This is a genomic window from Pseudarthrobacter oxydans (assembly GCF_034258515.1).
Taxonomy (GTDB): domain Bacteria; phylum Actinomycetota; class Actinomycetes; order Actinomycetales; family Micrococcaceae; genus Arthrobacter.
On the sequence record NZ_CP139438.1, the window covers coordinates 2,231,359 to 2,287,501 of the forward strand.

The 56,143-nt window shown below is 65.0% G+C and carries 57 protein-coding genes and 1 tRNA gene (2 of these 58 running past the window's edge); 34 read left to right on the plus strand and 24 right to left on the minus strand.

Features of this window, described 5'->3' with window-relative positions; translation table 11 throughout:
* Positions 1-448: the 3' portion of a MaoC/PaaZ C-terminal domain-containing protein gene (locus SMD14_RS10070; protein WP_321213539.1), read on the plus strand. The gene continues 464 nt to the left of window position 1, outside the view; 448 of the gene's 912 nt are visible here — the last part of the coding sequence; its start codon lies off the left edge, out of view; it ends in the stop codon at positions 446-448.
* Here the strand turns inward: SMD14_RS10070 and SMD14_RS10075 are convergent.
* The 5 genes from SMD14_RS10075 to SMD14_RS10095 form a co-directional block, all read right to left on the minus strand.
* Positions 445-1,497, minus strand: a complete 1,053-nt coding sequence (locus SMD14_RS10075; RefSeq protein ID WP_321216252.1) for an FUSC family protein — start codon at positions 1,495-1,497, stop codon at positions 445-447. The two genes, SMD14_RS10070 and SMD14_RS10075, sit on opposite strands and share 4 nt — an antisense overlap.
* A gap of 147 nt (positions 1,498-1,644) precedes the next feature.
* The gene (locus tag SMD14_RS10080; RefSeq protein WP_321213540.1) at positions 1,645-2,754 is read right to left on the minus strand and encodes a serine hydrolase domain-containing protein; all 1,110 of its coding nucleotides are present in this window, start codon (positions 2,752-2,754) and stop codon (positions 1,645-1,647) included.
* Positions 2,755-2,779: 25 nt separating this feature from the next.
* Positions 2,780-3,892: a glutathione S-transferase family protein gene (locus SMD14_RS10085; RefSeq protein ID WP_321213541.1), complete on the minus strand. Its 1,113-nt coding sequence runs from the start codon at positions 3,890-3,892 to the stop codon at positions 2,780-2,782.
* Positions 3,889-4,641: a M50 family metallopeptidase gene (locus tag SMD14_RS10090; protein WP_321213542.1), complete on the minus strand. Its 753-nt coding sequence runs from the start codon at positions 4,639-4,641 to the stop codon at positions 3,889-3,891. The genes SMD14_RS10085 and SMD14_RS10090 overlap by 4 nt, the downstream gene beginning before the upstream one ends.
* A gap of 159 nt (positions 4,642-4,800) precedes the next feature.
* Complete coding sequence (locus SMD14_RS10095; protein WP_066275770.1) at positions 4,801-5,103, minus strand: DUF4193 domain-containing protein; 303 nt, start codon at positions 5,101-5,103, stop codon at positions 4,801-4,803.
* 207 nt (positions 5,104-5,310) lie between these two features.
* Here SMD14_RS10095 and SMD14_RS10100 point away from each other — a divergent pair, with 207 nt between their 5' ends.
* Both SMD14_RS10100 and SMD14_RS10105 read left to right on the plus strand, forming a co-directional pair.
* Entirely contained in the window at positions 5,311-6,453 is a 1,143-nt protein-coding gene (locus tag SMD14_RS10100; protein ID WP_321213543.1) for a glycosyltransferase family 9 protein, read from the plus strand.
* A complete protein-coding gene (locus tag SMD14_RS10105) occupies positions 6,450-7,421 on the plus strand; it encodes a glycosyltransferase family 9 protein (protein WP_321213544.1) in 972 nt (323 codons plus the stop codon). Before SMD14_RS10100 ends, SMD14_RS10105 begins: the two co-directional genes overlap by 4 nt.
* Positions 7,422-7,759: 338 nt before the next feature.
* Here the strand turns inward: SMD14_RS10105 and SMD14_RS10110 are convergent, their stop codons facing one another.
* Complete coding sequence (locus SMD14_RS10110; RefSeq protein WP_321213545.1) at positions 7,760-8,452, minus strand: SGNH/GDSL hydrolase family protein; 693 nt, start codon at positions 8,450-8,452, stop codon at positions 7,760-7,762.
* Between the two features lie 322 nt (positions 8,453-8,774).
* On the opposite strand from SMD14_RS10110, the gene SMD14_RS10115 reads away from it, so the two are divergent.
* Positions 8,775-9,299 carry an HNH endonuclease family protein gene (locus SMD14_RS10115; RefSeq protein WP_321213546.1) on the plus strand — a complete coding sequence of 175 codons (525 nt, stop codon included), beginning with the start codon at positions 8,775-8,777 and terminating at the stop codon, positions 9,297-9,299.
* A gap of 73 nt (positions 9,300-9,372) precedes the next feature.
* Here the strand turns inward: SMD14_RS10115 and SMD14_RS10120 are convergent, their stop codons facing one another.
* Complete coding sequence (locus tag SMD14_RS10120; protein WP_321213547.1) at positions 9,373-9,693, minus strand: hypothetical protein; 321 nt, start codon at positions 9,691-9,693, stop codon at positions 9,373-9,375.
* A 101-nt stretch (positions 9,694-9,794) separates the two neighbouring features.
* Positions 9,795-9,877 (minus strand) — tRNA-Leu (locus SMD14_RS10125).
* Positions 9,878-10,045: 168 nt separating this feature from the next.
* On the opposite strand from SMD14_RS10125, the gene SMD14_RS10130 reads away from it, so the two are divergent.
* Positions 10,046-11,350, plus strand: coding sequence for a M20/M25/M40 family metallo-hydrolase (locus SMD14_RS10130; protein WP_321213548.1), 1,305 nt, complete (start codon positions 10,046-10,048; stop codon positions 11,348-11,350).
* Between the two features lie 11 nt (positions 11,351-11,361).
* The gene (locus SMD14_RS10135; RefSeq protein WP_321213549.1) at positions 11,362-12,522 is read left to right on the plus strand and encodes an acyl-CoA dehydrogenase family protein; all 1,161 of its coding nucleotides are present in this window, start codon (positions 11,362-11,364) and stop codon (positions 12,520-12,522) included.
* Position 12,523: 1 nt separating this feature from the next.
* Here the strand turns inward: SMD14_RS10135 and SMD14_RS10140 are convergent, their stop codons facing one another.
* Positions 12,524-12,757, minus strand: a complete 234-nt coding sequence (locus SMD14_RS10140) for a DUF5703 family protein (protein WP_157242320.1) — start codon at positions 12,755-12,757, stop codon at positions 12,524-12,526.
* Between the two features lie 40 nt (positions 12,758-12,797).
* On the opposite strand from SMD14_RS10140, the gene SMD14_RS10145 reads away from it, so the two are divergent.
* Complete coding sequence (locus SMD14_RS10145) at positions 12,798-13,064, plus strand: hypothetical protein (RefSeq protein ID WP_157242319.1); 267 nt, start codon at positions 12,798-12,800, stop codon at positions 13,062-13,064.
* 10 nt (positions 13,065-13,074) lie between these two features.
* On the opposite strand, the gene SMD14_RS10150 is transcribed toward SMD14_RS10145, so the two are convergent.
* Positions 13,075-14,010, minus strand: a complete 936-nt coding sequence (locus SMD14_RS10150; RefSeq protein WP_321213550.1) for an aldo/keto reductase — start codon at positions 14,008-14,010, stop codon at positions 13,075-13,077.
* Positions 14,011-14,062: 52 nt separating this feature from the next.
* Between SMD14_RS10150 and SMD14_RS10155 the strand changes: the two genes are divergently transcribed.
* On the plus strand, positions 14,063-14,896 hold the full coding sequence (locus SMD14_RS10155) for an undecaprenyl-diphosphate phosphatase (RefSeq protein ID WP_321213551.1): 834 nt from the start codon (positions 14,063-14,065) through the stop codon (positions 14,894-14,896).
* Positions 14,897-14,911: 15 nt separating this feature from the next.
* Entirely contained in the window at positions 14,912-16,189 is a 1,278-nt protein-coding gene (mshC, locus tag SMD14_RS10160; protein ID WP_321213552.1) for a cysteine--1-D-myo-inosityl 2-amino-2-deoxy-alpha-D-glucopyranoside ligase, read from the plus strand.
* A 9-nt stretch (positions 16,190-16,198) separates the two neighbouring features.
* Here the strand turns inward: mshC and SMD14_RS10165 are convergent, their stop codons facing one another.
* Positions 16,199-17,098: a PAC2 family protein gene (locus tag SMD14_RS10165; RefSeq protein ID WP_321213553.1), complete on the minus strand. Its 900-nt coding sequence runs from the start codon at positions 17,096-17,098 to the stop codon at positions 16,199-16,201.
* Between the two features lie 151 nt (positions 17,099-17,249).
* Here SMD14_RS10165 and SMD14_RS10170 point away from each other — a divergent pair, with 151 nt between their 5' ends.
* From SMD14_RS10170 to SMD14_RS10255, 18 genes are all read left to right on the plus strand, one after another.
* Complete coding sequence (locus SMD14_RS10170) at positions 17,250-17,993, plus strand: HAD family phosphatase (RefSeq protein ID WP_321213554.1); 744 nt, start codon at positions 17,250-17,252, stop codon at positions 17,991-17,993.
* On the plus strand, positions 17,986-19,152 hold the full coding sequence (locus SMD14_RS10175) for a site-2 protease family protein (protein ID WP_321213555.1): 1,167 nt from the start codon (positions 17,986-17,988) through the stop codon (positions 19,150-19,152). The genes SMD14_RS10170 and SMD14_RS10175 overlap by 8 nt, the downstream gene beginning before the upstream one ends.
* Positions 19,153-19,245: 93 nt before the next feature.
* On the plus strand, positions 19,246-20,313 hold the full coding sequence (locus SMD14_RS10180; protein WP_321213556.1) for a tRNA (adenine-N1)-methyltransferase: 1,068 nt from the start codon (positions 19,246-19,248) through the stop codon (positions 20,311-20,313).
* A gap of 82 nt (positions 20,314-20,395) precedes the next feature.
* Positions 20,396-22,147: a proteasome ATPase gene (arc, locus tag SMD14_RS10185; protein ID WP_157242314.1), complete on the plus strand. Its 1,752-nt coding sequence runs from the start codon at positions 20,396-20,398 to the stop codon at positions 22,145-22,147.
* Entirely contained in the window at positions 22,144-23,814 is a 1,671-nt protein-coding gene (gene dop / locus SMD14_RS10190; RefSeq protein ID WP_321213557.1) for a depupylase/deamidase Dop, read from the plus strand. The genes arc and dop overlap by 4 nt, the downstream gene beginning before the upstream one ends.
* An 85-nt stretch (positions 23,815-23,899) precedes the next feature.
* Positions 23,900-24,103 carry a ubiquitin-like protein Pup gene (locus tag SMD14_RS10195; RefSeq protein ID WP_157242312.1) on the plus strand — a complete coding sequence of 68 codons (204 nt, stop codon included), beginning with the start codon at positions 23,900-23,902 and terminating at the stop codon, positions 24,101-24,103.
* A gap of 80 nt (positions 24,104-24,183) precedes the next feature.
* Positions 24,184-25,002 (plus strand): proteasome subunit beta, encoded by an 819-nt coding sequence (gene prcB / locus SMD14_RS10200; RefSeq protein ID WP_321213558.1) that lies wholly within the window; start codon positions 24,184-24,186, stop codon positions 25,000-25,002.
* 1 nt (position 25,003) lies between these two features.
* Positions 25,004-25,714, plus strand: coding sequence for a proteasome subunit alpha (gene prcA, locus SMD14_RS10205; protein ID WP_321213559.1), 711 nt, complete (start codon positions 25,004-25,006; stop codon positions 25,712-25,714).
* A gap of 13 nt (positions 25,715-25,727) precedes the next feature.
* Positions 25,728-27,092 (plus strand): Pup--protein ligase, encoded by a 1,365-nt coding sequence (gene pafA / locus SMD14_RS10210; protein ID WP_321213560.1) that lies wholly within the window; start codon positions 25,728-25,730, stop codon positions 27,090-27,092.
* 112 nt (positions 27,093-27,204) lie between these two features.
* Positions 27,205-28,131, plus strand: a complete 927-nt coding sequence (locus SMD14_RS10215) for an FKBP-type peptidyl-prolyl cis-trans isomerase (RefSeq protein ID WP_321213561.1) — start codon at positions 27,205-27,207, stop codon at positions 28,129-28,131.
* A gap of 98 nt (positions 28,132-28,229) precedes the next feature.
* A complete protein-coding gene (locus SMD14_RS10220) occupies positions 28,230-28,625 on the plus strand; it encodes an FKBP-type peptidyl-prolyl cis-trans isomerase (protein WP_104997974.1) in 396 nt (131 codons plus the stop codon).
* A 120-nt stretch (positions 28,626-28,745) separates the two neighbouring features.
* Complete coding sequence (locus SMD14_RS10225; RefSeq protein WP_321213562.1) at positions 28,746-30,725, plus strand: WYL domain-containing protein; 1,980 nt, start codon at positions 28,746-28,748, stop codon at positions 30,723-30,725.
* 10 nt (positions 30,726-30,735) lie between these two features.
* On the plus strand, positions 30,736-31,089 hold the full coding sequence (locus SMD14_RS10230; RefSeq protein ID WP_157242308.1) for a hypothetical protein: 354 nt from the start codon (positions 30,736-30,738) through the stop codon (positions 31,087-31,089).
* Between the two features lie 27 nt (positions 31,090-31,116).
* A complete protein-coding gene (tatA, locus tag SMD14_RS10235; protein WP_045731378.1) occupies positions 31,117-31,389 on the plus strand; it encodes a Sec-independent protein translocase subunit TatA in 273 nt (90 codons plus the stop codon).
* 48 nt (positions 31,390-31,437) lie between these two features.
* Positions 31,438-32,232 (plus strand): twin-arginine translocase subunit TatC, encoded by a 795-nt coding sequence (gene tatC, locus SMD14_RS10240; RefSeq protein ID WP_157242307.1) that lies wholly within the window; start codon positions 31,438-31,440, stop codon positions 32,230-32,232.
* Between the two features lie 19 nt (positions 32,233-32,251).
* Positions 32,252-35,185 (plus strand): DEAD/DEAH box helicase, encoded by a 2,934-nt coding sequence (locus SMD14_RS10245; RefSeq protein ID WP_321213563.1) that lies wholly within the window; start codon positions 32,252-32,254, stop codon positions 35,183-35,185.
* A gap of 53 nt (positions 35,186-35,238) precedes the next feature.
* The gene (locus tag SMD14_RS10250) at positions 35,239-36,894 is read left to right on the plus strand and encodes an amidohydrolase family protein (protein ID WP_321213564.1); all 1,656 of its coding nucleotides are present in this window, start codon (positions 35,239-35,241) and stop codon (positions 36,892-36,894) included.
* A gap of 94 nt (positions 36,895-36,988) precedes the next feature.
* Positions 36,989-37,735 carry a polyprenol monophosphomannose synthase gene (locus tag SMD14_RS10255; protein ID WP_321213565.1) on the plus strand — a complete coding sequence of 249 codons (747 nt, stop codon included), beginning with the start codon at positions 36,989-36,991 and terminating at the stop codon, positions 37,733-37,735.
* Positions 37,736-37,838: 103 nt separating this feature from the next.
* Here SMD14_RS10255 and SMD14_RS10260 read toward each other — a convergent pair whose 3' ends face one another.
* The 5 genes from SMD14_RS10260 to SMD14_RS10280 form a co-directional block, all read right to left on the minus strand.
* Positions 37,839-38,186: an RNA polymerase-binding protein RbpA gene (locus SMD14_RS10260; RefSeq protein ID WP_013600997.1), complete on the minus strand. Its 348-nt coding sequence runs from the start codon at positions 38,184-38,186 to the stop codon at positions 37,839-37,841.
* Between the two features lie 264 nt (positions 38,187-38,450).
* Complete coding sequence (locus tag SMD14_RS10265; RefSeq protein WP_157242304.1) at positions 38,451-39,392, minus strand: SPFH domain-containing protein; 942 nt, start codon at positions 39,390-39,392, stop codon at positions 38,451-38,453.
* Positions 39,393-39,425: 33 nt separating this feature from the next.
* Positions 39,426-39,890, minus strand: coding sequence for an NfeD family protein (locus tag SMD14_RS10270; RefSeq protein ID WP_157242303.1), 465 nt, complete (start codon positions 39,888-39,890; stop codon positions 39,426-39,428).
* A gap of 125 nt (positions 39,891-40,015) precedes the next feature.
* Complete coding sequence (locus SMD14_RS10275) at positions 40,016-40,897, minus strand: putative RNA methyltransferase (RefSeq protein ID WP_321213566.1); 882 nt, start codon at positions 40,895-40,897, stop codon at positions 40,016-40,018.
* Positions 40,898-40,943: 46 nt separating this feature from the next.
* Positions 40,944-41,624 (minus strand): peptide deformylase, encoded by a 681-nt coding sequence (locus tag SMD14_RS10280; protein WP_321213567.1) that lies wholly within the window; start codon positions 41,622-41,624, stop codon positions 40,944-40,946.
* A 58-nt stretch (positions 41,625-41,682) separates the two neighbouring features.
* Here SMD14_RS10280 and SMD14_RS10285 point away from each other — a divergent pair, with 58 nt between their 5' ends.
* On the plus strand, positions 41,683-42,096 hold the full coding sequence (locus SMD14_RS10285) for a nuclear transport factor 2 family protein (RefSeq protein WP_321213568.1): 414 nt from the start codon (positions 41,683-41,685) through the stop codon (positions 42,094-42,096).
* A 35-nt stretch (positions 42,097-42,131) separates the two neighbouring features.
* Here SMD14_RS10285 and SMD14_RS10290 read toward each other — a convergent pair whose 3' ends face one another.
* The 7 genes from SMD14_RS10290 to SMD14_RS10320 form a co-directional block, all read right to left on the minus strand.
* The gene (locus SMD14_RS10290; RefSeq protein ID WP_321213569.1) at positions 42,132-43,280 is read right to left on the minus strand and encodes an NAD(P)/FAD-dependent oxidoreductase; all 1,149 of its coding nucleotides are present in this window, start codon (positions 43,278-43,280) and stop codon (positions 42,132-42,134) included.
* Between the two features lies 1 nt (position 43,281).
* A complete protein-coding gene (locus SMD14_RS10295) occupies positions 43,282-43,932 on the minus strand; it encodes a class I SAM-dependent methyltransferase (RefSeq protein WP_321216253.1) in 651 nt (216 codons plus the stop codon).
* A gap of 50 nt (positions 43,933-43,982) precedes the next feature.
* Entirely contained in the window at positions 43,983-45,194 is a 1,212-nt protein-coding gene (locus tag SMD14_RS10300) for a type III polyketide synthase (RefSeq protein ID WP_157242299.1), read from the minus strand.
* A gap of 882 nt (positions 45,195-46,076) precedes the next feature.
* Positions 46,077-46,514, minus strand: a complete 438-nt coding sequence (locus SMD14_RS10305; protein ID WP_321213570.1) for a hypothetical protein — start codon at positions 46,512-46,514, stop codon at positions 46,077-46,079.
* Positions 46,515-46,640: 126 nt separating this feature from the next.
* Positions 46,641-48,224, minus strand: a complete 1,584-nt coding sequence (locus tag SMD14_RS10310) for an alpha/beta fold hydrolase (protein ID WP_321213571.1) — start codon at positions 48,222-48,224, stop codon at positions 46,641-46,643.
* Between the two features lie 575 nt (positions 48,225-48,799).
* Complete coding sequence (locus SMD14_RS10315; protein ID WP_157243190.1) at positions 48,800-49,591, minus strand: BTAD domain-containing putative transcriptional regulator; 792 nt, start codon at positions 49,589-49,591, stop codon at positions 48,800-48,802.
* A 362-nt stretch (positions 49,592-49,953) separates the two neighbouring features.
* Positions 49,954-50,427 carry a VOC family protein gene (locus tag SMD14_RS10320; protein ID WP_321213572.1) on the minus strand — a complete coding sequence of 158 codons (474 nt, stop codon included), beginning with the start codon at positions 50,425-50,427 and terminating at the stop codon, positions 49,954-49,956.
* Between the two features lie 72 nt (positions 50,428-50,499).
* Here SMD14_RS10320 and SMD14_RS10325 point away from each other — a divergent pair, with 72 nt between their 5' ends.
* Both SMD14_RS10325 and SMD14_RS10330 read left to right on the plus strand, forming a co-directional pair.
* Positions 50,500-50,901 carry a DUF3054 domain-containing protein gene (locus tag SMD14_RS10325; protein WP_321213573.1) on the plus strand — a complete coding sequence of 134 codons (402 nt, stop codon included), beginning with the start codon at positions 50,500-50,502 and terminating at the stop codon, positions 50,899-50,901.
* A 108-nt stretch (positions 50,902-51,009) separates the two neighbouring features.
* Positions 51,010-51,291: an Lrp/AsnC ligand binding domain-containing protein gene (locus SMD14_RS10330; RefSeq protein ID WP_321213574.1), complete on the plus strand. Its 282-nt coding sequence runs from the start codon at positions 51,010-51,012 to the stop codon at positions 51,289-51,291.
* 21 nt (positions 51,292-51,312) lie between these two features.
* Here the strand turns inward: SMD14_RS10330 and trpD are convergent, their stop codons facing one another.
* A complete protein-coding gene (gene trpD, locus SMD14_RS10335; RefSeq protein ID WP_321213575.1) occupies positions 51,313-52,368 on the minus strand; it encodes an anthranilate phosphoribosyltransferase in 1,056 nt (351 codons plus the stop codon).
* Between the two features lie 148 nt (positions 52,369-52,516).
* Between trpD and SMD14_RS10340 the strand changes: the two genes are divergently transcribed.
* From SMD14_RS10340 to SMD14_RS10355, 4 genes are all read left to right on the plus strand, one after another.
* Positions 52,517-53,155 (plus strand): heme-copper oxidase subunit III, encoded by a 639-nt coding sequence (locus SMD14_RS10340; RefSeq protein WP_321213576.1) that lies wholly within the window; start codon positions 52,517-52,519, stop codon positions 53,153-53,155.
* Between the two features lie 86 nt (positions 53,156-53,241).
* Positions 53,242-54,030, plus strand: a complete 789-nt coding sequence (locus SMD14_RS10345; protein ID WP_321213577.1) for a c-type cytochrome — start codon at positions 53,242-53,244, stop codon at positions 54,028-54,030.
* A gap of 98 nt (positions 54,031-54,128) precedes the next feature.
* The gene (locus SMD14_RS10350) at positions 54,129-55,202 is read left to right on the plus strand and encodes a ubiquinol-cytochrome c reductase iron-sulfur subunit (protein ID WP_157242294.1); all 1,074 of its coding nucleotides are present in this window, start codon (positions 54,129-54,131) and stop codon (positions 55,200-55,202) included.
* Positions 55,180-56,143 carry the 5' portion of a ubiquinol-cytochrome c reductase cytochrome b subunit gene (locus SMD14_RS10355; RefSeq protein WP_321213578.1) on the plus strand. 707 nt of this gene lie beyond the right edge of the window, so 964 of the gene's 1,671 nt are visible here — the first part of the coding sequence; the start codon lies at positions 55,180-55,182; its stop codon lies beyond the right edge, outside the window. Before SMD14_RS10350 ends, SMD14_RS10355 begins: the two co-directional genes overlap by 23 nt.

Below are 56,143 nucleotides of genomic sequence, written 5' to 3' on the forward strand. Positions count from 1 at the left end.
GGGGGTGTCCACCTACCTGGCCAAGGGAGTCTTCCTGCCGGGGATCGACAAACCGTCCCCGGCCTCCGCCCGGGCGGAATTCAAGGCGCCGAACCCCACCGCTATCTGGCAGCTTGGTGTTGACACCGGCCGGGCTTACGCGGCGGTATCGGGTGACTTCAATCCCATACACCTAAGCGTGCTTTCCGCCAGGGCTTTGGGGATGCGGCGGTCCATAGCCCACGGCATGTACCTGGCGGCCAGGGCGCTCGCCGACGTCGGCCCGTCCCGTGGCGATTCCTTCACGTGGGATGTGGATTTCGACTCCCCGGTGTTTCTTCCCGGCATGGTTGCCCTGGAGATCAATACCGAAGAAGGGGACTCCGGCGCGCGGACGCGTTCCAGTTTTGTGGCATGGAATCCCAGGTCGGGGCGCCGCCACTTCAGCGGTTCGGTCAGCGCCCTCTAGTCGCGTGTCCGGACAGCGCGCAGGATGCGGTGGAGGCTCAGCAGGACCGATTCGGACGCGGGGACCATTCCCTGCTCCGCATCCCTTCCGGCGGTGGCAGCCATGCAGGCTTCCACCGCCTCCTTTGCCGCCCCGAAATGGCCGTCCTGCGCGGAGGTGTCGTCGTCGCTGAACGAGCGGAGAAGGTTGCCGGTGGCTGACAAAGCATCGGCTAGCGGACCGGTGTCCTGCAGGGGAACGCTGTAGGGTGCCTCGCTCTCCCAGATCACGTCCGAAAGCACGTCGGTGATGTCCTGGATGTGGAAGGTCACCCTCTCCAGTTCGCGCAGGTTCCGGTAGTCAAGATCGACGTCGCGGGGGTGCAGCTTGCGCCTCGGATTGGCCCGCCGGCTTGCGTCAGCCTCCTTGACCAGGTGCCGGACTTGGCGGGCCGCCGCCGCCAGTTCGTCTGAACGGCTTGACCAGTCCTCGTGTTTGGGCGGCCATTCTTCCTTTAGGGCCGCCCCCATGTCGGTGAGCTGGCGGCCAAGGGCTTGACGGAGCTCATCCAGGCTGGCCGCGGCGGCGTTCAGGTGCAGCGGCGGAAAGATCAGGAAGTTGACGCCGATCCCAACGGCGACTCCAAAGCCCATCTGCAGGAGGTAACCGAACGAAAAGTCGTCCGGATTACTGCCGCCCACGAGCAAAACCAGCAGCGCCGCCGTCGGAATCCAGTCACTGCCCGAACCGATTCCCGGCAGGCCCCCAAGCAGGACGCCTATTCCCATAATCAGCGCGACGGCGAGCGGCGACGGATCCGTGACGGTAACCAGCACATACGCCAGGCCGATGCCCACTGCGAGTCCGGCAAGGGCCTCGAGGCCCTGCCGTACCGAGCCGGCAACGTTGTGGTACATCGCCACCAGCGCACCCAGGGGGGCGTAGTAGGGATAGTTCGCAGCAGCTCCGGGCAGATGCGGTGCGATGGCGAAGGCCAGTCCGGCTGCAAAAGCCGCCTTGGCCGCCAGTTGCAGCCGCTGCGCGGCAAAAGCCGACGACAGGCCGGACACCGCCTGTTTGAGAAAAAGGGTCCCCCTGGCCCACCTGGTATCCGGGCGTGCTTGAGACTGGCGCATTCGTACCACCCTACGGCGCCCCGGCGGCTGCCTACAAAGGTGCTGGTCAGGGAGGCGGGCACAGTGTGCCCGGGGTGCGGTTCAGGACAGATCTGCCGCTGAACGGCGCACCTCTGCCGCCAGCCGGTGGGCACGGCCGGGCGTTCTTCCGTCCTCCTGCCGCCGCGGAATGTAACCGAAGCCCAGGCCGTAGGCAGGATCCGCGAACCCGAGCGCCGCGTTGGCGCCCTCATGCCCGAACGCGCGATGGCTCCCGAAGCTCCGCGACGGGTGCGGCTTCATGAACACGACGGCGAACGCGTTGTCCAGGCCTGAGGACCGGTCAAGGCCCCACACCTGTTCCTGCGACATCTGCTCGACGGTGGCTGCGGTGAGGAACGGTTCGCCGCCCTGGATTCCGGTGGTGGCTGCCGCGTAGAGGCGGGCCAGGCCCGAGGCTGCTCCCACGCCGCCTGCCGCGGACATCCCCGCGGCCCGGACCGGGCGGATATTGGGAAGCTCCATGATGGTGCTGACCGGGGCGTTGCTGTTCAGGCCCTCGAGGCTGAGCGGATCGAGCCAGGGCTCCACCGGTCCGGCCGCATAGAGGACGTCGCGGTAACGGTACTCCTGTTCCTCAGGCAGCCCAAGGAAAAAGTCGATACCGTACGAACTCCTGATTCGCCCTTCATAGATCTCCTGCAGGGTTTCCCCGGCTGTGCGCCGGCACAGCTCTTCCATGATGATCCCGATGGTGAGCGCGTGGTAGCCAAACTGCCGGCCGGGCTGCCAGGTTGGAACAGCTCGCGCCAGCCGGGCCGCGGCGGCAGGGGTGGTGAACTCGTCCAGCCCGAAGCCGCCCTCGATGCCCATGAGCCCGGCCTGGTGCGACAAAGCCTCTCGGACCAGGAGGCGGTCCTTGCCATGCACGCCGAATTCCGGCCAGTAGTGCGCTACGGTCCGGTCGAGGTCGAGCAGACCGTCCTGAACCAGTAGCGCAATGACCATGGCAGCCACTCCCTTCGAACAGGAGTACGCCCCCGTCAAGGTGTCCGGCGCCATGTCCGGCCCGCCCGACAGTTCCACGACCGGGACCCCGTCCCTGTAGACGGCCAGCTGTGCGCTGTACTGCGGATCCTCGCGCAGGAATGTATTGAACAGTTCCAGGACGTTGTTGAAACCGGACGCTACGAAGTCGTGATGTCTATGCATGGCACCCAGCTTATCCAGAAAACGCTTACTGCCCTTCGGCGTCCGCCCCGTGCCCTAGCATGACCTCTTCCCCTGCCCTTACGGGCCCGGGCGGTGTCCCGTCCCCGAAGGGGCGGCCCCCCAGCGCTTCCCGGCCATGGGGCTCCAGCCAGCCCCTCAGATCCGGTCCTGCGGGGACTATGCCCGTGGGGTTGATGTCCTCATGGACGATGTAATAGTGCTGCTTGATCTGGACAAAATCGATGGTGTCGCCGAAGCCTGGCGTCTGGAACAGGTCCCGTGCGTAGCCCCACAGGGCTGGCATCTCGCTGAGTTTTTGCCGGTTGCACTTGAAGTGGCCGTGGTAGACGGGATCGAACCGGGCAAGTGTAGTGAACAGCCGCACGTCGGCTTCAGTGATGGTGTCACCCACCAGGTAGCGCTGCCCCGAGAGCCGGTCTTCGAGCCAGTCCAGGGCTGTCCACAGCCGGGCGTAGGCCGAGTCGTAGGCTTCCTGGGATCCTGCGAAACCGCAGCGGTAGACACCGTTGTTGACCTCGGTGAAGACGCGTTTATTGACCTGGTCGATTTCTTCGCGAAGATGCTCCGGGTACAGGTCCGGCGCCCCTGCGCGGTGAAACTCGGTCCACTCGGTGGAAAAGTCCAGCGTGATCTGCGGAAAGTTGTTGGTCACCACGGCACCGCTGGCAACGTCCACGATCGCGGGAACGGTGATGCCGCGGGGATACTCCGGGAACCTCTTGAAGTAGGCGTCCTGGATCCGTTCGATACCGAGGACGGGGTCCGTCCCGCCTGGATCGAGGTCAAAGGTCCACGAACGGGCATCGTGGGTGGGACCCGGCTGTCCCAGTGAAATGGCGTCTTCGAGGCCAAGCAGGCGCCTGACGATGACGGTCCTGTTGGCCCAGGGGCAGGCACGCGCCGCGATCAGCCGGTACCGTCCAGCTTCCACCGGCCAGCCCGGTTCGCCGTTCGGACCCGGAGTTGCGTCCCTCGTGATGCGGTCCTCAATGTAGTTGGTGTCGCGGTTGAACTCCGCTCCACCTGTGACGTAGGCGCCGCGGGTGCTGTGTTCTGCGCTCTTTCCCAAGGCATGTGCCTTTTCCGCCTGCTGCGTGGTGTCCGTTTCCTGGGTCATGGGACCACCCTATGCTCCGCGGGCAGGACAGTGGAGATCGGCTGCCAGGCCCACAGCCACGAGCCGGCCACCAGGGCCGCGAACAGAAGGATCCAGACGCCGGAGGGAACGGACGTGGCACGCCAGAGCAGGTATGCGTCGGAACTGGCCAGCCGGTCCCGGCGGCGCAGGTGCACATGGGTGAGCTTGATGAGGTCGCGCACGGCAGCCACCAGCAGTGCCAGGCCCAGGATGACAGCCACGTGGCCAACAAAGGCAGCCGGCACAAAGAGGATCAGGGCCAGGGTGATGGCAATTGCGGCCGAAGTGATAACGACGCCGGCGAGGTTCCGGAGGAACACCAGCGAGGCAGCCAGGGCCACGGCGCCGCCTGAGATTGCCGCCGGTCCCCACCCGTTGAAGCCGCACCACACGAACGCCGCACCCACCAGTGCCGGTACTGGGTACCCCCAAAAACATGACCAGGCGATGGCGAGCCTGCTGCGGCTGTACGTGGTGGTGGTGCCTGAGTGGTCAAGGAGGAGCCGGATCCCGGCCAGCCGCTGGCCGCTCAGCACCGCAGCAACAGCGTGCCCCATCTCGTGCGTGGCCGTGGCCAGCAGGCCGAAGTACCGCCAGGAGCGGCGGGGCACTGACAAGGCGGCAGCTGTCATCACTGCCAGTGCCAGTTCCGTCAGTGTCACGTTGGGAGGATCTGCGCGGCTGAATGCTGCCAGTAATGTATCCCAGGGGTCTCCGGGCGTCGTCATCAGGGCCTCTCGCCCGCAGGGTCGTGGTGAGCCATAGCCGCCACGGTACCCGGGCTGGCTGGGTGCAGGCTTAAAACCGAAAGGCACGCCGACTACCGGGCGTGCCTCAGGATCGACGGGACTGCGGACGTTCCCGCAGCCCCACGTCGGCTGTATTAACTAGCCTTCGCACTCAGTGCAGTAGCTGTGGCCATCCTTCTGGCGCGCAATCTGGGACCGGTGACGGACCAGGAAGCAGGAGTAGCAGGTGAATTCGTCTTCAGCCTGCGGGATGACCTGTACCACGAGCTCTTCGGCCACGAACTCGCCTCCGGGCACGCCGGCGCCGTCAAGCCCGTCAGCCTCATCCAGTTCCAGCACAACGCTGCGTGCGTCGGGAGCATTTGCTGACTGGAGCTGCTCGAGAGAGTTGTCCTGCGATTCCTTGACGTCGGAGCGCAGTTCATCGTAATCGGTTGCCACTTTAGGTGCTTCTCTTTTCTTTGGTTCGCCTGTCGCGTATGAAACGTACAGCATCATGCGGGTATTCCCCAATAGCCGGAGTATATTGACCGTCCCCTGGGTAATGGTTCAAAGGAGGCAGCCTGCGGTGTTAGCGGCGAAATAGGGCTGCATGGCAGCGGATGGCGCCGCAAACGGTGCAGTCCGCACTACTGGTAAGGGGTGCACGTGGAGCAGCTCACTGCGGAATTCGGTGGTTCGGCGCGGGTGGGTACCGGTGTTGGTCCTGTCCTGGAGAAATTCGAGTCCGTGTCAAGGATCGCAGTGTTGCGGGGCGGAGGGCTCGGCGACGTGATCTTCGCCATACCCGCCATGGCCGCGCTCAAGGCAGCCTACCCCGCCGCAACCCTTACCTTGCTGGGAACTCCCGTGCACCAAGCGCTGTTTGCCGCAACCAAGAGCCCGGTGGATGAGGTGTGCATGCTGCCACACGCTGAAGGCGTCCGCCCGGGAGAGGAGGACCCGGCGGAGCTGGACGCGTTCTTTGATGACATGCGCGGACGCCGGTACGACCTGGCCGTCCAGCTCCATGGCGGTGGCCGGTACTCAAATCCGTTCCTGCTTCGGCTGGGAGCCCGGCACACGGTAGGCACGCGGACATCCGACGCTGCCAGTCTCGAGCGGACGGTTCCGTATGTCTACTACCAGCACGAACCACTCAGGGCGCTGGAGGTGGCCGGCATGGCCGGCGCTTTCCCCGTTGACCTGGAGGCCCGTCTGGCGCCGGCGGACAGCGGCGCTTCCGCCGCCGTAATGCGCGACGACGGCGCCGGCCCTTGGGTGGTGCTGCATCCCGGCGCCACTGATCCCCGACGGCGCTGGCCCGCCGGCCGGTTCGCTGAACTTGCGGCAGCATGCGCCGCGGATGGCTTCCGTGTTGCGGTCATCGGGGATGAGAGCGAACGCGCCCTTGCCGAACAGGTTGTGGAGCAGGCAGCCGCCGCCCACGTCCATTCATTCGCCGGGGACCTTGACATGGGCGGGCTCGTGGCACTGTTGGTCCGCGCCGCCGTAGTGGTGGGGAATGACAGCGGACCGCGGCACCTTGCCCAGGCGCTTGGGGTTCCGACGGTGGGGATCTTCTGGGCGGGCAACGTCATAAATGCCGGAGCGCTGGGCAGGAGCCTCCACCGCATCCACGCCTCCTGGGTGACCGCCTGCCCCACTTGCGGTATAGACATCACCCAGGTTGGCTGGACGGCGCCGCGGTGCCCGCACGATGACTCGGCGGTGGCCGGTGTTGCGGTGCGGGAGGTGCACGAGGATGTACGCAGCCTCGCAGCCACCGAGTTGACGAAAGTGGACGCATGAGCGGCACGGACGTTTTGACGGAGACGGGCCCGGGCAACCGCGTGGACAGGAAGCCTGAGCTTCTTGTCCTGCGGGCCTTGAAGCTCGGGGACCTGCTGGTTGCGGTGCCTGCCCTGAAGGCCCTTCGCCGCACGTTCCCCGGACACCGGCTGCGGTACGCGGCCCAGGGCTGGCTCTCGGAGGCCCTGGGGCTGGTCGGCGGCTACGAGCTGCTGCCCACCCACGGCCTGGACGAGCCGCTGGCCCTGGAAGCGGGCGTCGTTGACGTGGCAGTGAACCTGCACGGCAGCGGCCCGGAAAGCCAAGGGCGCATCGAAGCCCTCAAGGCGCGGCAGACCATCGGCCACCGCAGCGGGCACAGGGACGGGCCGCCCTGGCGTGCAGAACTGCATGAGCGGGAACGGTGGGTAAGGCTCCTGGAATGGCACGGGATCGACGCCGACCCCTTGGACGTGGGCTTGAACACACCGCATGTACCCAGCCCGGTTCCCGATGCGACGGTCCTTCATGTCGGCGCCGCCTACGGCAGCCGGCTCTGGCCCGCTGATCGCTTCGCTGCTGTTGCGGCAGCGCTGGATGCGGCAGGACACAACGTTGTCTTCACCGGGGGCAGCGGGGAACGGGACAGGGCGGTTGACGTCTGCCGGCGTGCGGGCCTCCCGGATGGAGCGGTGCTGGCCGGGCGGCTTGGACTGGGGGAGTTCGCTGCAACCATCGCTGCCGCGCGCCTGGTGATCTCAGCTGACACAGGCGCTGCACATCTCGCGTCGGCTTATGGCACGCCGTCGGTGGTGCTTTTTGGACCTGCCCCGCCCGAGATCTGGGGGCCCCCGCCAGGACCGCACGTTGTCCTGACCCGTGCGGAGCTGCGGCGGGGGGACACTTTTGCCGACCAGCCCGACCCTGCACTGCTGGGAGTCACTGTGCCGGATGTCCTCGCCGCGGTCGGCGGGCTGGGTCTGCTGTAGCGCTGGCGGGCACGTGAACCGGTCCGTCTGGGGCTCCTCCACGGGGCGGCAAAGTCCTAAGATGGGTTATGGGCGCTGACATTGAGATTGCGTTGGTTCTTGCAGTGGCGTTCCTCTGGATGACGGGAACGTTCGCGATCCTGTCCCGGATAGACTGCCCGGAACGGAAGGCCCGGCGTCAGGAGCGGAGAGCCAGGCGGTCAGGGAAACGGTGGGTCAGGTACCGCCCGGCTGTGCACGACTCCCGGCCGGAGGAACGGACCAGGCGCCACCGGCCCCGCAGGCTGCGGGTGCACTGACAGCGGACACCCAGGCGCGGGGCAGGCCGGCCGCCGCTCTCAGCGCACGATCACGATTGAGGCTGCCTCCCGATTCGCTGCCGCCGTGAAGGATGCGATGGCCCGGGCGATCTTCCGTCCGCCTTGTGATGACGGTTCGATCACGTTTGCGTAGTCCGCGTCCTCGCTGCAGATGAGCCGAAGGTCGATAAGGGCAGCACCGCGGGAAAAGGCGGCCCTGGCGATGGCATCGTTGAAGAGGCACAGTGCTGCCTCGATGACATTCCTGCCGGGCGCTGACGGGGGAGTGTCATAAATAGTGCATACCGCATACGGCAGGCCGGCCGCTTCGACCTGATCCACCATTTCCTCATAGTCCGCTGCAAATCTTTCCCGGGCTTTACCAAGCAACGCGAGCGCATCACCGACGGAGGGCGCACGCTCCTGCAGCAGTGGCGCATAGCCCAGGGCGTCGTTGCCGCCCGCACTTACCACCAGATGGGTTGCGTCGGACGGCAGTGCAGCCAGTTGCCGGGAAACGCCGGGGAGCACGTCGCCGTCGACCGCCAGGAGCGTGCACTGCCATCCCTGAAGTTCCTGCCTCAGCTGGGCGATGACGGCAGGCCCGCCACCGACATAGGCGCCGTTGTCAAAGATGGAATCGCCCAGCAGGACGATGTGGCCATTGCCGGCGACCGCCGTCGGACGTTCCTCCATGAGCTCATACTGCACCGTTCCCACCTGCCCTGCCATGGGCACGGCGGTGTGACCGGCACAATGCCCAAGCCTGCCCTGGGCCGGATGACAGTCCGGGTAGCGTGGAGGGAACCCCAATTATTCGAAGGAAACAACCATCAACAGGTCCGCCGCCACCACATCTGCCGTCCTGACCGGCCTCCTGCTGGCAGGCGCGCTCGCCGGCTGTGAAGCGGCAGCACGGGCAGGAAGCGAAATTGCCGAAGTCCTGGCAGGAAGTCCGGAAGCCGCTGTTGAACCTCCCGGAGGTCCTGGAGCCGATCCGGCTTACGAGGGGGATGCGGCCGCTGCTGCGCTCTCGCAGCTGGAAACGATTCCGGTGAAGGGCCGCGCACCGAGGACGGGATACACCCGGGAAGAGTTCGGTCCGGCGTGGGCCGACGTCGACCGAAACGGCTGCGACACCCGCAACGACATCCTCGCCCGCGACCTTGAAGCTGAGACGTTCAAGCCCGGAACGCACGACTGCGTGGTGGCCTCAGGCGTTCTGGCCGATAAGTACACCGGAACCACCATAAACTTCGTCCGTGGCGACGGGACCAGCTCCGCCGTCCAGATTGACCACCTCGTTCCGCTAAGCGACGCCTGGCAGAAGGGGGCCCGGCAGCTTGGAACGGAACAGCGGAAGCAGTTCGCCAACGACCCCCTGAACCTGATGGCGTCGGACGGCGGCACCAACGGTGCGAAGGGAGACAAGGATGCTGCCTCGTGGCTGCCGCCAAACAAGGCCTTCCGCTGTGAGTATGTAGTGCGTCAAACCGCCGTAAAGGCCATGTACCAGCTGTGGGTCACCCAGGCCGAGCACGACGCCCTCGCCGGGATCCTGGCCGGCTGCCGCCACTGAGTCCTGCCCAAGCGGTGGGACGGACAGAAGAAAGCGTCAGAGCCGCTTCCTTGAAGGCAACCGGCATAGGCCATCAGAATCCAAGGGCGAAGTAGGCCAGCGGAGCCCCCACCAGCCCACATGCCACAGGTGCGCCGGCCAGGCAGAGGGCCGCGACCGCCCACGGCTTCCCGTCGCGTCTGCGGATCGCACCCACCGCGAAAATCTGGGAAGCCACCAGCAGCAACAAGGCGAGCACCGTCAGGGCCAGGCCCCAGTCGAAGGCGGTGCTCTGGAATATGGTGCAGGTCCACAGGCAAAAGTTGGCCCAGAGTAACCAGACCCCGCCAGCGACTCCCGACACTCCGATGAGCGCGGCTAAGAACGTGGCCCGGCCGGAAAATCCCTTCCCCATGCCGCCAATCATGAACGACAAAAAGCGGTTCGTGGTGAAGGCATGGCTGGAGACACAGAAAACCCCGGATTCCTGGGATGGAATCCGGGGTTTTCCCTGTGTGCGCGGAGGGGGACTTGAACCCCCACCCCCTTTCGAGGACTAGCACCTCAAGCTAGCGCGTCTGCCATTCCGCCACCCGCGCAGGTGGTATTCGGTGAACGTTTCCGCCTTTCAGCGTTTCGCGTTTCTCCGAAGCAGCGAGAAAAACTCTAACACGAACTTTCGGGAAACATGGAATCGGCCCCAGTGGGTAGGCTGAGGGCAACGATTCAGCACCGTTCCAACCCGCCAATCCAGTGAGGAGCTTTCCATGCCTGACGTCCTGCCCGAGGATGAAGTTGTCCGGATCTGCCAAGAACTCATCCGGATAGACACGTCAAACTACGGTGACGGTTCGGGGCCGGGCGAGCGGGCTGCGGCTGAATACGCCGCGGGGCTGATTGAGGAAGTGGGCCTTGCGGCGGAAATCTTCGAGTCCGCACCGGGCCGCGCCAATGTGGTGACGCGCATGGCCGGTGAGGATCCCTCCGCCAGCGCCTTGGTGGTGCACGGCCACCTGGACGTCGTGCCTGCGCTGCGGGACCAGTGGTCCGTAGACCCGTTCGGAGCCGAACTGAAGGACGGGCTGATCTGGGGCCGCGGCGCCGTCGACATGAAGGACATGGACGCCATGATCCTCTCCGTCCTGCGCAGCTTTGCCAGGTCCGGCACAAAGCCGAAACGCGACATCATTTTCGCCTTCTTCGCGGATGAGGAAGCGGGCGGCGCCTACGGAGCCCGCTACGCCGTGGACAAGCGCCCGGAACTGTTCGAGGGCGCCACGGAAGCCATCTCCGAGGTGGGCGGCTTCTCGGCCACCATCGGCGGGCAGCGCACGTACCTGCTGCAGACAGCGGAGAAGGGCATCTCCTGGCTCCGCCTCGTGGCCCACGGCAGGGCGGGCCACGGCTCACAGATCAGCACCGACAATGCCGTAACGCGGCTTGCCGCAGCCGTAACGCGCATCGGCGAGTACAAGTGGCCCATCGAGCTCACCCCCACTACCCGGCAGTTCCTGGACGGTGTGACCGAACTCACCGGCGTTGAGTTCGATGCCGACAATCCGGACATCCTGCTGAGCCAGCTGGGCACGGTGGCCCGCTTTGTGGGCGCCACCTTGCAGAACACCACAAACCCCACCCTGCTCAAGGGCGGCTACAAGCACAACGTCATCCCCGAATCCGCCGAGGCCCTGATCGACTGCCGAACACTTCCGGGCCAGCAGGACCACGTCCTGGAGATCGTTCGCGACCTCGCGGGCGCCGGCGTTGACGTCAGTTACGTGCACAAGGACGTTTCCCTTGAGGTCCCTTTCGCCGGGAACCTGGTGGATTCCATGATCGATGCCCTGCACTCCGAAGACCCGGGCGCCAAGGTGCTGCCCTACACTCTCTCCGGCGGCACGGACAACAAGTCGCTGAGCCGGCTCGGCATCACAGGCTACGGCTTTGCGCCCCTGATGCTGCCGGATGACTTGGACTTCACCGGCATGTTCCACGGCGTGGACGAGCGCGTACCTGCCGACTCCCTCAAGTTCGGCGCCAAGGTGCTCAACACCCTCCTCACCAACTACTGAGCCAGGCTGCCATGACGCCGGAAGAGATCCTGCCGGAGGAGCTGCTGGAGCAGATCCGCGGCCGCGCCGCCGGGTATGACAGGGACAACGCCTTCTTCCATGAGGACCTTAAGGACCTCGCGGCGGCCGGCTACCTGAAGCTGTTCGTTCCAGGGTCCGACGGCGGGGCAGGGCTTGGCCTTGAGGCGGCGGCGCAGTGCCAGCGGAGGCTGGCAACGGCCGCCCCGGCCACCGCGCTGGCCGTCAACATGCACCTGGTGTGGACCGGCGTCGCGCATGTCCTCGGCGCCCGCGGCGACGGATCCCTGGACTTTGTGCTCAAGGAAGCGGCCAACGGCGAGATCTTCGCGTTCGGCAACTCGGAAGCCGGCAACGACTCGGTCCTGTTCGACTCCCGGACCACGGCCGCGCCGCTGCCGGACGGCGGCTACTCTTTCACGGGAACCAAGATCTTCACCAGCCTCTCACCGGCGTGGACGAGGCTGGGAATCTTCGGGAAGGACCCTTCCGGCCGGGACGGCGAGGGGGAGCTGGTCCACGGCTTCATCACGCGCCAAACACCCGGCTACCGCATCCTCGACGACTGGGACGCGCTTGGGATGCGGGCCAGCCAGTCCTGCACCACCGTCCTGGACGGCGCCGGCGTTCCGCCGGAGCGCATCTTCCGCAGGATCCCCGTCGGCCCCAGCCGCGATCCCCTGGTTTTCGCGATCTTTGCCTGTTTCGAGACGCTGCTCGCCGCCGTCTACACCGGGCTGGGGGAGCGGGCCCTGGCCCTGGGCGTGGAGAACGTCAAGCGCCGCACCTCCTTCAAGAACGGCGGACGCAGCTACGCGCAGGACCCCGACATCCGCTGGAAGGTTGCCGAGGCGGCAATGGCCATGGATAACCTCTACCCGCAGCTGCGGGCCGTCGCAGCCGACGTGGATTCCCTGGTGGACCATGGCCAGCAGTGGTTCCCCAAGCTGGTGGGGTTGAAAGTGAACGCGACGGAAACGGCGCGGCGCGTAGTGGACCTGGCCATCCGCGTCAGCGGGGGATCCAGCTATTTCCGGGGATCGGAACTGGAGCGGCTCTACCGGGACGTCCTTGCCGGCATGTTCCATCCGTCCGATGACGAATCTGCCCACAACACCGTGGCCAACGCCTGGCTGGGTCCGCTGGAGGATTGACCTAAACGGTCCTTTGAACCTGCAGCACCCGGCGGCGCAGCCAAAAGCGCCGTCCTCCGCCCACGTACAGCTTGCTGCGCTCCAGCTCCCACTTGCCGTACTCGGAGTGTTCCACCAGGCGGCGCCGTGCCTCATGCAGGGAATCGACAGGGCTGACCGTCAGTACGAGGTACTCGTACTGCCTCAAATAGTCCCGTTCCCGCTGGACCGAACTGGTGAGAAATTGTTCCTTCATTTGCCCTCCATTCTCGTCCTTTTCCGGCTAACGTGAAGTCATGAGCATCGATCCGCGTGTCGCGCTTCAGTCCTTGACCACCGCTTTGGAAGAACACCTTATAGCAGCATCCAACCGCCGCGGAGACGGTGATCCCTCCGTGGAGGCGGCATTCTTTGCAGTTGCAGACGCCTTCGAAGTTTACGAAGACGCACTCTATGAGGCCTACAACGAGGTCACGCCGCTCCAGGTCTTTGATGACGAGGACGAAGAGGACGAGGAAAGCGACGTGGACGACGACGAGGACCTGGAAATCGTCCAGGAGTAGGACCGCGGACCTAGTGCGGGGCTGACACATCCTCCAGGGCCCGGGCAATTTCCGGCGGCAGCGGCGAGAGCTGGGCATCCACCAGTTCCTTCAGCTGGGCCGGCGTCCGCGGGCCCACAATGGCGGTTGCTACGCCGTGCTGCGACAGAAGCCAACTGAGGGCAACGTCCTGCGGAGTCCGGCCCAGGCCTTTGGCTGCCATGCAAACAGCTTCCACCGTCCGGGACGGCTGCTCCTCCAGGTACGGCTCAACGTACCCGGCTTCGGTTGCGGAGGCAGCCCTTGATCCGGAGGGGATGCTGCCGCGGTACTTGCCCGTGAGCACGCCGCGGCCAAGCGGCGCCCACGCCATCAGGCCCATGCCGGCGTCCTCGACGGCAGGGATCAGTTCGGCTTCCGGCCTGCGCTGCAGGAACGAATACTCCGCCTGCGCGGCGACAAGGGGGAAGCCGGCGATGGCTGCGGCCTTCGCCGCCTGCCAGCCGTTGAAGTTGGAGACCCCCACATACCGCGCACGGCCGGTACGGACAGCAAATTCCAAAGCTGACAGCGTCTCGTCCAACGGCACATTACGGTCCCAGGCCTGCGCGAACCAGATGTCCACATAGTCGGTGCCCAGCCTGGCGAGGCTCGCTTCCAGTCCGGTGAGCATCGCATTACGCGACGTGTCCACGCCGAGCCGGCCATCCGGCGTCGTCATTCCCGCTTTGGTGGAGATGGAAATCTCCGTCCGGGCCACGACGTCGCCCAGCATGGAGCCGATCATCGCCTCCGAGCGCCCGTCCGCGTAGGAGGCGGCGGTATCGACGTGCCGGCCGCCGGCATTAAGGAAGGTGCGCAGCAACTCAGAGGCGTCCTGTTCGTCCGTTTCGCCGGCCCAGGACATGGTGCCGAGGGAAAGGGCGGAAACCCGCAATCCACTGTTGCCGACGTAACGCTGCTGCATAGCAGCAAGCTTACGGGCAGAACCGGCGCTGCCCATGACGTAGGGTCTTAGCGTGAACTGGTTTGAGGCGGCCCTGCTGGGCCTAGTGCAGGGACTGACCGAATTCCTTCCGATTTCATCGAGCGCGCATCTGCGGATTGTGGGGCAGTTCCTGCCCAATGCCGAGGATCCCGGCGCTGCTTTCACCGCCATCACCCAGCTGGGCACCGAGACGGCGGTGCTCATCTATTTCTGGCGGGACATCGTCCGGATCGTCAAGGCATGGGCCGGTTCGCTTACCGGAAAAGTCTCCCGGCAGGACCCGGATGCCCGGATGGGCTGGCTTGTCATCCTGGGCAGCCTCCCCATCGTTATCCTGGGACTGCTGTTCCAGGACCAGATCGAATCGGTGCTCCGCAGCATGTGGATCGTCGCCACCATGCTGATTGTCTTCGGTTTGATCCTGGCGGTCGCCGACGCAGTAGGCAGGCAGGAACGCGACCTGACCCGGCTGACGTACAAGCACGGCATCCTCTACGGCTTCGCCCAGGCCATGGCGCTGATCCCCGGCGTGTCCCGGTCCGGCGGCACCATCACCGCCGGCCTCCTAATGGGGTACACCCGGGAAGCGGCCGCACGGTACTCCTTCCTGCTGGCCATTCCGGCGGTTTTTGGCAGCGGCCTCTTCCAGCTGTACAAGACGGTGTCCAAGGAAGGAATCACCGGCCCCTACGGCCTGCCGGAAACCGCGCTTGCCACCGTCATCGCCCTGGTGGTGGGCTACATCATCATCGGCTGGTTCCTGAAGTTCGTTTCCACCCGCAGCTACCGGCTGTTCGTCTGGTACCGGATCTTCCTGGGCCTGGCCCTGTACCTCCTGCTCGGTTTCAATGTCATCAGCGCCTAGCACTAGGCTTGGCGTGTGAAATCCTGGAAATCCCGCCCCGTTCCCGACGTGCCCGGAAGCATGCCCGCCCTCCGGCTGTTCGACACGGCGGCAGGCCGTGAAGTTGCCCTGGAGAATGAGGGACGCCCCTCGATGTACGTCTGCGGCATCACGCCGTACGACGCCACCCACATGGGCCACGCCGCCAGCTACGTGGCCTTTGACCTCCTGAACAGGGCCTGGCGGGACGCCGGCCACGAGGTTGACTACGTGCAGAACGTCACGGACGTGGACGATCCGCTCCTGGAACGCGCCACGGCCACCGGCGTTGACTGGCAGGAGCTCGCCGCCAGCCAGATTGAGCTTTTCCAGACGGACATGGAAGCCCTCAACGTGCTCGCTCCGGACCACTACGTGGGTGCAGTGGAATCCATCGGCCTGATAGTTCCGGAGGTGGAACGGCTGGTCAGCCTCGGGCTGGCCTACAAAGTGCAGGGCACCAACGGCGAGCCTGACGGGGACGTTTATTACGACGTCGAAGCAGCCGGAAAGCACTCCGTGGCACCGGACGCGTGGACCCTGGGATGCATCTCCGGGTTGGCGGAAAGCGAGATGCTTGAGCTGTTCGCGGAACGCGGCGGCGATCCCGGGCGGGCAGGAAAGCGGCAGGCACTTGATCCGCTGCTGTGGCGGGTGGCACGGGAAGGCGAGCCAAGGTGGCCCGGCGGCAGCCTGGGTGCGGGCCGGCCCGGCTGGCACATTGAGTGCACCGTGATCGCGCAAAAGTACCTGCCCTCGCCCTTCACCGTTCAGGGCGGCGGCTCGGACCTGATCTTCCCGCACCACGAGATGGGTGCCGGCCACGCGTATTCACTTGCCGGTGTTCCACTTGCCAGGCACTACGCCCATGCAGGCATGGTGGGCCTGGACGGCGAGAAGATGAGCAAATCCAAAGGAAACCTGGTCCTGGTGTCGAAACTTCGGGCAGCGGGGGAGGACCCTGCCGCCATCCGCCTTGGCATCCTTGCCCACCACTACCGCTCCGACTGGTCCTGGACGGATGAAGGGTTCCTGGAAGCCAAGGCCACCCTGGCCGCGTGGCGCCGGGCGCTGGGCCGCGCTCCCAAGGGGTCTGCCGTCCCGCTTGTTGCCGAGATGCGGGAGGCTCTGGCTGCGGACTTGAATGCCCCGGCTGCCGTCGCGGCCGTGTCCCGCTGGGCGGAGCAGGCAAACAACGACGCCGGCCCGGCAAGTCCCGTAGACCAGGCAATGGTCAAGGACGCGGTGGACGCCTTGCTTGGTGTGGTTCTCTAGGCTGCCCGTTCAGGGCCGGTCCTGGCCCCGCCGCTTGAGATAGCGCTCAAACTCGCGGGCAATCGACTCGCCGGTGGCCTCGGGCAGGTCCGCCGTGTCCTTTGCCTCCTCAAGCTGCCGGACATAGGCGGCGATTTCGGGATCTTCCGTGGCGAGTTCGTCCACACCCCGTTCCCAGGCGTCTGCCTCCTCTGCCAGCTCATGCGTGTCCAACGGCACCTGGAGCAGTTCCTCGATGCGGTTCAGGAGCGCCAGCTGGGCCTTCGGTGACGGCGCCTGGGCAACGTAGTGGGGGACCGCGGCCCAAAGCGAGACGGTGGGAATTCCTGCCAGCAGGGCGACCTCCGAGAGCACGCCGACGATTCCCACCGGGCCTTCATACTGCGAAGCCTCCAGGTTCATGCGCTCCCGCAGGGGGGCGTCGTCAGAAGAAGTGCTGACCGGAATGGGCCTGCTGTGCGGAACATCCGCCAGCAGCGCCCCGACCAGGACGACATAGTCAACGTTCAGCGCTTCAGCGTGCACCAGGAGTTCGGCCGTGTAGGCGCGCCACTTGTAGGACGGTTCAGTTCCCTGGACAAAAATGACGTCCACGTTCGAATCCGGTGCGCTGGCCTTGTAGATCCTCGTGGAGGGCCACTTTATCTTGCGTTCACCGGCAGCATTCCGGCGCACGGTGGGCCGCGTGAACTGGAAGTCGTAATACTCGTCCGCGTCGATGGACGCCACCTTCTTGCCGCCCCACAGTTTGTTCAGGTAGCGCAACGAATCGCTTGCCGCTTCTCCGGCGTCGTTCCAGCCTTCAAAGGCGGCAAGCATCACTGTTATGCGCTGTCCGTCAGCGACCGGCTGCAGGAACCGCTCGGGTCCGGCACCTGGTTCGGCGGTGTCTCCCTCGAAGCTATTCATTTCTTCACCCTACGTCCAAGGACCGCAGCTGTGCATTGAATGAAGCGCCGCAAAATCCGCCGAAAGCAGGGTCGGTGGCGCGAACGAGCCCGATATTCGCCGAAGGCGTAGCCGTCAGCCTGCGTCCGGGCTGTCCCCGTAGACTGAGGACATGCGATTGCCAGCTGACAGTTCCCCGCTCAAAGCCGTCCTGTGGGACATGGACGGCACGATTGTTGACACGGAGCCGTACTGGATTGCTGCCGAACACGCACTGGTGGAAGCCCACGGCGGCACCTGGTCCCATGAACAGGCCATGCAGTTGGTCGGGCAGTCGCTGACCTTTTCCGCCGGCATCCTGCAGGAGGCCGGCGTGGACCTTGAAATACGCGAAATCATTGACACCCTGACCGGGGCCGTCGTGAGCAGCGTGCAACGCCAGGTGCCATGGCGGCCCGGTGCGCGCGAACTCCTCGAGGAGCTTCACCTCGCAGGGGTCCGCTGCGCCCTGGTCACCATGTCCGAGGGGCCGCTGGCCCGCCAGGTGGTTGCCAGCCTTCCACGGCCGTACTTTGAAGTCCTGGTCACCGGGGACACAGTGGCGCAGGGCAAGCCGCACCCCGAGGCGTACCTGACCGCCGTCGAATGGCTGCAGGACTCGGATCCGGAGCTGGCCATCCATCACTGCGTCGCGCTGGAGGACTCAGCCCCGGGTGTGGCGGCGGCCGTGGCGTCCGGCGTGGCAACCGTGGCTATTCCGCACATCGTCCCGCTTCCCGAGGATGATCGGTACACGCTCTGGGACTCACTGTCCGGCCGCTCCGTGACGGACCTTGAATCCCTGGTCCTGGCCGGCCCTGAGCTCTTGGGGTCCTCATCTGCGCCTGCCCGCTCGCCGGAGATCTCCGGTGGCTGAATCCAGTGCGCCGGTCCGGCGCGAGGGCATCCCGCTGGGCAGGATTGCCGGAGTTCCAGTGGTGCTCGCCTATTCGTGGTTCGTCATCGCCGCCTTCACCGTGATCGTGTATGGCCCTGTCCTGGGCCAGGAGAACCCCGCCCTTGGCGCCAGCGCATACATTGTGGCGTTCGCCTACGCCGTCCTGCTCCTCATCTCGGTATTGGTCCACGAGCTCGCCCACGCGCTGACAGCGAGAATCTACGGCTGGCCGACCCAGAAGATCGTGCTGAACCTCTGGGGCGGGCATACCCAGTTCGAGAGCTTTACCGCGACGCCGGGACGGTCAGTCCTGGTGGCCCTGGCCGGGCCCGCCGCGAATTTCGTCCTGGCCGCGGGCGCCTGGCTGGTGCTCGGCACAGTGGCCCTGGGCAGCGTTGCCGAAATCCTGATCAACATTTTCATGTGGGCGAACTTCCTGATTGGCGTCTTCAACGTGCTCCCGGGACTTCCCCTTGACGGTGGACGGCTGGTCGAATCCGCCGTATGGAAGGCAACCGGTAGCCAGGCAAAAGGCACTGTGGCCGCCGGGTGGGGCGGCCGCATCATCGTCGTCGCCATCTGCTATTGGTTCGTTGCGCGGCCCCTGCTGGCCGGAAAGTCGCCCGACTTCAGCCTGCTGATGATCACGGTCCTGGTGGCCAGCTTCCTCTGGGTGGGTGCCTCGGCGTCCATCCAGCAGGGAACCCTCCGGGGACGGCTCCACCTTGTCAGCGCCGCAGGGCTGTCGACGCCGGCTACCGGGCTGCCTGCCACGGCAACGGTGGAGGAAGCCCTCCGGCACGAGGGTGCCGGTGCCCTGTCACTGGTGGTTTGCGGGCCGGACGGCCGGCCGGAGGGGGTGGTGGATGCCGCCGCCCTGTCCTCTGTCCCTGCGCACGCTGCGGCTTCCACCCCCATCACGGCTGTTTCCTTCGCCCTCGCACCGGGGGCTTACGTTCCCGAATGGTCGAAAGGACAGGAACTGCTCCAGTTCCTCTCCCAGCTTGAAGGGCGGCACTACGCCGTGGTGGACCACAACGGCAAGGTCACCGGGCTTCTTTCCCAGGACGCGGTCCTGGCCGCCGTTACTGGAAAACCCCGGCGGCCCGATACACGCCGGCAGGGCCAAAACCGGTAGAGTTACCTGCCGGCCGGTGCATCGCCGCCGCAGAAGCCGGATTGTCTGCAATGGGACGTCCAGGCGCCATGTTTTACAGGAGCGAGGAAATTCATGAGCAGCGAAACTGCCGTCAACGAGGCCACAGCAGCTTCCGGTCAAGCCGGTGATGCTGCCGGCGTCTCGCAGCCCGTCGGCGCTGCCCGCCGGCGTGGTCCTTTCCGCGAAGGTGAGCGCGTCCAGTTGACCGACGAGCGCGGGCGCATGAATACCATCACCCTTGAGAGTGGCGGAGCATTCCACACGCACCGCGGCTTCCTGAACCACGATGACATCATCGGCAAGGCGGACGGGTCGGTGGTTGTCAACAACGTCGGCCAGCAGTACCAGACCCTGCGCCCCCTGCTCTCCGACTTCGTCCTGTCCATGCCGCGCGGGGCCGCAGTGGTGTACCCCAAGGACGCCGGGCAGATCGTGACGATGGCGGATATCTTCCCCGGTGCGCGCGTTGTGGAAGCGGGCGTGGGCTCCGGGGCCCTGTCGATTTCCCTGCTCCGGGCTGTAGGCGACCAGGGCTACCTCCACTCTTTCGAGCGCCGCGAGGAGTTCGCCGACATTGCCCGCGGCAACGTCGAGACGATTTTCGGCGGGCCGCACCCGGCCTGGCAAATCTCCCTGGGCGACTTCCAGGACGAGGTGGTCCGCAGCGAAGCGCCGGGCTCCGTGGACCGCGTGGTCCTGGACATGCTGGCTCCGTGGGAATGCCTGGACGCCGTGGCAACCGTCCTGGCACCCGGCGGTGTCTGGATCAACTACGTGGCCACGGTGACCCAGCTTTCCCGCACTGCCGAAGCCATTCGTGCGGACGGCCGTTTTACTGAACCGGACGCCTGGGAATCCCTGGTCCGGGGCTGGCACCTCGAAGGACTGGCCGTCCGGCCGGACCACCGGATGGTGGCGCATACCGGGTTCCTGCTGGTCACCCGGCGCCTGGCCGACGGCGTTACCGGCATCTCCGTGAAGCGCCGCCCCTCCAAAACCGACTTCAATGAAGAGGACGTCAACGCCTGGACCCCCGGCGCGGTCGGGGAACGGCGGGTCTCCGACAAGAAGCTCCGGCGCGCAGCGCGGGACGCCATCGCCGGAACGAACGTCAAGGACGAGCCAGAGGTCACGAAGTAGTCCACATTTCGGGAGTCGCCATCCCTACCTGCCGTGTTGGGGCTAATGTCTTAATAGAAGCGCAGGAAGGGGCTGATACATCATGGAGACGCCAAACCAGGACTCCGGACGTACACCGGCAGAGCAGTCTGCCGCCAATGACCTCTCGGTTGCCGACCGCCAGGTCAACATCCTCCGGGACAAGCTGAGGCATATTGACCGCCAGCTGGCTGCGGCGACGCAAAACAACACCAAGCTGGTCAGCATGCTTGAGACCGCGAAGGCCGAGATCCTTCGGCTGAAAAACGCGCTGGACCAGGAGGGGCAGCCGCCCTACAGCTTCGGTACCATCCTGCAGTTGAACCCCAAGCGCCAGCCCTCACCCGGCAACAGCGGACAGGCTGCAACCGAGGAATCGGTGGACATCTTCAACGCGGGACGGAAGATGCGAGTGGGCATCAGCCCCCTGGTGAACATCAACCAGCTGGCCGTTGGGCAGGAGGTCCTGCTCAACGAGGCCCTCCTTGTGGTCGCCGGGCTGGGATACGAGCGGGCCGGTGAACTCGCCACCCTGAAGGAAATGCTCGGTGCCGATCGCGCCCTCGTGGTGGGGCGTGCCGATGAAGAACGGGTTGTGCGGCTTTCCGGAGCGCTCCTTGCCGAAAAGCTGCGGGTGGGCGATGCCCTGTCGGTTGACTCCAGGACCGGATACGCCCTCGAAAAGGTGCCCCGCTCCGAGGTGGAGAACCTCGTGCTGGAGGAAGTCCCTGACATCACCTACGAGGACATTGGCGGCCTTGGGCCCCAAATCGAGCAGATCCGTGACGCCGTCGAACTGCCGTTCCTCCACCCTGACCTCTACCGGGAACACGGCCTCAAAGCTCCCAAGGGCATCCTGCTGTACGGCCCTCCCGGCTGCGGCAAGACCCTCATCGCCAAGGCCGTGGCCAATTCCCTTGCCGCCCGCGCCGCCGAGCGTTCGGGCAATGTGGACCTGAAAAGCTATTTCCTGAACATCAAGGGGCCGGAACTCCTGGACAAGTACGTCGGTGAGACCGAGCGCCACATCCGGCTGATCTTCTCCAGGGCACGCGAAAAGGCCTCCGATGGCAGCCCGGTCGTGGTGTTTTTCGATGAGATGGATTCCCTCTTCCGCACGCGCGGCACAGGGATTTCGTCCGACGTCGAAACAACCATCGTGCCGCAGCTGCTCAGCGAGATTGACGGCGTGGAGCGGCTGGACAACGTGATCGTCATTGGCGCGTCAAACCGTGAGGACATGATCGATCCGGCAATCCTCCGTCCGGGCCGGCTTGACGTTAAGGTCAAAATCAACCGTCCGGATGCGGAGGCTGCTGCGGACATTTTCAACAAGTACATCACTCCGGACCTGCCGTTCCACGAATCCGACCTCGCTGAGCACGACGGCGATGTCCAGGCGACGGTGGATGCGATGGTCCAGCGCACTGTCGAAGCTATGTACTCCACCGACAAGTCCAACGAGTTCCTTGAGGTCACCTACGCCAACGGCGACACGGAAATGCTCTACTTCAAGGACTTCAACTCCGGTGCCGTGGTGCAAAACGTTGTGGACCGGGCCAAGAAGTATGCCATCAAGGACCTTCTCATCACGCAGCAGAAGGGTCTGAGGATCGAGCACCTGCTGCGCGCCGTCGTGGACGAATTCCGCGAGCACGAGGACATGCCCAACACCACCAATCCGGATGACTGGGCACGGATCTCGGGCAAGAAGGGCGAACGGATCACGTACATCCGGACCATCGTCCAGGGCAAGGCGGGCCAGGAGCCAGGCAAGTCGATCGAAACCATGCCGACCACAGGGCAGTATCTATGACCGCTGCACGGGAACCCGCGGCCGGGGGGACTCTGCCGGCCGGCGGGGCCATGCGGGTGATGGGGGCGGAAACGGAGTATGGCATCCATGCCCCCTCCGCCCCTACTGCCAATGCCACCATGATGAGTGCCAGGGTGGTCCAGGCCTATGCGCAGGTAACCCGGCAGCGCGCCGCCGGCGGAGCGGAAACCCGCTGGGACTATACGGATGAGGAGCCGCTGCATGACGCCCGCGGCTGGACAGTGGACCGACGCTCAGCCCATCCGAGCCAGCTCACCGACCAGCCGCCGGTGCTGGATGCGGAAACGGTGGCACTGGCGTACGGGCGGGAGGAGCTGGAGCTCGACGGGCAGGACGAGTCCGGAACACTGCTGATGAACATGGTCCTCGGCAATGGCGCGCGGCTGTACGTCGACCATGCCCATCCCGAGTACTCCAGCCCGGAGGTGACCAACCCGCGGGACGCCGTGAAGTGGGACGCCGCCGGAGACCTTGTTGCGCTGGCCACCGTTCGCCGGCTGGCCGCAGATCCGGACCTTCCGCCGGTCAACCTGTACAAGAACAACACGGACAATAAATCGGTGTCCTACGGCTCGCACGAGAACTACCTCATGCCGCGTTCCGTTCCCTTCGGCGACATCGTGCGGGGCCTGACGCCCTTTTTCGTCAGCCGCCAGGTCCTGTGCGGATCCGGCCGGGTGGGCATCGGCCAGGACGCCTCCACCCCGGGTTTCCAGATCAGCCAGCGGGCCGACTTCTTCGAAGCGGAAGTGGGACTGGAGACCACTATCCGCCGGCCCATTATCAATACCCGGGACGAGCCGCACGCAACAGCGGACAAGTACCGGCGCCTGCATGTCATCATCGGCGACGCAAACCTCAGCCAGGTTTCCAATTACCTGAAGTTCGGAACCACGTCGATGGTCCTCAGCCTCATTGAGGCAGGGCTGGCGCCCAAGATCGAGGTGTACGAGCCGGTTTCTGCACTCCAGGCGGTAAGCCACGATACTTCGCTCACCGCAAAACTGCGGCTGCTGGACGGCAGGCGGGTCACCGCCCTTGACCTCCAGTGGATATACCACGAGGCCGCGGCCAAGCTGGCGCAGGATACGGGGGTTGGCGACGCCGTGGACGGGGACGGCCACACGCATGACGTCCTGGAGCGTTGGGCCACCGTCCTGACCCAGCTCGACAATGACCGGGCCGCCGCAGCTTCCTCGGTGGAGTGGCTTGCCAAACTGTCGCTGCTCGACGGCTACCGTGAACGCGACGGTCTTGAGTGGAACGACGCCAGGCTCGGCCTCGTCGACCTTCAGTGGGCTGATATCAGGCCCGAAAAGGGACTCTATTACCGGTTCCTCGCCAGGGACAGGATGCAAAGAATCCTTGAAGATGACGCCATCGTCTCCGCCGTCACTGAACCACCGGCCGATACCCGCGCATACTTTCGGGGCAAGTGCATCAGCAGCTTCGGCAAGGACGTCGTAGGTGCCAGTTGGGACTCCGTCATCTTCGATGTTCCGGGATACGGCAGGCTGCAGCGCGTGCCCACCAGGGAACCGCTTCGGGGAACCAAAGCCCTGACCGGAGCGTTGTTTGATCGCTACCGGGACGCAGGCCCGTTCCTCGCGGAGCTTCTGGGACATAACGCTCCGCCTGCGGCGTAAACCGCCCCGGTTGGCCCACACCGTGGCAGGATGGGCATATCGGAGGATCCGCCGGATCCGAAGACAGAAATAAGGAGGGGTAGCAATGGCAGGCCAGGAGCAACAGCAGCCGCAGTCACGCGACAGCCAGGTCGAAGAGGACATTCCCGAGTCGCCGCCCACGCCGCCTGAGGCGCAGGCATCGGCATCAACGGAAGGCGTGGACGACCTCCTCGACGAGATCGACGGCGTCCTCGAATCCAACGCCGAAGAATTCGTACGGGCATTCGTCCAAAAGGGCGGTCAGTAACCCGGACCCGGAGGCTGGCGGAAGCCGCGGACGGCCGAATCTGTACCGACGTTGAAGTACCACGTTCAAGGAGTGCATGAGTGCAGGAATCAACCGCCAACCAGGTAGCCGCCAACGCCACGTCATCGTTCACCGAACACCTGCAGCGGGACCGGCCGGAGCTTCTGCCCTACAACCGGTCCCTCCAGGCGGGCGCGGCCGCCGCCCCGTTGCAGGTTCCGCACGCCACCACGATCGTTGCGATGAGCTACGACGGCGGCGTGCTGATGGCGGGAGACCGGCGGGCCACCATGGGCAACGTCATAGCGAGCCGGCACATCGAAAAAGTCTTTCCGGCCGACCGCTACTCCGTCCTGGGGATCGCGGGGACTGCCGGCATTGCGATTGACCTCACCAGGTTGTTCCAGGTGGAACTCGAGCACTACGAGAAGATCGAGGGCACGCTCCTCAGCCTGGAAGGCAAGGCCAACCGGCTTGGCGCCATGATCAGGGGAAACCTGCCCCTGGCGCTGCAGGGACTGGCAGTGGTGCCACTCTTCGCCGGGTTCGACACCAGCGCCGGTGTCGGCAGGCTGTTCTCCTACGATGTCACCGGGGGCCGGTACGAGGAACACGAGCATCATACGGTGGGATCCGGCGCTGTCTTCGCACGCGGTGCTTTGAAGAAGCTCTGGCGGCCAAACCTTACGGCAGCGGAAGCTACCGCCGTCGCGGTCGAAGCCCTGTACGATGCCGCCGACGACGACTCAGCCACCGGCGGTCCTGACACCGTGAGGCAACTCTGGCCTGTCATCTACACGGTGGATAGCTCGGGTGCGCGGCGGGTTCCGGACAGCGAACTGGCAGCTGCCGCGAGGAATGTCATCGAAGCCCGCACCATCGCTGGACGGGAGGCCTGAGATGACACAGCAGTTCTATGTATCACCCGAGCAGCTCATGAAGGACCGTGCCGACTTTGCACGGAAGGGCATCGCCCGCGGCAGGTCCGTCGTCGTCGTCAGCTGCGAGGACGGCATTGCACTCGTTGCCGAAAACCCCTCGCCGTCGCTTCACAAAATCGGTGAGATCTACGACAAAATCGCGTTCGCCGCCGTCGGCAAGTACAACGAGTTCGAAAGCCTCCGCCAGGCCGGGGTCCGCTACGCCGATGTGCGCGGGTACTCCTATGACCGGGAGGACGTGACGGCCAGGGGACTGGCCAGTGTCTACGCGCAGAGCCTTGGTGCGGTGTTCACCGCTGAACAGAAGCCCTTCGAGGTGGAGCTTGCAGTGGCCGAGGTTGGCCCCTCGCAGGCGGAGGACCACCTCTACCGGCTGACGTTTGACGGCTCCATTGCCGATGAGCACTCCTTTGTTGTGATGGGCGGCCAGGCAGACAAGGTCTCAGCCGTGATTGGCCAGGGCTGGCGCAGCTCGCTGAGCTTCGCAGAGGCTGTGCGGCTGGCAATGGCGGGACTGGTTCCGCCCGCGGAGGGAGAGGAACCGGCGAAGGCACTGCCGGCTGGAGCGCTGGAGGTGGCAGTCCTGGACCGGCAGTCAGAAAGCAGCCGCGGATCAAGGCGTGCCTTCCGCCGGCTTACTGACGCAGATATCACTGCAATGCTGGCCTAGGAGGACAGGACAGATGGACAAGAGAATTTTCGGCATCGAAACCGAATTCGGCATCTCATATTCGAGCCCCGACTCGAGGCCTCTCGCTCCCGAGGAGGTGGCCCGGTACCTTTTCCGGAAAGTTGTCAGCTGGGGGCGCTCCTCCAACGTCTTCCTGACCAATGGCTCCCGGCTCTACCTTGACGTGGGGTCCCACCCGGAATATGCCACCGCCGAATGCGATGACTTGGCGCAGCTCATTGCCCATGACAGGGCCGGGGAGCTGATCCTTGATGACCTCGTGGACGAGGCACAGGCCCGCCTTGCGGCCGAAGGGTTCAACGGAACGGTCTACCTGTTCAAGAACAACACTGACTCCGCCGGAAACTCCTACGGCAGCCACGAAAACTACCTCATTCCCCGCCGCGGCGAATTCTCGCGGCTGGCAGAAATCCTGATCCCGTTCCTGGTCACCCGCCAGCTGATCGCCGGTGCCGGCAAGATCCTCAAGACACCGCACGGGGCAACGTACGCCTTTTCGCAGCGGGCCGACCATATTTGGGAGGGCGTATCCTCCGCCACCACCAGGTCCCGCCCCATCATCAACACCCGCGACGAGCCGCATGCGGATGCGGAATTCTACCGGCGCCTCCATGTCATCGTGGGCGACTCAAACATGTCTGAAGCCACGGCCCTGATGAAGATCGGCACCGTGGACCTCGTGCTGCGCATGATCGAGGCCGGGGTGATCATGCGGGACATGCGGATGGAAAACCCGATCCGCAGCATCCGTGAGATCTCCCACGACCTCAGCGGCCGCGCACTGGTCCGGCTGGCGAACGGACGCCAGCTGACGGCACTGGAAATCCAGCAGGAGTACCTGACGAAGGTCACGGCGTTCGTGAAAGAGCATGGCGCCCACAACCCCCACGTCCCCTTGATCCTGGACCTTTGGGAGCGCACGCTCAAGGCCGTCGAAAGCGGCGACTTCCGCAGCATCGACACCGAAATCGACTGGGCCATCAAGAAGAAGCTCATGGACAACTACCGTGAACGCCACGGGCTGGGCCTGGACGCCCCGCGGATTGCCCAGCTGGATCTCACGTACCATGACATCTCGCGCAGCCGCGGCCTCTACTACCTGCTTCAGTCACGCGGGGCAGTCCGCCGCATCGTGGAAGATACGGTCATCAAGGACGCCGTTGACGTTCCGCCGCAGACAACCCGGGCAAAGCTGCGCGGGGACTTCGTGCGCCGCGCCCAGGAGCTGGGCAGGGACTACACGGTTGACTGGGTACACCTTAAGCTGAATGACCGGGCGCACCAGACCATCCTGTGCAAGGATCCCTTCCGCAGCGTCGACGAGCGTGTGGATGCGCTCCTTGACTCTATGGGCTGACACCCAGCTTCAGGGGCTATTCTGGATAGGGCCCTTTATCAGGGGCCCACGCGATGCCGGCCGTTGCCATGCGGAACATCGCATCCATCCTGCCCCGACGAAAGTTTTATACGTGCGCCGACTACTAGCAATCCTTCTTCCCGGCCTGCTGTTGCTGACCGCCTGCGGCGGTTCAACCGCAGAGCCGGAACCCACCAGCGTATCCGCCGGTGAGACTGCCAAGTTCGACTCCCTCAAACTGACCGACAACGGGGACAAGAAAGCCCCCGGTGTTGAATTCACCAAGCCGTTGGAAGTGGCAGAACCCACCATCAAGGTGGTCACCGAGGGCAGCGGCGAAACGGTTAAAGCCAACCAGGTCGCCAACATTTCCATCCTGGCCCTAAACGGTACCGACGGCACGACGCTCGAGGACACATTCCCGGGTGAACCGGAACCGCTTGAGCTGAACGAGGAGCTGAAGACCGGCAGCGAGGTCATCTACAACGCGTTCGTCGGGTCGAAAGTAGGCTCCAGCCTGGCACTGGCTGTGCCCGGCCAGGCCGCGTCAGCCGGAGCCGAAGCCCAGCCCACCCAGCTGCTGGTCATCAAGGTGCTGTCCGCTGAGGATGTAGCGCCGGTCCTGGAAAAGCCCGAGGGCGAGACCGTGACCCCGCCGGCAGGATTGCCCACAGTCACCGAAAAAGACGGCATCCCCGAAATCAACGTCGAAGGCGTAGCCGCCCCCACGGCCCTGGTGTCGCAGGACCTCATCAAGGGCAAGGGCCCCACAGTCAAGGAATCCGACACCCTCACCGTCAACTACGTTGGCGTGACCCTCGTTGGCGGCACCAAGTTCGATTCGAGTTTCGACCGCGGCGAACCCGCAAGCTTCCCGCTCACCGGCGTCATCAAGGGCTGGACCCAGGGCCTTGCCGGCAAGACGGTTGGTTCCCGCGTCCTCCTGGTCATCCCCAAGGACCTTGCCTACGGCGACGCCGGACAGGGCGAGGCCAAGGGGGACCTCGTCTTCGCAGTGGACATCCTCGGGGCGAAGTAGCAACACTTACAGTCGGGCCGCTGCCCCACCGCGGCATCGATCAGCAGCACCACACGTGCGCAGCAGAACACGAGCAGCACAGACCTAAAGGAGTAACCATGTCATTTGGCCAGCGTGATTTCGACCGCCAGAAGCCCGAGATCGACTTCCCCGAGGGCGATGTTCCCACGGAACTGGTGATCACCGACCTCATTGAGGGCGACGGGCGGGAAGCCAAAGCGGGCGACACCGTATCCACCCACTACGTGGGCGTTGCCTGGTCAACAGGCGAAGAGTTCGACGCATCCTGGGGCCGCGGCGCACCGCTTGACTTCCGCGTGGGCGTCGGCCAGGTCATCCAGGGCTGGGACCAGGGCCTGCTCGGCATGAAGGTGGGCGGCCGCCGCCGCCTGGAGATCCCCTCCGAGCTGGCGTACGGCTCACGGGGCGCCGGCGGAGCCATCGCTCCGAACGAAGCCCTGATCTTCGTAGTGGACCTCGTAGGCGTGCGCTGACGGAGATCAGCCCCTCAACGGTATCCATCACCGCCAGGAGCGCGGCAGGCCCAGGACTTTGAACACCCGGGCCTGCCGCGCTTTCTGCGTTCCGGCGCGGACTTTAGTAACGTAGCCAGGGTGTCCGTATCCCGTACTGAACGTCTCCTCAACCTGCTCATCGCGCTCCTGAACACCCGGTATGGCCTGCGCCGCAGTGAGCTGCGGGAGAAGGTCTACCACGACCAGTCAGGAAACGACGTTGCCTTCGGGCGGATGTTCGAACGGGACAAAAACGACCTCCGCCAGTTCGGCTTCGATGTGGAAACACTGACGGACACGGGGTGGAGCGAGGACGACCCTGCCACCACCCGCTACCGGATCGGCAAGGAATCGAACCGCCTTCCTGATGTCCAGCTGGGGCCGGAGGAATGGACCGTACTCCTCCTGGCCTCGCAGTTGTGGGAACGCGCCGCCCTGGGCACGTCCGCCAAAAGCGCGCTCCGGAAGCTCAAGGCTTCCGGCCGGATGGCCGACGTCGGCCTGCCCGCCGGCGTCCAGCCACGGATCAAACCCGCCGGACAGGCCTTCGATGACCTGGTCGCCGCAATGCACTCCCGGCACCCCGTCACCTTCACGTACCTCGCGGGCACCACCGGCAAGGAGGAACTGCGGGCAGTGGAACCATGGGGCCTGGGCAGCCGCTTTGGCCAGTGGTACCTGATGGGCCACGACCGGGTGCGGAATGCCACCCGGCACTTCCGGCTCTCCCGCATTACCAGTGCGGTGACAACCCTGGACAAAGAGCTCTTTACGCCGCCCGCGGACTTCAATGTACGGCAGGAACTGGCCCGCCTCCCGGAGCTTCCGCTGCGCACTGCCATCGTGGACGTCAGGGAAGGACGCCTGCTGGCCCTGCGCCGGCGGAGCTCTGACGCAGGCAACGCGGCCGGGCGGCCGGCCGCCGGCTATGAGCGGTTGGCCCTGCAATTCAGGGACCCCGAGAGCCTGGCCGAGGAACTGGCCTCATACGGGCCGGATGCGCGCGCGGTGTCCCCCTCCGAGCTCGTCAAAGCCGTCCGCCGCAGGCTGCGTGCCGCTGCGGACTTCAGCGCGGCTCCTGTGCCCTCATACCGCTTCGGCGAGGCCCGTGCCCGGAGTGTCCGCAAACGCACTTCCGAGGACCAGCTCAAGCGGATGCTCCAACTGGTGCCCTTCCTGGTGCACAACCAGGGCCTGCACATCCAGGACGTCGCCGATCAGTTCGGCGTCAGCAGGAAGGAGCTGGAGGACGACCTGCAGATTCTGATCTGTTCCGGGCTGCCCGAGGGATATCCCGATGATCTTTTGGACATCCAGTGGGACGACGACCACGTGTACATCACCCAGGACCTGGACCTGACGAAACCGGTCCGTTTCACCGTGGAGGAGGCCTGCGCCCTCCTGACCGGGCTGGAGACGCTGAACGGGCTGCCGGAAGTAGCCGAGGGCGGCGCCCTGGAATCGGTGACGCTAAAACTCCTGGCAGCAGCCGGCGAAGAAGGGCTCAGGGCGGCCTCCCTTGCCGGGCCCGAAGTCGCACCCGCGGATGCCGCCACTCACGCCGCCGTGCGGCAGGCGATCGAGTCACGCTCACAGCTGCGCCTGGCGTACCTGTCGCCCCAGCGGGACGCCGTGTCCGAACGCGATGTGGACCCCCTCCGGCTCTACTCCCTGGACAACACCTGGTACTTCGAGGCCTACTGCCACCTGGTCCGCGGGCTGCGGAATTTCCGCCTGGACCGGGTCCAGGAGCTGCACCCGAACGGTGCTCCCGTTTCCGCCGACATCACGCCGGCCGAAGGGGCGCCTGCAAAGCTTTTCACCGCCAACGACGACGACACCACCGTCACCGTCCAGCTCACCCGGCAGGGGAGGGGACTGGCAGATGACTACTACGCGGAACGCACGGCGGAACTGCCCGACGGCGGCCTGGTGGCGGACATCCGCTTCAGCAACACCGCATGGTTGCCGATGTTCGTGGCCCAGCACGGGGGTGCTGCCCGTATTCTTGCCCCCGAGGAGCTGGCGGAAGCTGCCCGCACCTGGCTGGCGGCATCGCTGGCCATGTATGGCGACTAGACTTCTCAGCATGCCTTGGTGGTCCTGGATCCTGATATGGGTGGCGCTCGTTGCGCTCTCGCTGCTCTTCTATGTCCTGCTGGGCATCCGGTTGTTCCGCCAGTTCATGGCAACCGTCAAGGACCTGGGGGCGGCCGGTGAAAAACTGGGGCAGCTGGGCCCCATGGAAACATCCCCGGCCTCCACAGCGCCGGCGACGCCCCACCCGGGATCCGCGGTTTTTGCCTCGCCGACTGTCATGAGACATGATTACGAGGCATCCAAGTCGTCCCGACAGGAAGAACGCCGTCTTCGGCGGGTGCAGCGCAAGATCGACCGGGGCCAGCCGCAGGCACTCGGCGATCTGGACTTCACCTCGAAGTAAAATTGTATTGAAACGAAAGGATTTCCCGTGGGAAGACTCTTTGATGGCCCCTGGCCCATCGTAATTATCATCGTTGTTGCATTGCTCCTTTTTGCCGCGCCTAAACTTCCGGCCATGGCGCGCAGCCTTGGCCAGTCCATGCGGATCATCAAGTCCGAAGTCAAGGAAATGAAGAACGACGGCAAGACCGAATCCACTGACGCCTCAGGTCCGGTGGAAGGCACCATCGTCAACCACCCGAAGGCGAAGCCCGGTGAGCCGACAGACGGCACTGACGTTCCGCCGTCGAACCGCGCCTGACCCCCAGTGGCACTGTCGCGGGCCCGTAAAGCCAACCCCGAGGGGCGGATGGCTCTTTGGGACCACCTCAAAGAGCTCAAGAACCGGCTGATCAAGTCGGCGATCGGCGTCGTCATTGGCGGCATCGGGGGCTGGATACTTTACGATCCGTTGCTGAAGGCTCTGGCCGAGCCGGTCAACCGCATCTCCGAGCAGACCGGCGGGCTCTCGGCCATAAACTTCGGAAGCATTGCATCTCCGTTCGATTTCAAGCTGCAAATGTCACTCCTCATCGGCGTGGTCATTTCCAGCCCCATCTGGATCTACCAGCTCTGGGCGTTTATCACGCCCGGCCTGACTTCCAAGGAACGCCGGTACACGCTGGGGTACATGGCGGCGGCAGTCCCGTTGTTCCTGGCCGGTATCTGGGCCGGCTGGCTTGTTGTGCCGCAGGTGGTCCACGCGCTAACGCAGTTCACCCCGGAAGGGTCCTCCAGCGTCATCGATGCCCGCACATACATCGAGTTCGTGACCCGCATGGTGCTGGTCCTGGGCGTGGCTTTCCTGGTTCCCGTGGTGCTGGTGGGCATCAACATGGCGGGCATCATCTCCGGCAGTACCATCCTCAAGGCCTGGCGCATCACAGTGTTCCTCGTGTTCGTCCTCGCTGCCATTGCTGCTCCCGGAGCAGATGCCATCTCGATGTTCATGCTGGCCGGCCCACTGCTGGTGCTTTTCTTTGCCGCGATCGGCATCTGCCTGATGAACGACAAGCGCCGCGAACGCAGGACAGCCAAACGGGCAGCTGAAACCGAGGCCACAGCGGACATCGCCACCCCCGGCAGTGAGCTCAAGAACCTCTGAGCCCCGTTAGGCTTGGGGTATGTCCTCCAACACCGGGCCTTCTTCCATTGGACCGTTCCCTGCCGGGCCCACCGACACTGAAGAGCTCTCTCCTGCCGAGCGGTACCGTGCCAGCGCCGAGCGCAGGGCCGAAGCGGCGACATACCTCGGAGCCTTCGTCCGTACCCTGGACTTCGAACTGGACGACTTCCAGCGGCAGTCATGCCGCTCCCTCCAGGAGGGCAGGGGAGTGCTGGTGGCGGCCCCCACAGGCGCCGGCAAGACCATCGTCGGTGAATTCGCCATCTACCTGGCGCTTCAGCGGGGCCTGAAGGCGTTTTACACAACTCCCATCAAGGCTTTGAGCAACCAGAAGTTCACCGAACTTTCTGAAAAATACGGCGCCCGGAATGTTGGCCTCCTCACCGGCGACACCAGCATCAACGGTGACGCCCCCGTCGTCGTCATGACCACGGAAGTCCTGCGGAACATGCTGTACGCGGATTCGGCAACATTGGACGACCTCGGCTATGTGGTGATGGACGAGGTGCATTACCTGGCCGACAGGTTCCGGGGTGCCGTCTGGGAGGAAGTGATCATCCATCTCCCCAGCGAGGTGCAGGTGGTTTCACTCAGCGCCACCGTCTCGAACGCCGAGGAGTTCGGAGCCTGGCTGGACACCGTCCGCGGTGATACTGACATCATCGTCTCCGAGCACCGGCCGGTACCTCTCTGGCAGCACGTGATGGTTGGCCGCCAGATCATGGACTTGTTCGCCGGAGAAACCAGCTTCGACGAAATTGCGCCGCCGGTGGACGGGGGGGAGACGCAGCCGGTTTCGTCGAAGGACAGCGCAAAGGGCCGCGGCGTCGACGTCAATCCCGACCTCCTCAAGGTAGCGCGCAGCGAAATCCAGCAGAGTTTCCGCAGCCGCCAAGGGGGACCCGGCGGACGCGGCCAGCGCGGGCGGCGCGGCAACGACCGTCCCGGCCGGGGCGGCGACGAACGTGGCGTTCGTCCCGCCAGCCGCCCCCAGGTCATTGCAAGCCTGGACCGCATGGACCTGCTCCCTGCCATTACCTTCATTTTCTCAAGGGCCGGCTGTGACGCTGCCGTGGCACAGTGCGTCGGCTCCGGGCTGTGGCTCACCACGGAGAAGGAACAGCGGATCATCGCCCAGCGCGTTGACGAAGCCGGCCAGGATATCCCGCCGGACGACCTCGATATCCTGGGCTTCTGGACCTGGCGTGACGGACTGATCCGGGGCTTCGCCGCCCACCATGCCGGCATGCTGCCCACTTTCAAGGAAGTGGTGGAGAAACTCTTCGCCGACGGCCTGGTCAAAGCGGTTTTCGCCACGGAAACCCTGGCCTTGGGCGTCAACATGCCTGCCCGCTCCGTGGTGCTGGAAAAGTTGGACAAGTTCAACGGTGAAGCCCATGTGGACATCACCGCCGGTGAGTATACGCAGCTGACCGGCCGTGCGGGCCGCCGCGGCATCGACGTCGAAGGCCATGCAGTGGTGCTGTGGCAGCCCGGTACGGACCCGACGGCGGTCGCCGGCCTGGCGTCCCGGCGCACCTACCCCTTGAACTCGAGCTTCCGGCCCACGTACAACATGAGCATCAACCTCCTGGCCCAGTTCGGCCGGGCCCGGGCCCGCGAAATCCTTGAGTCCTCCTTTGCCCAGTTCCAGGCTGACCGTTCGGTGGTGGGGCTTGCCAGGCAGGTGCGCAGCCGGGAGGAATCGCTGGCCGGGTATGCCAAGTCGATGACCTGCCATTTGGGCGACTTTACCGAGTACGCGCGGCTGCGGAGGGAACTCTCCGACGCCGAAAACGCCGGTTCGCGTACCAAGTCCCGCGCCCGGAAATCACTCAGCGACGATTCCCTGGCCCGCCTGTTGCCGGGGGACGTGGTGGAGGTGCCCGGGGGCAGGGCGCCCGGCCCGGCCATTGTGCTCAGTTCGGACCACAGCAGCCGCGAGCCGCGGCCTGCGGTCCTGACGCTGGACAACCAGTTGCGGAGAATCGGAACCGATGACCTGGAAGGCCCCATCGCGCCGGTGACGCGCATCCGCATTCCCAAGTCCTTCAATGCCAAGGTGCCCAAATCCCGCCGTGATCTCGCGTCCTCGGCCCGGAACGCGTTGCGGGAGAACCGGCCGCCCGCCCCGGGCAACACCCGCAACCACGATTTCGGCCTTGCCACGGCCCTGCCCAACCAGGAAAAGCGCATCGCCGACCTCCGCCGCGTCCTCCGGGCCCACCCGTGCCACGGCTGCAGCGAACGGGAGGACCACGCCCGCTGGTCCGAACGCTGGTGGAAGCTGCGGCGGGAAACCGACGGGCTGGTGCGCCAGATCCAGGGCCGGACCAACACGATCGCCAAGACCTTTGACCGTGTGTGCGACGTCCTGACCGCGTACGGGTATCTGGAGCCGGCTGCCGACGGCCGGCTGGGCATCAGTCCCGATGGCCAGCGGCTGCGGCGGATTTACGGGGAGAAGGACCTCCTCATTTCACAGTCCCTGCGGCTGGGCGCGTTTGACGACCTGGATGCCGTGGAAGTTGCAGCACTGGCCAGTGTGCTGGTGTACCAGGCGAAAAGGGAGGACCGGGGGCTCCGGCCGCGGATGCCCAGTATTTCCCTTGAGACGTCGGTGGATATCGTCGTCCGCGAGTGGTCTGCCTTGGAGGACGTGGAAGAGGAGAACAAGCTTCCGCTGACCGGCGAACCCGAACTGGGGCTCGTCTGGCCGATCTACAAGTGGGCCCGTGGCCGCCACCTGCAGGACGTCCTGAGCGGCACGGACCTGGCAGCCGGTGACTTTGTCCGGTGGGTGAAGCAGGTTGTCGACCTCTTGGACCAGCTCGCCAAGATTCCCGGCCTGGAACCCCGCCTTGCCAGGCTCTGCGCCGAAGCCATCTCGCTGATCCGCCGCGGCGTCGTGGCTTATTCGTCCGTACTCTGACAAGCTTCGCCGGCCGCCCGCCGGCCCACACCAACCCAGGAGCACTGCCCCGCATGTCACAGCCTGAACCGCTGCCCGCTGCCCGCGCTAAGACTGTCCTCTACCGGAACGGGTCCGTCTACACCGCGGCAGACCCTTTTGCCACGGCCATGGTGGTTGACGGCGGCACGGTTGCCTGGGTGGGATCCGAACAGGCAGCCTCATCCATCGCTGACAGTTCAATGGAGATCATCGATCTCCGGGGCGCCCTCGTGGCGCCGGGCTTTGTGGACTCGCATATCCACCTGACTGAGACCGGCATCGCGCTGGACTCACTGCAGCTGGGCGGAATCCGTTCAGCCAAGGAACTGCTGGACGCCGTAGCCGGTGTCCCCGGCGAAGGACCTGTGCTGGGCCACGGCTGGGACGAGACCACCTGGGCCGATGACACCCTGCCCACCGCTGAGGAACTGGAACGGGCGTCCGCCGGGCGCCACGTGTACCTTTCCCGGGTGGACGTTCACTCCGCGCTGGTGTCCGGGTCCCTGGCCCACGCGGCGGGCGTCCGGGAGCTGGACGGGTTCGACGGCGGGGCGAGGGTCCGGCGGGCAGCGCACACGGCCGCCCGCCAGGCTACCCGCCGGCTGCCGCACGACGAGCTGCGGCGCCACCAGGGCCGTGCATTGTCCGAAGCGGCGGCTAATGGCTACGTAGCGGTCGCGGAAATGGGCGCACCGCACATCGGCGGCGCAGAGGACCTGCGGCTTGCCGCCGCATGGAACAACGGCGGCCCTGAAAGCGCCGGAGTCCCTGAAGTCCTTCCCTACTGGGGGGAACTGGCGGCCTCCGAAGAACATGCCCGCAGCCTCCTGGACCAGTTTGGCTTCGGCGTGCGGGGGCTGGCCGGCGACCTCAACATCGACGGCTCCATCGGATCGCGGACGGCCGCCCTGAGGTCCGCGTACGAGGACGCGCCGGGCGAGCATGGGAGCCTGTATCTGACTGTTGATGAAGCTGCAGCGCACCTTGCTGCATGCTCGCTTGCCGGAGTCCAAGGCGGATTCCATGTTATTGGGGACGCCGGGCTGGACACCGCGCTGGCCGCCCTCGAGCTGGCAGCACGTGAAGTGGGTGAGCAGCGGGTGCGTGCCGCAGGCCACCGCCTTGAACATGTGGAGATGGTGGACGCCGCCGCCGTCGCAACCCTGGCCCGGTACGCGGTTACAGTCAGCGCCCAGCCGGCGTTCGACGCTGCCTGGGGCGGCCCCGGAGGGCTGTACGAACAAAGGCTGGGGGAGCGGAGCCGGTCAATGAACCCCTTTGCCAGGCTCTTCGCGGCCGGGGTTCCGGTGTGCTTCGGCAGCGACAGCCCAGTGACGCCCCTGCGGCCCTGGTCCAGTGTCCGCGCCTGCCTGGAGCACCACAACCAGGATGAGCGGATTTCGGCCCGCGCAGCCTTCCTGGGCCACACCCGGGCAGGCTGGCGCGCCGCCAGATATTCCGACCCCATGGCGGGACAGCTCGTGCCCGGAGCTCCTGCCAGTTTCGCCGTCTGGGAGGTCGAGGAACTGATGGTCCAGGTGGCGGACGGCCGCGTCCAGTCCTGGAGCACCGACCCGAGGGCGCGGACACCGCTGCTGCCTGCCCTGGACACCGGCACTGATCCGGTGTGCCTGCAAACGGTCAGGAACGGCATCGAAATTTTCGCAAGTCCAGCGCTCCGGTCCTGACCCGGCTGCCGCCACCCTATAATTGGTAGTTGCGCCTGCTGCGACCCCGATTGCGGCCGGGCGCTCTGACCGTTTCCCCCAGGAAAGGCCCTCTGTGCGCGTCCTCACGATCATTCCCACCTACAACGAGCTGGAATCGCTGCCCAAGACCCTCCAGCGGCTTCGCGCGGCGGTCCCGGCGTCGGACGTGTTGGTGGTGGATGACAACAGCCCTGACGGCACCGGCCAGCTCGCGGACCGTTTCGCTGCCGAGGATTCCCAGGTGCACGTCCTGCACCGCAAGGGCAAGGAAGGCTTGGGCGCCGCGTACATTGCCGGCTTCCGGTGGGGTCTGGACGCCGGATATGACGTCCTGGTTGAAATGGACGCTGACGGTTCCCACCAGCCCGAGCAGCTTCCCCAGCTGCTGGAAGCCGTTGAACAGGGCGCCGACCTTGCCATGGGCTCCCGGTGGGTTCCCGGCGGCAGCGTCGTCAACTGGCCCCTCTACCGCCAGGCCATTTCCAGGGTGGGCAGCACCTATGCCCGCCTCATGCTGGGTCTGAAGATCAAGGACGTCACGGGCGGCTACCGCGCGTTCCGCAGGACCACGCTGGAAAAGCTCAACCTGGACCAGGTGGACTCGGTTGGCTACGGCTTCCAGGTGGACCTCGCGTTCCGGGTGGCCCGCATGGGGCTCCGGATCGAGGAACGGCCCATCACTTTTGTTGAGCGGGAACTCGGCGCCTCCAAGATGAGCGGCAACATCGTGCTCGAAGCCATGGTCAACGTCACCAAGTGGGGCCTGCAGGCCCGCTGGCACGCCCTGACCGGCAAGAAGACACCGGCGCGGCAGCCGTAACCGCTGCAGCACAGCGCATAGAAGCCGAATTAAACAAGGAAGGGGCTGTCCCTGCACAAAGTGCAGGGACAGCCCCTTTGGTTCAAGCCCTGGGCTGGATTCCTTAGGCGGAGCGCCGTTCTCCGCGGCGTTCGCGCAGGATGGTCAGCCGGTCTTCGAGGATCTGCTCAAGCTCGGGCAGCGAGCGGCGTTCCAGGAGCATGTCCCAGTGGGTACGGACAGCTTTGTCGTTGCTGGTGTCGGGCCGTTCGCCATCAACCAGGAGCGCTTCCTTGCCGGTTTTGGAAACCCACACCGGGGGGATTTCCGCCTCTGAGGAGAAGGTGACGAAGACCTGCTCGCCGTCCTCGCACCGGTACTCGACACGCTGGCGCGGAGCCGGCTCTACTCCGGACTCGGTCTCCATGCTCTGTGCACCAAGGCGCATGCCCCGCAGGCTGCGATCGCTCATGATTTCTCCCTCTGGTCGATTCGCGGTGTACAACACCGCGCCGGCCGACGGTAAACACGTACCATCGGACTACTGTGTGCTCTGTGCTGCATCTCTAGATTCAACGCATCGCGAAGCTTTGTTGTTCCAGCGGATCTGCTCCAGCCGGACAAATACACAATTATACCGGCGACAGGCCGGAACAGCCAAAAGAGGGGTCCGTTCAGCACGGACCCCTCCTCGAAACCGGCAAGGACCGTCAGCCGGTCCTCCGGCCGTGGCGCCCTAAGGCTCCGACGGTTTGGCCCCGACTTCGTCGAACAGGCCGCCGGCGGATTCCGGGGTGGTCCCGCCCAGGGCGTTGCCGATTCCCTTGAGTGCTTCGCCGACTTCACTGGGAATGATCCACAGCTTGTTGGAGGAGCCCTCCGCCAGCTTGGGCAGTGTCTGCAGGTACTGGTAGGCCAGCAGCTTCTGGTCCGGATTGCCCTTGTGGATCGCGTCGAAGACCTTCTGGATGGCCTGGGCTTCGCCGTCGGCACGGAGGATGGCCGCCTTCGCATCACCTTCCGCTTTCAGGATGGAGGCCTGCCGCTGGCCCTCAGCGGTGAGAATCGCTGACTGCTTGGTTCCTTCGGCCGTCAGGATGGCCGCGCGCCGGTCGCGCTCGGCGCGCATCTGCTTCTCCATCGAGTCCTGGATGGAGTGGGGCGGATCGATTGCCTTCAGTTCCACGCGGGAAACCCGGATGCCCCAGCGGCCCGTGGCCTCGTCCAGGACGCCGCGCAGCTGTCCGTTGATCTGGTCCCGGGACGTGAGCGCCTCCTCGAGGTTTAGCCCGCCCACCACGTTGCGCAGCGTGGTGGTGGTCAGCTGCTCCACGGCCTGGATGTAGTTGGCGATCTCGTACGTGGCGGCGCGCGGGTCCGTGACCTGGAAATACACCACGGTGTCGATGGAGACCACCAGGTTGTCCTCGGTGATGACAGGCTGCGGCGGGAAGGAGACCACCTGCTCGCGCAGGTCCAGCAGCGGCAGGAGCCGGTCAACGAAGGGAATAAGGATGGTCAGTCCCGGATTGAGCGTCCGCTGGTATTTGCCCAGCCTTTCAACAACACCAGCCCGTGCCTGTGGAATGATCCGGACCGCCCGGACCAGGACAATAATCACAAACACGATCAGGACCACCAGCACAATGGCGAGTGCGGCTCCTCCTGCGTTATCCATACATTTCCTTCTTCCCCAATTGATCAGGCTGTATCAGGACTTGGTGTCGGGTTCGGATGCTGCCGAAACCACGGCGGTGGCTCCGTCTATGGCGGCCACCACAACTTTTTGGCCGGCGGGAAGGACTCCTGCCGCTGAGCGGGCGCTCCAGATATCGCCGCCGATTTTGACCAGGCCGCCGTCTGAGGAGACGGGTTCCATGACCACGGCCTGTTCACCGATCAGACGGTCAACGTTGGTGCGCTGCTCGGACGGACCCTTCTTCAAGTGGGACAGGGCCACCGGCCGGACAAAGGCGATCATGAGCAGGGAGACGACGCAGAAAACCACAATCTGCAGCCAGAGGTCAGCGCCGGCGAAATCAGCCACCAGGGCGGCGAGGGTTCCTCCGCCGAGCATGATGAAAAACAGGTCAAGGGTGATCATCTCGATCACTGCAAAGGCGAGGAAAGCGGTGAGCCACAGTGCCCACCAGTTTTCGCCCAACCATTCAAACAACATGCTCCCCCTTCGCTACGGGGAGCCGCTACCGCGGACCCTCCAGCAACTGTTCTTCCATCCTAATGCTGGCAGCCTTCCTATGGGCGGGCCGCCGTAAGTTGGCGGGGATAGTGGCCAAGTCGTTACTGCGTGCGGGCCGTCGCGGGGCGGAAGACTGTGAGGCGGAACCGCGCTTCGGCCAGGACGGGCTCCGGCTGGCCCTCCAGCCGGGCGGCGATGGCGGTGCGGTCGCTGTGATGCCCCGCCGGACCCATGAACGCAAGGTCTGCTGCCTCCTGGCGGGTTAGCGCAAGGGGGAAGTCGATGTCCCGGGCGCGTTCGATCGTGAAGTGCGGCTCCATTGCCCCGGCCAAACGGTTCTCCTTGCCTTCTTCGATGCCGAGCATGCCGGCCGGCTCCGCAATGGAGGCGAGATGACCGGGCCGGGGTGTCACCACGGCCAGCAGGCCCGCTGGCCGCAGCACGCGTGCGAACTCCGGGGCGTTCCGGGGCGCGAAAATAACCGTGACCGCGTCAACCGAGTTGTCCTTCACCGGCAACGGCTGCCATACGTCCCAGGCGAGGTTTACCGCCTCCGGGTTGAGCCGCGCGGCGCGCCGCAGGGCGAATTTCGAGATGTCGAGGCCAAGGGCGGCCACCTCCCGGCCGTTGGCCGCCGCCGCATCAAGCAGAACGCGCAGGTAGTGTCCCGTGCCGGTTCCTGAGTCCAGCACGACGGCTCGGTCCCGGGGCAGGGCGGGAACGACGGCGGCTGCCACCGCCTCTGCCAGCGGCAGGTAGTGCCCCTTCCCCAGGAAGTTGAAGCGGGCCTCCACCATCTCGGCGGTGTCCGCTTCGAACGCGGTGCCTTTTCCCACCAGCAGGTTGAAGTACCCCTGCCTGGCGGCGTCGAAGCTGTGGGAAGATCCGCAAAGAAGGCGGCCGTGGCCGGAGGGATGCGGTCCCGCCGGCTCCAGCGGCTGGAAGCACACAGGGCACAGCAGGGGAAGCTTGGGAGCGGGCATAGCCACCATCTTAGGGCGGCCCGCCCGGCGCCCCGGATGGGTCCGGCTAGGAGCCGGCGACGCTGACCGGGCCGGTATCGAACCCGAGCCCTGCCCGGGCCTTGCTGATCCCCGGTTCCGCCCAGTGCGCGGCGTACTCCGCGTTGCTGCTGAGCGACCGCAGCTGGGCCCGGTCCACGTACAGGACACCGTTCAGGTGGTCGGTTTCGTGCTGCACGATCCGGGCCTGCCAGCCTGCGAACTCCCGCTGCACCGGTGAGCCATCGGGTGCCTGGAAGTCCAGCAGGACGTTCTCGGGTCGGGTCACCACTGCCTGGAGCCCGTTCAGGGAGAGGCAGCCCTCGTAAAAGGAGGCATACTCCGTTCCCAGCGGCGTGTACCGGGGGTTCAGGAGTGCCAGGAACTCCAATGGACGTCGCTTGCGCAGCGCAGCGGCCTCCGGATCGACGTCGAACTGGTCCTCGACGACCGCGATTTGGAGGGGGATGCCGAGCTGCGGCGCCGCCAGTCCCACTCCGGGGGCCTCGTGCATAACCTGCCGCATGAGGGCGATGAGGCGCTCCAGCTGGTCGGAGGAGAGTTGACCGTCAAGGGCGGCGGCGCGCTGTCGAAGTGCGGGGTGGCCGGCCTGCACGATGGGCGGGAGCGTTCCGGCCGAAAGGATCCGCTCCACGGTTTCCCGGATCTGTTCATCGCTGGCGGTGGTCTCCGGCGGGATGGGGTTCATGGGGAAAGCCTACTGGCCTCCGTCATCCTCCCGGCCGCAGTGGGTTAGTGTCGTTTCCATGGCTGAAGACCCTTCCCTGAGCATCTCCCCGTTGGATCGGGTCCTCGGATTCATCCGGGTACTGGAAGCAGGCGGAGGGGCCGCTGAGATCAGGCCTTTCCTGGCGGACACCTTCGTGCTGGTGGAAGCACCGCACCTCCTGGCTCCGGAAGGCTCCACGCGCACGCTCGCTTCGGTCCTTGCCGGCGCGGACCAGAGCTCCGAGGTGGTCTCGGACCAGAAGTTCCACATCAGGCGCACCACCTGTGAAGGCGGAAGGGTGGCCGTGGAGGCAGACTGGTCAGCGACGGTCCGGATGGACCTCCGCTACTGGGACCGGGGGGAGACCATCCGGGCCCGGACGTCGTCGGTTTTTGAGGTTGCTGACGGAAAAATCGTGAGCCAGGACAGCTACGACTGCTACTTCCGCTGACTCCCGCCGGGCGCCATGTCCGAGCGTTCCCCGCCCTACTGCATGGTGAAGCGCCGGGCCGTCCACAGGTTCATTGCCGGGATTGAAGCGGCGCCGCCGATGGCAAGGTTGCGAAGCCTAAGGAGCGGCGCGGGCAGCGGGCGTCCCAGCAGCATGTTCACTTCGGACTGGCGCCGCGCGATCACAGCGGCGCGTCGCCGCCCGGCGTCGAATGCCTTCAGCCGCCCGGCCACAGGCCTTCCCGCCACAGCCTCCCGAACCACGGGAGCCAGGGCCTGGGCGTCCAGCCAGCCAAGGTTCATGCCCTGGCCGCCGATCGGGCTGATTTCGTGGGCGGCGTCGCCCACCAGCACTACGCGCCCGGCCACGATGCGCCGGGCCATTGTGGAGCGGACGCTGAAGGCGCTCAGCATGGTGTTGGTCCGCACGTCAGGGAGGATTCCCGTCCGCCGCAGGACCAGGCGTGCCAGCCGGCCGGCGTCGGCTCCTTCCGCGGGCTGGCCGAGCCGTACCACCCACCGCCGCAGCCCGCCCGGGAGCGGGAAGGATTCTACGATCCCCTCCGGCTCGAGGAAGAGGACAGCCATCTGCCCATGGCGTCCGGAGTCGGCGAAGTCGCCCATCAGGTAGTGGTCCGGATAGGCCTTGGTGCGGACGGGCATGCGGACGGCATCGCGCAGCCGTGACCTTGCGCCGTCGGCGGCGACCACAATTGAGGCTTCAAAGCTGCCGCCCCCTGCCGTTGCGTCGCTGGAAGGTTCGACGACGACGGCGGCCGAAGCGCCGTCGTCGTTCACTCCTGTGACGCGCACGCCCCTGACGATGGCCCGGCTGTCGAGGGCATTGACGCGTTCCTCGAGGAGTTGTTCCGTCCGGTACTGGGGGAGGGCCAGTACGAACGGAAAGTCCTCCGAAACGCCTGCGAAGGACATGGTGCCCACGGTCCTCCCGCCGCTGAGGGCCATGCCCGCACGGATCGGCACGCCCTCCCGCACCATGGCATCGGCCAGGTGGACGCCGTCCAGCGCCTCTAGGGCGGGAGGATGGATCCCGATGGCGCGGGTGTGGATATTGCGTTCCGTCCGCTGCTCGAGGAGCCGTACGGAGACGCCCTCCTGGAGCAGGGAAGCCGCCAGGTAGAGGCCCACCGGGCCGCCGCCGACGATGACCACGTCTGTTTCCACGTCAGTCCCTCGAAAAAGCGAGGACCTGGTGGAAGGCGCTGCTCGGCCTGACCACCCAGCCGGGGGGAGCGACGGCCGCCAGTTCCCGGCGCGAATAGCTGCGCCGGATGGACGTGAGCCCGTCCGCGCGGATGAATGAATGCCGGAAGGGCAGGGCGGCGGCACTGAAAAGGGCATAGGCAACCGGGCTGCGGCGGAGATCGTTGTGCAGCACGGCCTTTTCGGCCAGAACTTGCGAATGCGCCAGCAGTTCCTGGAGTTGTGCCTCAGCAAGGTGGTGCAGGACATGGTTGGAAATCACGAAGTCGTACTGCCTGCCCTCGCTCACCAGATCGGCGCTGTGGGCCTGCCGGAAAGTGAGTCCCGGGACTTCGGGGCGCCGCTTAGCGAAGGCGGCGGCCCGGGGATCGGGATCGATGCCCGTGATGTGCAGGGCGAGGTGGTCGCGCGCGGCCCAGCGCCACAGCAGGGTTGGGAGATCCCCTCCGCCTGAGCCAATGTCCAGGAGCGTCACGGGCCGGGAGCTGCCGGCCAGGAAAGGACGCAGCTCGCGCACGTACAGCCGGCGCCATCCGGAGAGCATCCGGTTGATGACAGCGAACTGGCGGTACGTGTTGTCCAGGGCCTGCGGGTCGCAGTCGGGCAGGTCCATGATTTCCACCGCCCAGGCGGCGCGCCGCCGCAGCAGGAGATCCACGGGGATCAGGCCACTGGCGCTTCCACCGGCAGCCCCTCCTGCACCTGTTCCTCTGGAGAGTTGTGCGCCGGCCGGGTGGTGCGCGGCGCTTGCCGCAGTTTCGTGAAGACCGCCGTTTCCACAGTGAGGCCGGGGCCGAAGGCCATGGAGCAGATCCGTTCGTCACCCGGCTCCGGGTCCTGTTCCAGGATGTGCTTGATGACGAACAGGACGGTAGCGCTGCTCATGTTGCCGTAATTGCGGAGGACCTCGCGGGCCGGAACCAGCTGTTCCTGCGTGAGGCCGAGCCTGGACTCGACTTTGTCGAGGATGCTGCGGCCGCCCGGGTGGATGGCCCAGTGGCGGATGGAGGAGTAGGGGAGTGCTGCCAGTTCCGGTTCCCGCGCCAGGAGGGGCGCCAGTGCCCCGACGATGTGGTCGTCGATGATGTGCGGGACGTAGTTGCCCAGGACCATTTCGAATCCGTGGTCGCCAATGTTCCAGGCCATGGAGTCCTCGCCGACGGGGGTGAGGACTGTTTCAAAATGGTCCAGCTGCATCAGCGCATGGTCTTCGGCGCCTTGCCGGGCAGTGACGACGGCGGCTGCCGCACCATCGGCGAAGAGTGCTGACCCCATGATGGTGTCCGGATCGTTGGAAGTACGCACGTGCAGCGAGCACAGTTCCGCGCAGACCACCAGGACAACGGCGTTGGGGTCGGCTTCGCAGAACAGCTTTGCTGCGCGCAGCGCGGGAAAGGCCGCATAGCAGCCCATGAAGCCGAGGTGGTAGCGCTGGACCGCTGGATCCAGGCCGAGCTCCCGCACGATTTTGTAGTCGGGCCCCGGATTGAAGAATCCCGTGCAGGAGACTGTCACCAGGTGAGTTATGTCAAGTAAATTGAGTTCCGGGCAGGCGCTGACGGCGGAGCGGGCGGCTTCGACGAAGAGCTTGGTGGCTTCCCGGCCGAAGATCTCATTCCGGGCTTTGGTGCCGGGGTTCAGGAGGAGGCCGGTGGCCGGGTCGTAGAATTGCGGATCGTCCGAGCGGAACTCGTTGGTCAGTTCCTCGACGGCGGTAAAGCGGGTGTCAATGGCCGCTGAATCGAAGCACGTGTTCACCAGCCGGGAACCAAGCCTGGACAGGCCAGGCTGGGCCGCAAAAACATCCCGGGCTTCCGACTGGATCAGCATCGTTTTCGGAACTGCAGTTTCAAGTGAACGCACGTAGACCGTCATTGGTTCATTCTTAGCGAGCCCTGGGAATAAGGCAACGGTGGGCGGCCCGGTGACCTGCGGAGTTGTCCGATCCGGGCGGATGCGCCCGGCCTGGTGGACCCACTCTTCCAGGACCTTAACAGAACGCCGATAATCTACATTATGTCAAGTAGTAGCAAACACGCCGCCGCGGGTGTCCCCATGGCCGGCTACGCAGGTGCGCGTCTGACTCCTCTGGGATCCTGACGCGCCTGACCTCGGTTGCAGCACGGTGGGTCCGCGAACAACTAAGGTCGGTCTCGTGACGGGTGATCTGCGAGGCTTCTCCCTGGGGACGTGGCTGCGAGTGCGCGGGGACCTCATTGGAGTGCTCTGCGGTCCCCGTATCCATGATCGCGCTGCCCCGACGGCCAAGTGGAGGTGACCCAAGTGGAACGGTTTCTGATACTACTGGCCATAGTCCTTGCTTCAGTGGCAGTCTGCGTAGCCGGACGCTATCGATTCCCCATCAAGGAAGGATCCCGAGCGGATCACTTCTTCGAACGGCTCCAGTTGGCAGGGAACGTAGTATCCATCGGAGTGGAACTCCTGCTTCCTGCCGTCACCGGTTTCCTCGGCCAGCCTTTCCTGGCCTACGCGGCCGCAATCCTCCAAGTTTTCGCTGTGAGCATCTTCCGAATCCAGCTGCCTTCAATTCGGGCGTTCCGCCCCGGGACGGCCGCTCAGCACTCAGTAGGTGAACCGGAACTTCGCCGCACCCGATGGCCCTACCAAACTGCCTTCGCACTGGGATACGTCCTGCTCCTTGCTTACGTGGCGTCCATTTTCGGTACGTATTTCTAATAGCGACGGCGCGTTCTGCAGCTGCCGTGGGGAGAATCACGCGCTGCTTCACGTTCGGATTCATGGAACTTTGGGCGGCTTCGTCGACCCCAGACGTTCGGCCAGCACCGGAGGCCCCCGCGCACCCAACTGTTCCACCTTCCAGGCATCGGGGAAGAACCGGCTCCGCACCTGCTCAGGCGTGATGCCAGGAGGCAGCAAAACTGGATCGAAGGCAAGCTGGTCTTCGAAAAGCAGCAGGTCCACGTCCGCCGGCACGAAGGCCCGCACCCAGGCCACCAATTCGATCATCGGCGCGGGCGGAGCGCTGATCACGAACGCGGTGCGGTCATCGCTGAGCCCGACATCCCAGGCGTCCGAGTAGCCGACTCGCGCCAGCCGTCTACCGCGGCGCTCGAGAGGCTGTCCGATGTGGTCGCGCCGCAGTGCTCCGAAGACGCCTTCGCGGTCGAACCGCCACTCAGCCCCGTTGACCACGACGAAGGTGTAACCGCCCACCGTCACCTCCTGTCCACGAAAGCCCCCTACCTGCTTCTGGCACAATTCTGGCATCCCGCTCTCGCGGACGGCAGGCACCAGTGCGTTCGGAACTGCACCACTCCCCTGCGGCTGAAGCGGTCGGTCTCAGAATGAAAGGGTTCTCGGGGTCACGGTGAGGTTGATCCCTGCATGCCGTCCCAGCAGGTCCCGGGAGGCCTCCGGGACGTCTATGCGTCCGCTCCAGCGGTGAACGGTAGGGTCTATGTCCTTCAACTGGTCCCTCTCCCCCGGCTCCCAGTCCCGAAGGGCCGTCGGGATCACGCTGTTCCAGGCAGCCCATGCCCTCGGCAGCGGCCGGTCTTTTGCGGGAGGTTCGATGTCAACCACCAGGGTGTCCTGCCAGTCCTCGGTCTGCTCCAGGTGGTCGTCAAAGAAGAAGTGTCCCTCCTTCTCCCTGATGGACATCAGCCGGAGCCGGAGCGCATGACGAAGCCGGGGTACCACCCTGCCGCCGACACGCGGCCGTGGCGCCTTGGAGGAAAGGAAAGTCGTCAGCAGCGGAACCGGAGAATCGATGGGGTCCCCTTCCCGCCAGTGCTCAATCTGTACCGGACAGAAGTGGGACGCACTCTGCTCGTGGACCATAACCGGCAGTCCCCTGATGGCCAGCGCGACGTCAAGCTGGAATTCGACGTCGGCAGGTGCGTCCCTGCCGACCGTGAAGCCGACCAGCTCCACTTCGACCTTAAGATCGCCGAAGAGGAAGCGCTGGAGGTTCTGGTAGCCCTCCTCCGAGTTGACGATTCCGTACCGCCCGCTGTGGCTGCGGTGCACTACGGCCAGCGGCGCGCCCCGGACCGCAGCGTTGTCGATCTGGACCAGCCCGTCACTGCGGGCTCCCACCGCCTTGGAGGACAGGCCCAGGGCCACATCGTAGTCCTCCGGATTGGACCCGACGAGGCAGAACAATTCGTCAACCGGGAAGCCCTCCTCGGGCATCTCGGTTGCGATGAATTGGTCGCGCGTCAGCGTCCTCCTGAGGGCAGGAGGGGTGAGGTACTCGTACATCCGGTCAGGGCCAAAGATATCCGCCCCCTGGAGCCCCGTGGCGTCGCGAATCTTCTCCAGCAGGCCAAAACCGATGGCGAAACGGATTCCACCGTGCGGCGTTGCGTAGGTAAAAACCCGGGCAACAAATCCGGCTCCCGCGGCGGGGTCCAAATTTCCGTCCTGCCCGGCGAGGCTTTCCGGGATGACCCGTTGCAGAAGCGAGCGGCAGATCAGCCCGCCCATGGAATGAGCCACCAGGAAGACCTTGGGCGCGCCGGTCTTCTCCAGCACAAGCTTGATCAGCTTGAACAGGTCGCGTGCCGCATCCTCGAAGGAGAAGTTTTCCGGGTCCGCGCCAAAGGTATCTGCTGACACGTCGTAGAAGCGGTGGATCCACACCGACGCCGGGTTCACCGAGCCGGCGTCCGCGCTGTTCAGAAAGGCCCATTGGTCACCGTGAACAGGGACCTCGTACTTATGGTCGCTCACCAGCCGCAGCATCGGAGACTCGAACTGGTGGAACTTCGCCCGGCCATTGCTGTCAGCCCTGACGTGCACAGAGCCCTGACTGAAGCCGTAGAACGGGTCATCGACGGCGGTATTGACGGCGGTGCCTGTTCCGGCGAAACCCCGGACGTAGATCACGGGCAGCCGGCCGTCGTCGCCAGGGAACCCCATACTGTCCCTCCTTAGGCAACAGATCAGGACTCTGCCGTGCGCCTTGCAGCGTACGGGTCTTGGCCGATTGGACCATCCGCGGCGTTACCGCAGCGTTACTGCTGCCGGTTCCTCCGCCGCGCCCCGCGGGTCCCGGTGCCGGTGCCGTGGGGGTTAACGGCTCAGCGGTGTACGGGGGCGGGAGCCCCGCCGGGCAGGACTAATCTTGCGTCAATATTTCGGAAACGCGAGCCAACTCCTGATTTTCCTCCACCAAGATCAAAGGAACCAAGAGGAAGGCCTCCATTCAATGGAGGGCACCTCTGGCGGCCAAGGGATCGGCGCGGCAGAAGCCTGGACCTTCCCACAATCATTGAGCCAGGACGGGAGAGGTGACCGCGGTGATGCAAGACCACCATTGGTCCGAGCCCGCGGGCGACCAGGGACCAGAGCAGGAGCCCCCCTCCGCCGGCTTCATGGTCATTCGAACCTGGCAGGAGCCCGGCCACCCACAGGGGTTCCGCGCGAGGATAACCTACGGACAGACTCCCAGCAGCACTCAAAGCACCGTGGCCACAGCCGACCCCGCGGAGGTCCTAAGCGTGGTCAAGCGCTGGCTGGCCGCTCAGCCAGGGGTGACCGGGCGGAACTGACCGCTCCGTCCCCAAACCTGGCCGGCGCTCAAGGGGCCCCGTGAGAAGCCCGCTGACCGATTCCGAAGGCAGTAGACCCATGTCTTCCCCAAGCTGCTTCCGGTAGCGTTCGTAAGCCCTGAGCGCGGCGGCGGGATTGCCGTGCTGCAATTCAGCCTGGATAAGGAGACTGACGGCAGTCTCATAGAGCGGCTCGATCTCCACCGCCGCCTCGGCGGCTGCCTCTGCCGTACCGGTGTCCCCCACGGCAAGTGCATGCGAAGCGATAGCTACGTAAGCCCGTAAGCGGTCCTGCTGCAACCGGCTCTGTTCAACCATCATCCAGTCCTCGTACCAGCCGGGAAGCAGCTGCGCGTCATGTAGTCCGTCCAGCAGGGATGCAGGGTCGGCCTGCAGCCCTGCACCGCCCAGGGCCCTGGCCTGAAGCCGGACCCGCCTTAGGTCAACATCCACGTCGTCGCTGAGGTACAGCATCCGGCCCTCGTTGACGATCAGCCCGGGCACTTGGCGGGAAATCAGATGCACACTGACGCGCAGGCTCTCCAACGCCTTGGAATCCGGATACTCGGGCCATAACAAGCCGACGAGGTAGTTACGGAGAAGCGGACCCTTGATGGCCAGCGCCGCGATCAGCCGCTGCTGACGCGTCGCAACGTGCACAACCACGCCGTCCCGGCAGAGACGCCAGGACCCGAGCAGTTCCAGTTTCAATTCTCCATAGCCGTCGGCGCCCATGGGAACCTGATTTCGGTTCAGCAAAACGTGTGATGGATGGTACGAATGAGCATCCTCAGGACGGTCGGTCCTGTCAATGGGGCCATCCCCATACTTCCTAAGGGAGAGGTCCCTCTCCGAAGCGGAGGCAACGCGGACGGAATCTAGCGCCTGGACCCGATCCCGGCGCCAACCACGGCCCCGATCCCAAGTCCCAGTGCAAAACCAAGCAACGGACTGTCAAAAACCGCGAGCCCAAGGGTAATTCCAACAGCACCGCCAACGAGGCAACAGATCCACAGTGGCTTGTTCACAGGGCCTCCGGCAGCGGATACTTCGGCAGCGCAGGCCGACCGGAGATTACTTCGGATTTCCCGGCAAGGTCACCCGTCATAGGCTTTCTGCAGTTCGGCGATGTCCAGCTTGCGCATCCCCAGCATGGCCTGCATGGCCCGCTGAGATCCGTGGGGGTCGGGTCCCGCGATCAAGGACGGCAGGATTGAGGGTATGACCTGCCAGGACAAACCGAAGCGGTCCTTTAGCCAACCGCACTGGCTTTCTGAGCCGCCGTCGGTCAGGGCTGCCCAGTACCGGTCCACCGCGGACTGGTCCTCGCAGTCCACCACGAACGAAACAGCCTCAGTGAAGGTGGATCCCCGGGCACCATTCAGGGCAGTGAACCCCCGTCCTTCGAGTTCAAAGTCGACGGCGATTGCTTCGCCTGCCGCGCCCGGTCCGCCCTCACCGAACCGCGAAACATTGAGGATTCTTGAATCGTCGAAAACCGAAGTGTAGAACTGTGCCGCTTCTTCCGCCTGGTTTTCGAACCAGAGGCAGGTCCCGATCTTTCGTGGCATGGTGGCTCCCTTCCGGCTTGAGCCTAATGCCGCGGTCCACGGCACACAACGGCCGGCGTTAAGCTCGGATCCATGACTTCCCGCAACATGAAGACCGCAAAACCGCACGCCTTCCGCCTGACTCTGGCAGCCGCGGCGACCGACGCCGTCATGATTCTGGTGTTCGCCGCCGTCGGACGTGACGCCCACCAGCGCGGCGATGTGGTGACCGGTGTGTTCCTGACCGCCTGGCCGTTCCTGGCGGGTGCTGCGCTGGGCTGGATCATTGCGAGGGCATGGCGGCAACCCCTCTCGGTACGGCGCACCGGCCTCGCCGTTTGGCTCGGCAGCGTGGCGGGAGGGATGGTGCTGCGCGCCCTGACCGGCCAGGCCGTGGCGCTCCCGTTTGTCATAGTGGCTTTGGTCAGCCTGGGGGTCCTGCTGCTTGGCTACCGCGTGCTGCTGGCGGGGTTCAGGCGCCGCCGGCGTACCTGAACAGGACGGGACACGACGGTCCGGCCGCGCGCAACTGCCAATGTAATAGGCTGGCAGCAGAAGCTTGCCGGGCACTGCTACGGCGCAACAGATCCGGAAGGGTTCAACGTGATCACTGCATTTGTCCTGATCAAGACCGACGCTGCCCGCATCCCTGAAACTGCCGAGGAAATCTCCTCGATCGAGGGGATCAGCGAGGTTTATTCCGTAACCGGAGAATGGGACCTCATTGCCGTGGCCCGGGTCCACCGGCACGAGGATCTGGCGGACGTCATCGCGGACAGGCTTTCCAAGGTCCCTGCCGTGGTCCACACCACAACCCACATTGCCTTCCGCGCATATTCGCAGCACGACCTGGACGCGGCGTTCTCGCTGGGCTTTGAGCAGTAGCCAGTAGGGAACTGACCTTGCTCACCGGGCGGTGAGCGAGACCCACTTCCCAAGGACGGCTGCGGCGGCCCCGGTATCAATGGATTCGGCAGCGCGGGCAAAAGCCTTCCGCATCCGGTCAAGGAAGGTGCCCTCGGCCGATTCGTCGAAGGCCACCAGACCGGCCGCTGCATTGACCAGGACGGCGTCCCTGGCCGGGCCTGCCTTGCCGGCGAGGACCTCGCGGACAACGGCTGCGTTTACCTCTGCGTTTCCACCCCGCAGCTGTTCCACGGTGGCAAGGCGGATGCCCAAGTCCTCCGGAGAGAAAGTCAGCTCTGTCACCCGGCCATCACGGATCTCCCACACTGTGGACGGACCCGTGGTGGTGAGTTCGTCCAGGCCGTCGTTGCCGCGGAATACCAGGCCCCTGCTCCCCCGCTGCGCCAGCACGCCGGCTACCAGCGGCGCCATCCTGGCGTTTGCGACGCCGACCGCTGAGGCCTGCACGTTGGCAGGGTTGGTGAGGGGGCCGAGGAAGTTGAAAGCGGTGGGAATAGCCAGCTCGCGCCGGGGAACGGCGGTGTGGCGGAATGAGGGGTGGAACACCTGCGCAAAGCAGAACGTGATTCCGGCCTCTTCGGCGTTGCGCGCCACCTCCTCGATGGTCAGGTCGAGCCGCACGCCCAAGGCTTCGAGTACGTCTGCAGAGCCGGACGACGACGACGCGGCCCGGTTGCCATGCTTGACCACCTTGGCACCGGCCCCCGCCGCGACAAGGGCTGCCATCGTGGAGATATTCACCGTGTTCAACTGGTCTCCGCCGGTGCCCACGATGTCAAGCTTCTCGCCGGAGATGCTCACAGGCCTGGCATGGGCAAGCATGGCCGCCACCAAGCCCGAAAGCTCCTCAACTGTTTCGCCTTTGGAGCTGAGGGCCACCAGGAATCCGGCAATCTGGGCGGGCGTGGCCTCCCCCGACATGATGGTGTCCATCGCCCAGGAGGTATTGTCCGCTGTCAGGTCAGCACCGCCGATCAAGGCGGAGATCAGGCGGGGCCAAGAATTGCCGGACGGTGCGGAAACCTGTGAAGTCACCTCCTGATGCTATCGAGCGTTGCCGGGGCGTGACCAATGTGAACCCCTCCAGGAACTTTTCCGGGCGATTTCGCGTCTTTGTAGAAAAAGTCCCCCGAAAAGGCGGTTTGCGTTGGGCAGCACGGAGTTTTACAGACATAATGTCTATGTGACATCTGCGACCCATGCCCCCAGTACCCCGGCGCACCCCACGCTGAACCGCCCGAACATGGTTTCCGTTGGAACCGTTGTGTGGCTGTCCAGCGAGTTGATGTTCTTCGCCGGTCTCTTCGCCATGTACTTCACGCTGCGCTCCACGAGTGCGCAGATGTGGACCGATGAGACAGCCAAGCTCAACTTCCCCTTTGCGCTCGTCAACACCATCGTCCTCGTGGCAAGTTCCTTCACTTGCCAGATGGGCGTCTTCGCGGCCGAACGGCTCCAGCCGCGCCGGACCGGGGGCGCTTTCCAGTTCGCCCGCTGGGGAATGAACGAATGGTTCACCCTGACGTTCCTCATGGGCGCATTCTTCGTTGCCGGACAGACCACGGAATACGCCATGCTGGTCTCTGAGCACGTCTCGCTGTCCTCCAACGCCTACGGCTCCGCCTTCTATATGACCACCGGCTTCCACGGCCTCCACGTCATTGGCGGCCTCATCGCCTTCCTGCTCATCATGGGCCGGTCCTTCGCTGCGAAGAAGTTCGGGCATTTTGAAGCGACCTCAGCGATTGTCACCTCGTACTACTGGCACTTCGTGGACGTCGTGTGGATCGGCCTCTTCCTGGTCATCTACGTACTCAAGTAGCCAGCTTTGATTCTTTTTCTACAAGAGGCAGAATTTCAGGTAGCGGCTCCCGGAGCCGGCGCAGGATCGAATAAAGGAACCACCACGTGAAGGCACTCTCACAAAAGCGGCGTCACCCACTAGCAGCACTAGCGCTGCTCCTGATGGGGCTCCTCATCACGGGTGGGGTATACGCCGCGGCTACCACAGTCAACGAGGCCAAGGCCTCCAGCACTTCCTACAGCGCCAATGACGTGGAAGAAGGCGGCAAGCTGTTTGCAGCGAACTGCGCTACCTGCCACGGGATGGGTGCCAGCGGAAGCCAAGCTGGTCCTTCGCTGGTTGGCGTTGGTGCAGCAGCCGTTGACTTCCAGGTGGGCACCGGCCGCATGCCGATGCAGATGAACGGCCCCCAGGCCATGAAGAAGCCCGTGCAGTTCAACGATGAGCAGACCCGGCAGCTTTCAGCCTATGTTGCTTCCCTGGGTGCCGGCCCGGCGGTCCCTGAAGAAGGCCTGCTCGACGAAGGCGGCGACGCAGCAGAAGGCGGCGAGCTGTTCCGCACCAACTGCGCCATGTGCCACAACGCAGCAGCCGCCGGCGGCGCGCTGACCCGCGGCAAGTTCGCACCCGCGCTGGCAGACGTATCCGGCAAGCACATCTACGAAGCCATGGCCACCGGCCCCCAGAACATGCCTGTGTTCAGTGATTCGAACATCACCCCCGAAGGCAAGCGGGACATCATCACCTTCCTCAAGCAGATCGAAACCACCGGCTCGCCGGGCGGAGCAGACCTCGGATCCCTGGGCCCGGTGGCAGAAGGCCTGTTTGTTTGGGTTGCCGGCCTCGGCGTCATTATCGCCTTCACTATCTGGCTGACTTCCCGGACGTCCTGACCCCTGGGAACCACCACACACTTCTGCTGATCCGTCAGCAGCTTGATATTAGAAACTAACCCGGCACCCGCCGGGACGAGAGAAGGATGAGGCGAATTATGGGCAACCATAGTGACGGCAGTCCGAACCACTCGGGCACCGTAGCTACGGCTGGTCAGAATGAGGTGGAGAAATTCCAGGATCCTGGAATCCCTCCGCACCGTTTGCGCCTGGCTGACACGGACCCGAAGGCCGCAAAGCGGGCAGAACGGCAGGTCGCCTTACTATTTGGCATCTCTGTTGTTGGCACCCTGATCTTCCTGGTGGCGTACTTCGCCATTGACCTGGGAGGCGAAGAATCGAGCATCGGCACCATCCGGCTCCAGAACATGCTGCTCGGCCTTGGCACGGCGTTCGCCATGCTCGGGATCGGTACCGGCATTGTGCACTGGGCCAAGGCCCTCATGCCGGACCACGAAGTTTCCGAGGAGCGCCACGCGATCCGCTACGAGGAGGACCGGCAGGCGGCTGTCCGCATCGTCGATGACATCGTCGAAGAGACGGGCATCAAGCGCCGTCCGCTGATCCGTAACACCCTCCTGGGTGCCGTTGCACTCGCGCCGCTTCCGGCAGTCGCTATCTTCGGTGACCTCGGACCGCGCCCGGACGACAAACTGGCCCACACCATGTGGGCACCCCAGGAAGGCAAGCTCAAGCGGCTTGCCCGTGACCCTGACGGAACACCGATCAAGGCCTCCGACGTCACCATCGGCTCGGCCTTCCACGTTATTCCGGAAGGGCTGAACGACCTCCACGAGGGCAAGCTCAACGAAAAGGCCAAGGCCGTTGTGCTGCTCATGCGGCTGGACCCGGCATCGCTGAACCCCTCCGAGGGCCGCGAGGACTGGGGCTACAACGGCATTGTTGCCTACTCCAAGATCTGCACCCACGTCGGTTGCCCTGTTGCCCTGTACGAGCAGCAGACGCACCACCTGCTGTGCCCGTGCCACCAGTCCACCTTCGACCTCACCCAAGAGTGCAAGGTGATCTTCGGCCCCGCCAGCCGGCCCCTCCCCCAGCTGCCCATCGCAGTTGACGACGAGGGCTACTTGGTCGCCACCAGCGACTTCAAAGAACCCGTAGGACCAAGTTACTGGGAGCGTGATATGCATGAGCGCAGCATCACCAGCTGAGCCGGCTTTCGTCGCCAAAACCAAGACGGGCCGGATTACCGACTTCGTCGATGCACGTGTTGGCGGTTCCGGAATCCTCCGCGAGTTCGGCCGCAAGGTCTTCCCGGACCACTGGTCCTTCATGTTCGGCGAAGTGGCCCTCTACTCGTTTGTCATCCTCCTGCTCTCGGGCACGTTCCTGACATTCTTTTTTGATCCGTCCATGGCCGAGACGCACTATGAGGGTTCATACGTCCCGCTGAAGGGCGTGGAGATGTCCGTGGCGTACAGCTCGTCGCTCGACATCTCGTTTGACATCCGTGGCGGCCTGTTTATGCGCCAGGTCCACCACTGGGCGGCCCTGCTGTTCGTAGCCTCCATCGCGGTGCACATGCTGAGGGTCTTCTTCACCGGCGCCTTCCGCAAGCCCCGCGAAATGAACTGGGTTGTGGGCAGCGTCCTGCTCATCCTGGCAATGGCCGCCGGCTTCACCGGCTACTCGCTGCCTGATGACCTGCTCTCCGGAAACGGCCTGCGCATCATCGACGGCGTGATCAAGTCCATCCCGGTCATCGGCACCTACATCTCGTTCTTCCTCTTCGGGGGAGAATTCCCGGGCACCGCCATCATCGGGCGCCTCTACATGCTGCATATCCTGCTGGTGCCGGCACTCATCCTGCTGATGATCGTCCTGCACCTCTTCATGGTGGTCGTCCACAAGCACACCCAGTACCCCGGCCCCGGCCGGAACGACAACAACGTCGTCGGCTACCCTCTGGGTCCTGTCTATGCAGCCAAGGCCGGTGGATTCTTCTTCATCGTGTTCGGCGTCCTGGCCCTGATGGCAGGCTTCTTCACGATCAACCCGATCTGGAACTACGGCCCCTACGATCCCTCCCCCGTATCCGCCGGTACCCAGCCCGACTGGTACATCGGTTTCGTTGACGGCGCCCTGCGCCTGA

Excerpts from the sequence above, each read along its gene's own strand:
- SMD14_RS10080 (WP_321213540.1), bottom strand. The coding sequence starts at position 2,754 with ATGCATAGACATCACGACTTCGTAGCGTCCGGTTTCAACAACGTCCTG.
- SMD14_RS10085 (WP_321213541.1), bottom strand. The coding sequence starts at position 3,892 with ATGACCCAGGAAACGGACACCACGCAGCAGGCGGAAAAGGCACATGCC.
- SMD14_RS10090 (WP_321213542.1), bottom strand. The coding sequence starts at position 4,641 with ATGACGACGCCCGGAGACCCCTGGGATACATTACTGGCAGCATTCAGC.
- SMD14_RS10105 (WP_321213544.1), top strand. The coding sequence starts at position 6,450 with ATGAGCGGCACGGACGTTTTGACGGAGACGGGCCCGGGCAACCGCGTG.
- SMD14_RS10110 (WP_321213545.1), bottom strand. The coding sequence starts at position 8,452 with ATGGCAGGGCAGGTGGGAACGGTGCAGTATGAGCTCATGGAGGAACGT.
- SMD14_RS10120 (WP_321213547.1), bottom strand. The coding sequence starts at position 9,693 with ATGGGGAAGGGATTTTCCGGCCGGGCCACGTTCTTAGCCGCGCTCATC.
- SMD14_RS10130 (WP_321213548.1), top strand. The coding sequence starts at position 10,046 with ATGCCTGACGTCCTGCCCGAGGATGAAGTTGTCCGGATCTGCCAAGAA.
- SMD14_RS10135 (WP_321213549.1), top strand. The coding sequence starts at position 11,362 with ATGACGCCGGAAGAGATCCTGCCGGAGGAGCTGCTGGAGCAGATCCGC.
- SMD14_RS10140 (WP_157242320.1), bottom strand. The coding sequence starts at position 12,757 with ATGAAGGAACAATTTCTCACCAGTTCGGTCCAGCGGGAACGGGACTAT.
- SMD14_RS10145 (WP_157242319.1), top strand. The coding sequence starts at position 12,798 with ATGAGCATCGATCCGCGTGTCGCGCTTCAGTCCTTGACCACCGCTTTG.
- SMD14_RS10150 (WP_321213550.1), bottom strand. The coding sequence starts at position 14,010 with ATGCAGCAGCGTTACGTCGGCAACAGTGGATTGCGGGTTTCCGCCCTT.
- SMD14_RS10165 (WP_321213553.1), bottom strand. The coding sequence starts at position 17,098 with ATGAATAGCTTCGAGGGAGACACCGCCGAACCAGGTGCCGGACCCGAG.
- SMD14_RS10170 (WP_321213554.1), top strand. The coding sequence starts at position 17,250 with ATGCGATTGCCAGCTGACAGTTCCCCGCTCAAAGCCGTCCTGTGGGAC.
- SMD14_RS10180 (WP_321213556.1), top strand. The coding sequence starts at position 19,246 with ATGAGCAGCGAAACTGCCGTCAACGAGGCCACAGCAGCTTCCGGTCAA.
- arc (WP_157242314.1), top strand. The coding sequence starts at position 20,396 with ATGGAGACGCCAAACCAGGACTCCGGACGTACACCGGCAGAGCAGTCT.
- dop (WP_321213557.1), top strand. The coding sequence starts at position 22,144 with ATGACCGCTGCACGGGAACCCGCGGCCGGGGGGACTCTGCCGGCCGGC.
- SMD14_RS10195 (WP_157242312.1), top strand. The coding sequence starts at position 23,900 with ATGGCAGGCCAGGAGCAACAGCAGCCGCAGTCACGCGACAGCCAGGTC.
- prcA (WP_321213559.1), top strand. The coding sequence starts at position 25,004 with ATGACACAGCAGTTCTATGTATCACCCGAGCAGCTCATGAAGGACCGT.
- pafA (WP_321213560.1), top strand. The coding sequence starts at position 25,728 with ATGGACAAGAGAATTTTCGGCATCGAAACCGAATTCGGCATCTCATAT.
- SMD14_RS10220 (WP_104997974.1), top strand. The coding sequence starts at position 28,230 with ATGTCATTTGGCCAGCGTGATTTCGACCGCCAGAAGCCCGAGATCGAC.
- SMD14_RS10230 (WP_157242308.1), top strand. The coding sequence starts at position 30,736 with ATGCCTTGGTGGTCCTGGATCCTGATATGGGTGGCGCTCGTTGCGCTC.
- tatC (WP_157242307.1), top strand. The coding sequence starts at position 31,438 with ATGGCTCTTTGGGACCACCTCAAAGAGCTCAAGAACCGGCTGATCAAG.
- SMD14_RS10245 (WP_321213563.1), top strand. The coding sequence starts at position 32,252 with ATGTCCTCCAACACCGGGCCTTCTTCCATTGGACCGTTCCCTGCCGGG.
- SMD14_RS10250 (WP_321213564.1), top strand. The coding sequence starts at position 35,239 with ATGTCACAGCCTGAACCGCTGCCCGCTGCCCGCGCTAAGACTGTCCTC.
- SMD14_RS10260 (WP_013600997.1), bottom strand. The coding sequence starts at position 38,186 with ATGAGCGATCGCAGCCTGCGGGGCATGCGCCTTGGTGCACAGAGCATG.
- SMD14_RS10265 (WP_157242304.1), bottom strand. The coding sequence starts at position 39,392 with ATGGATAACGCAGGAGGAGCCGCACTCGCCATTGTGCTGGTGGTCCTG.
- SMD14_RS10275 (WP_321213566.1), bottom strand. The coding sequence starts at position 40,897 with ATGCCCGCTCCCAAGCTTCCCCTGCTGTGCCCTGTGTGCTTCCAGCCG.
- SMD14_RS10280 (WP_321213567.1), bottom strand. The coding sequence starts at position 41,624 with ATGAACCCCATCCCGCCGGAGACCACCGCCAGCGATGAACAGATCCGG.
- SMD14_RS10285 (WP_321213568.1), top strand. The coding sequence starts at position 41,683 with ATGGCTGAAGACCCTTCCCTGAGCATCTCCCCGTTGGATCGGGTCCTC.
- SMD14_RS10295 (WP_321216253.1), bottom strand. The coding sequence starts at position 43,932 with ATGGACCTGCCCGACTGCGACCCGCAGGCCCTGGACAACACGTACCGC.
- SMD14_RS10300 (WP_157242299.1), bottom strand. The coding sequence starts at position 45,194 with ATGACGGTCTACGTGCGTTCACTTGAAACTGCAGTTCCGAAAACGATG.
- SMD14_RS10310 (WP_321213571.1), bottom strand. The coding sequence starts at position 48,224 with ATGGGGTTCCCTGGCGACGACGGCCGGCTGCCCGTGATCTACGTCCGG.
- SMD14_RS10315 (WP_157243190.1), bottom strand. The coding sequence starts at position 49,591 with ATGGGCGCCGACGGCTATGGAGAATTGAAACTGGAACTGCTCGGGTCC.
- SMD14_RS10320 (WP_321213572.1), bottom strand. The coding sequence starts at position 50,427 with ATGCCACGAAAGATCGGGACCTGCCTCTGGTTCGAAAACCAGGCGGAA.
- SMD14_RS10325 (WP_321213573.1), top strand. The coding sequence starts at position 50,500 with ATGACTTCCCGCAACATGAAGACCGCAAAACCGCACGCCTTCCGCCTG.
- SMD14_RS10350 (WP_157242294.1), top strand. The coding sequence starts at position 54,129 with ATGGGCAACCATAGTGACGGCAGTCCGAACCACTCGGGCACCGTAGCT.